We start from the raw sequence: 56,629 nt of genomic DNA, 5'->3' as shown, positions 1-56,629 counted from the left end.
CCGTATTCGCCGTGCTGTTCCTGGCATTCTCGATTTTCCTGCGCGGCTTTCTGACGCCGGAGAACATGCTGACGCTGCTGCAGAACGTGGCGGTGCTCGGCATCCTCGGGCTAGCCATGGCGCTGGTCGTGATCGGGCGCGGCATCGACATCTCGCTGATCGCAGCGCTCGCGGTGCCTCCGGGACTCGTGCTGCAGATGGTGCAGAACGGCCACTCGCTGCCGGCCTCGCTGCTGACGGCCGTGCTGCTCACGATCGCGTTCGGCCTGGTCAATGGCTGGCTGATCGCCTACGCCGAGGTCCCTTCGCTGTTTGCGACGCTGGCGACCGGCCTGTTGCTCGCCGGCCTCGGACAGGCCGCGCTGTTTCAACTCGACGTCGTGCAGTGGAGCGACGGCATGCAGGGCTTCGAGCGACTCGGACAAGGCACCATCCTCGGTGTCCCGACATCGATCGTGATGTTTGCGATCGCCTGCGTGGTGGTCGCCTTCCTGCTGCGCCAGACGCGCTGGGGCGCCTATATCTACGCGATCGGCGACAATCCCTATGCGGCCCGCGTCACCGGCATCCCCTCGCGGCCGATCATTGTGCTGCAGTATGTCGTCGCGGCCCTGATCGGCTGCTTTGCGGGCCTGGTGATGGCGGCGTCGGTCAACTCGATGCCGACCCGGGTCTTCAATTCGACGCTGATCTACGACGTCATTCTCGTCGTCGTGCTCGGCGGCATCGGCCTGTCGGGCGGTCGCGGCGGCGTGCTCAACGTCATCATCGGAACGCTGCTGATCGGCACCATGCTGAACGGCATGACCATCATGGACATCTCCTATGCCGGACAAAACCTCGTCAAGGGCGTCGTCCTGCTGCTCGCCGTCATCACGGATTCATTCCTGAATCCGCGCAACGAAGAAACCGCACAGCAGGGCGACATCTGAACCAAGTCAAAGAACGATCAATCACCACCAAGGAGGAAGCAATGAAATACGCTGTCAGGACTGCCAAGGTGATCGCCGCAGCGCTCGGGCTCGCGGCCATCGCCGCCCCGGCTCTGGCCCAGCAGGGCCTCGACGAGCCGTTCCAGAAGCCGTTCAAGGAGGCCCTTGCCGGCAAGACGGTGGCCTACGTTCCGGTCGCCATGAACTTCGACCTCACCGAAGGCTGGTACGCCGGAATGAAGAAGGAGCTCGAGCCCCTCGGCGTCAAGTTCGAGATCCGCGATCCCAACTGGAACACCAATGCCGGCGCGCAGGCGGTGACCTCGCTGATCTCGGAGAAGCCGGCCGTGATGGTGATCCACAATCCGGACGTGCAGACCTACGCCAAGCTGCTGCAGCGCGCCGAGAACGAAGGCATCTACGTCATCCAGATCAACATGGGATCGGCCTATCGCTCGTCGGCCTTCGTCGGTGCCAACTGGATCGAGATCGGCGAGAAGGACACTGAGGCCGTGGTCAAGGCCTGCCAGGGCAAGTCGAACAAGATCGCCATCGTGCAGGGCGCGCTGTCGGCCGCCGCCAGCGCCTACACGCTCAAGGGTGTCGAGAACGTGCTCGCCAAGCACCCGGAGATCAAGGTGGTCTCGAGCCAGGCCGCCGACTGGGATGCGGCAAAGGCCAAGGCGATCACCCAGACGGTGCTGAAGCAGAATCCCGATCTCTGCGGCATCGTCGGCTTCTGGGACGGCATGGACATCGGCACCGCGGCCGCGGTGAAGGAAGCCGGTCTGACCGGCAAGGTGTTCGTCGCCACCTCCGGCGGCGGCGAGCGCAAGGGCGCCTGCGAGCTCGTCAAGTCCGGCGCCTTCGACCTCAACCTGAGCTACGACGTGCCGACCCAGGCCGCGCAGATGGCTGGCACCATCAAATGGCTGCTGTCGTCCGGCGCCAAGGCCGGTTCGATCAAGGGTTCGGAATACACCACCCTGATTCCGATCACCAAGGAGAACGCGGACAGCCAGACTTCGTGCTGGAATCTCAGTGACCTGAAGAAATAGCCCGGCCATTCCCGCCGGACGTCCCGGGCGCATCCCGCCCGGGACGTTCATCTCCCAAATCGAACGCCTTGCTGGAATGCCGATGCGCGATACCTTGACGAGCCTGCGTTACCGCTACTGGCCGGATCATCTCCTCGGCGAGATCCTGTCCAAGCGTTGGACCGAGACCGCCATTCCGGTGATCCTGCTCTTGATCGTCGGCTTCGCGCTCAGCCGCTCCATCGATCATTTCCTGTCGCCGGCGAGCCTTGCCGACACCGCGCGGCAGGCCGGCGAGATCGGCTTCATCGGGCTCGGCATGGCGCTGGTCGTCATCGTCGGCGGCATCGATCTGTCGGTCGGCTCGATCTTCGCGCTGACGGACTTCTGCGCGCTCTATCTGCTCGACGTGCTGAACTGGCCGGTGCCGGCGGTGGTGGTCGCCACCCTCGCCTGCGGCGCGCTGCTCGGCGCCGTCAACGGCGTCCTGATCGGATATTTGAGGCTGCGCGCCTTCATCACCACGCTGATCACCTTGATCATCTACCGTTCGGCATTCGACCTGCTGATCCAGCGCTACTCCAATTCGATCGCCGCGGCCTTTCCCGACATCCCGTCCTGGAATTTCATCGGCGGCGGCGACGTGTTCGGCATTCCGAGCGTCGCGCTGGTCTACATCGCGATCGCGATCTTCGGGCATATCTTCATGACCCGGCTGCGCCCGGGCTGGCACATTACCGCGATCGGCGGGTCGCGCCGTTCGGCCTACAATTCCGGCATTCCGGTTCGCCGCACCATCGCGCTCTGTTACGTCGCGAGCGGCGTGCTGACCAGCATCGCCGCGCTGTTCTTCGCGGCGAGGCTCGGCACCGTCGGCGGCGACATCGGCGTCGGCCTCGAGGTGATCGTGCTGACCGCGACCGTGCTCGGCGGCATCACGCTCGGCGGCGGCAAGGGCTCGGTCGCCAAATCGCTCGTCGGCGTGCTGATCGTGCTCCTGATCACCAACGGCCTCACCACGCTCAATGCGCGCGGCGGCATCAACCGCATGGCGCTCGCAGGCATCCTGCTGCTCGCCGCGATGGTCGACATCCGCTGGCAGAAGAACCGCACCCGCATCATCAGCAAGGTCTATGTCGCGCCGACCTATCACGCGTTGCCGCCGCCCCCGGCCACCGAGATCGGCCAGGGCGGCCCGTTCGAGCAGAACGACAAGCTGCGCGACGTCGAATTGATCGGCCTCGGCCGCATCGAGGCGCCGGAGGACGTGATCCTCGATCGCAACAACAATCTCTACGCCGGCTCGCGCCATGGCGACATCATGCGTTTCTTCGCGCCCGACTATCAGCGGATGGAGGTGTTCGCCCATATCGGCGGTCAGCCGCTCGGCATGGCGTTCGACCGGCAGGACAATCTCTATGTCTGCATCGGCGGCATGGGCCTGTACCGGATCACGCCCGACGGCACAGTGGAGAAGGTGACCGACGAGACCAACCGCAGCATGCATTCGGTGAATGACGACAGCCGTTTGCGGCTCGCCGACGACCTCGACATCACCGACGACGGACTGATCTTCTTCTCCGAAGCCACCGTGCGCTACGAGATGGACGAATGGCCGATCGACGGCCTCGAGGCGCGCGGCAACGGCCGCATCATCTGCTACGACACCAAGACCGGCGCCACCCATACGGCGCTGCGCGGCCTCAAATTCCCCAACGGCATCTGTGTCGCGAGCGACGGCCAGTCGATCCTGTTCGCCGAAACCTTCGGCTGCTCGATCAAGCGGCTGTGGTTCGCGGGACCGAAGAAGGGCCAGGTCGAGGTGGTGATGGACAATCTGCCGGGCTATCCCGACAACATCAACCTCGCCTCCGACGGCAATTACTGGCTGGCGCTGGTCGGCATGCGCAGCCCCTCGCTCGACCTCGCCTGGAAGATGCCCGGCTTCCGCCGCCGCATGGCCAAGCGCGTCCCGGTCGACGAATGGCTGTTCCCGAACATCAACACCGGCTGCGTCGTCAAGTTCAACGAGCAGGGCAAGATCCTCGAATCGTTCTGGGACCTGCGCGGCGAGAACCACCCGATGATCACCTCGATGCGCGAGCATCGCGGCTACCTCTATCTCGGCGGCATCATGAACAACCGGATCGGCCGCTACAAGCTCGACAATGCCGACCCGAACTACGTGCAGTATGACAAGCGCTGGGGGAAAGCGTCGTGATCGCGGCCGTCAGAGAATTCGCCAACCGCTTCCTCGGCCGCGGCGAGGCCACCATCACCGTGCCGTCGTTCGACGGCGCGCTCAAGCCGAACCAGAAACTGGAGGCCGCGACCACCTTGCTGGAGTGCGAGGCGCTCGAGGATCTCGCAACCGACGGCCGCAACCTCTATGTCGCCGACAGCCGGCGCCTGCTGCGGCTCGACGGCAGCATCGCGACCGAGCTGCGCAGCTTCGAGCAGCCGATCTCGGCGCTGTGTGCGCTCGGCGACGGCGGTATCGCGGTCGCGCTCGGCGGCCGCGAGGTCCGCCTCTATGCCAATCCTTCGGCAGGCGAGCCAAGTGTGACGTTCAGCGACGCCGACTTCAATGCGATCAACGCGCTGACGCCGGCAGACGACGGAGCCTTGATCGCGACCGACGGCTCGACAAGCTGCGGCGTCGACGATTGGGCGCGCGACCTGATGGAGCTCAACCGGAGCGGCCGCGTGTTCCGGCTCGATCCCAGGACCCGATCGGTGAAGCCGCTGGTCTCGAAGCTCGGCTACGCCTTCGGCGCCTGCGCGCGAGGCGATGGCGTGCTGGTCAGCGAGAGCTGGCGACATCGTCTCGTGCTTGTTGCGGATGGCAGGCCGCCGCAGATCGTGCTCGGCCACCTGCCGGTCTATCCGTCGCGATTGTCGAAGGCCGCAGGCGGCGGCTATTGGCTCACGGCGTTCACCGCACGCACCCAGCTGATCGAATTCGTGCTGCGCGAGCCAGGCTACCGCCGCCGCATGATGGCGGAGATCGACCCGGCCTATTGGGTGGCGCCGCGGCTGCGCTCGGGCTTCTCGTTCAAGGAGCCGATGCAGGGCGCGCACATCAAGACCATGGGCGTGATCAAGCCGTGGGCGCCGCCGCGATCCTACGGCCTCGTGATCCGGCTGGGCGAAGACGGCAAGCCGCTCTATTCGCTGCACAGCCGGGTCGACGGCATCAATCACGGCGTCGTCGCGGCACTCGAGCTGGGCAGCGACCTCGTGCTGATCGCCAAGGGACCCGGCCGCGTGCTGAAACTGCCCCTCGCCGGGCTTGCCGAGGAGACAGGCTCATGAGCGACACCGTGCTGTCCCTGCGCAAGGCCACCAAGCTCTACGCCGGCGTGCCCGCCATCGAGGGCGTCGACTTCGAGCTGCGCCGCGGCGAGATCCACGCACTGGTCGGCGAGAACGGCGCCGGCAAGTCGACCCTGACCAAGGTGATGGCCGGCGTCGTGACCTTGACCTCGGGCAGCATGACGGTCGACGGCTCTGACGTCGCGCCGCGCACGCCGCTCGAGGCCCGCAATCTTGGCATCGCCATGGTGTTCCAGGAGAACAGCCTGGTGCCGACCATGACCGTGGCGCAGAACCTGTTTCTCGGGCAGGAAAAGTTCTACAACCGGCTGCGCGGCATCTACATCGCCGCCCAGCAATTCCTGCAGTCGCTGAATTTCGACGTGACGCCGACCGCGACCGTGAGCGGGCTCGGCGCCGCCAAGAAGCAGATGGTGGAGATCGCGCGCGCGGTCCTGCACAAGGCCAAGGTCATCATCTTCGACGAGCCGACCGCGTCACTGACGCCGGAAGAAAAGAAGTATTTCTTCGACCTCGTCCGCGACCTCAAGAAGCGCGGCGTCTCCATCATCTTCATCTCGCACGCGCTGGAAGAGGCCTTGCTGCTCGCCGACCGGATCACCGTGCTGCGCGACGGCAAGCACGTCGTCACCGACGATGCGGCGAAATTCGATCGCGCCGCGATCGTGCAGGCGATGGTCGGGCGCGACCTCTCCAACACGCTGTACGGCGCCAGGAAGTCCAGCGTGCGGCCCGCCGGCGCGCGCGTGCTCACGGTGCAGAACCTCAAGATGGCGCCGATGGTGAAGAACAATTCGCTGTCGGTGTTTGCCGGGCAGATCACCGGCGTGTTCGGCCTGGTCGGCGCGGGCCGCACCGAAACCTTCAAGATCGTATCCGGTGTGCTGAAGCGGGACTTCTTCCATGGCGGCGAGATCCTGCTGCATGACAAGCCGGTGCGCTATCGGGTTCCGGCGCCGGCGGTGAAGGCCGGCATCGCCTATGTGACCGAGGATCGCAAGGTCGAGGGCTTCTTCGAGACCGCCTCGATCGCCCGCAACATCTATCTCGGCCTGCTCTCGAAGTTTCCCGCCGGCCGGATGATGTTGTCGCGGCGCGAGACCAACACGGTGGGCAAGACCTGGACCCAGCGGCTCAAGGTTCGCGCCATCGGCGACGAGGCCAAAGTGGTCGAGCTTTCGGGCGGCAACCAGCAGAAAGTGGTGATCGCCAAATCGCTGGTGCAGGAGCCCGAGCTGATCATCTTCGACGAGCCGACCCGCGGCGTCGACGTCGGCGCCATTGTCGAAATCCACGAGTTGATCAACCAGCTTGCCGATGAGGGCAAGGCGGTGGTGGTGATCTCATCCTATCTGCCCGAGATCATGGCCCTCTCCGACCGCATCCTGGTCTCGCGCCAGGGCAAGGTGGTCGAGGAATTCTCCGCGGTCGAGGCCACCGAGGAGAAGATCATGTACGCGGCGATCCATTGATGGACGCAAGAGAGATGCGTCGTGACCTGCTGGCCACGCCATGGAAGCCGCACCCGCTGCGCCCTCGGTTCGCCCGCTACTGCTTTGGACCGACGGTCCCGGTCGCCTTCAGTCTTGCCGACCTCACCCAACCCGAGACGTCGTTGCCGCCCCGTGGATTGAGGTACATCACCGACGACCAGCCATCATTGGTCTGCGCATAGGCGACGAGCTCGTCGTTCGGAATGACGAACACGCCGCTGATCGGGCAGTGAAGATTCGGCGCCGAGTAGAATTGCAGCCGTCCCTTGCCCGTCACCACATTGGCGAGCGGCGGCGACAGCATCGGGACGCGGCTGGTGCCCGCCCGCGGCTCCTTGCAGCTCGCCGGCGTCTGCGCGTGCACGGTCGCGCCCAGGGCCCCCAGGATCAGGGCACTGCAGACGATGCAGGCGAGCACGGTTCTGTCCGACATCACTCGATCTCCCGACCGCTGGACGCGATCATTCGTCATTCCAGAGTGTTTGTCGCCGCGCCGGGTGGCCAGGTTCTGCGAGCTAGGACGAAAGTTTGCACCCCCGCAACACGAGCATGGCCGCAGGCACGGTCGCCAGCCCGACGACAATATCGCTCAGATGATGACCGCCGGCGGTCAGCGCCGAGACGATGATGAGAACGTTGAGCGGGAGAAAGAGGGCGAACAGGAAGGTGCCCCGGCTCGTCAGGATGAGGATCAGCGCAAGCGCTGCATGGAACGAAGGAAATTGAATGATGCCGTTGATCCGGGCCAGATCGATGACTTTCATGGATCCATCGCGGATCGCGTAGAAGTCGGAAAGGTAATAGGCATTTGTCAAATGTGACACACCGTAATGCGCCCAGGCGCCCTCCGCGGGCAGCAGCATCGGCAACGGAAGGATCATCAGCAGCGTGATCACAAAGAGCCAGGCGAGCTCTCTTGCCCTCTCGAGCTTTCCGATCGTGTTCAGCACGACCAGCAGGACGCCGAACTGAATGAAGAGGGTATCGTAGATGATATCGAGCGCCCAACCGATGTTGGGATGCTCCAGCTTCACCCAGTTGAAGAATGCGAGCCAATCGAAGCCTACAGCGGAATCGGTCGCAGCGAGAGCGTTGTCGACCAGAGGAAATCCGGCGGACGCAGCAAGATAGCTGAGAACGGTCCCGACATTGCTGAACGCAACCAGCTGCGCGCAGGTGAGGGCAAATGACGCGATGCGTCTGTTGGGCCTGATCCTGGTGTAGACCAGATTGAGGCCGACCAATGCCAGGAAGCCGACGACGATCACAGGGTTGAATGAGACCCGAAGTCCCGACAGAACGAGCCCGGCGGCGGCAACTCCGGTGAGCGCGGCGATGATGATCCAGAGGCTCCTGGCCTCTGGAGCTTCAGAATATGAGTGAGGGAACACGCGCGCCGCCCGTGCTGAAACCGGCCGGGCGCACAAGATTGCACCCCGTCAATTTCACCCATGGAAAAGCTCGTATCGTTCTAAAATAGCCGAACTCATGTCCCGCGCCGCGCGCGGTTCTGTTTCATCGTCCTTGCAGCAAGACGCGCCGGACAACACCAGCGCTTCGCGGATTCCGACCACGAGACGAAGTGACCGGCTCAGTTCGCACCCGCGATGATGACGAGATTGTTCAGGACGGGCGTACAACAAAAAGCGACGACAAGAGCGATGTTGTAAACGTTGGTGCTGCGCCAAAGTAGCCACGTCAGGACAAACGTGAGACCGAGCTTTGGGACCAGCCACCATACGCCGAACCATGTCTGAGCCAGATGCATGAACGGGTTCAACTCGCCCAACCCGAGAGTCAAAATCACATTGGTCGACACGAGGTCGGCGTAGCCCAGCAGCAAGGCGAAGAACAGCAAGAGGCCTTTAACCCAGTTCATTCTTTGACTCCCCATGCCGAAGATGCCGGATCGGCCAGATCACGCTGTTGATGATGTCCACCCGTTCGGCCGGCACGAGTCCTGTCGCAGGATACTCGTCCGGCTTCGGCACCCACGCCGCGCCGAACACAATGTCCAGGAGCGGAAAGAAGGCAGCAAAGTTCTTGTCCCGATGCTCGGGGTGGACCGAATGATGGATCCGGTGCCATTGCGGGTTGTTGACCCATGTCACGAAACGGCCGAGCGGGATGCGGACGTTGAGATGCGCACACGCATCGGGGACGAAGAAGATAAATCCCGCGGCGATTGCCATATCCGGCGGGATCCGAAACAGGATCGCCAGGATGGGAAGAAAGGCGTCGGACAACACCCTCTCCAACCAGAAATGCCGGGCGCCGGTGATGAACGTAATGCCGTTGGCGCTGTGGTGGAACGAGTGCATCGCCCAGAGAAAGGGGATCGCATGCTGGAGGCGATGGAATGTGTACTTGTAGAGATCGAGCGCCACCACCACGATCGCGAGGGAGACGTACCACCAGTAGCCTTCGGTCGGCAGCTTGATCCAACCGACCCCGGCGTAGCTCGCAATCGCACCCGCGCTGATCGCCGCGATGGGGGCAAGCATGTGCTCCAACCCGACGCTCACGATAACGGCCAGCCAATCATCGCGAAACTCGGCGCGGGAAACATCGGCAATCGGCCACCTCTTCTGGAGGATGCGACTGCCGTAGACGACACCCAGAAAAATCGCCGCTAACAAAATGGCGTTTGAGATCTCACTCGACATGAGAGATGACCCGCCGGTTCAAATGGACAGACAAAATGAATAAAAAACGTTCTGCCGCTTATAGGCTGAAAGGCCTTATTTTTTCTCAACGGTCGGACGAGCGCAAGCAGGGTTCTACGGGGCGGCCGCTCGCCATCACCGGCGTCGATAGCGTTCGCAAGTCGGCAATGTCGGGGCCTTGCGGCTGTCCAAGCATGCGATCGAGTTCGACGACGGCCGCATGCTGCTGCGCGGATAAGCGAGGGCGGAGGCAGCCGTTGCACACCTCACATATGAGAAAGCCCGCGACGTGGTCGCGGGCTTTCTGGAGTTGGACCAGTTATGCAAGTCAGTGCAACGCGCGGTCCGTCCGGACCGAAGCCCGCGCGGTCGTGATCTTGCTTCGCGGCGTCAGAACACTGAGCTGATGCGGAGTTGCCGACGTCGCAGCTACCGGCGCCTGCTCGTGGACGTTGGCGGCGCCAAGCAGACCAGCCTGCACCGGCGAGATCGGCAGGCCCGCGGCTTCGAAAGTCGGACGCTCCGCAGCGGATGCGAACGTCACGCTCGCGATTGCGAGGGTGGCGGCTACGATGGACAGAGAAATCTTGGTCACTTGGAGGCTCCTCGATAGGACTCGAGCAGCACAGGTAGACGCATTTTGTTGCAATGCAATAAAATCATAGTGCGTCGCACAAGTATTTGATCGTCGCGACAAGCCCGGCGCCGGCGGTCAACGGCGTCGCTCCCGCTCCGACCAGGAGCGAGCGCGGCAAGCGACACGAAACTTCAATGAAAACAATGCCAAATGGCGCGCCCGGAACGATTCGAACGTCCGACCCTCAGATTCGTAGTCTGATGCTCTATCCAGCTGAGCTACGGGCGCATTTTCGCAGGTGGGCCTAAAGCCCGCACGGCTCCGGGAGCCCCGGAACGTCGCGAAAGAGCGCTCTAGCTACAGGCTCCCGGTCCGGTTGGCAAGGTCTGCAAGCGCCAATTTCGGCCGCGGTTTTGGCTGCCCTGGGTTACCAGAATGACCTCAGGCCCTCGCCCGCTCGCTGCGGACCGACAGCAGTTCCACCGGGCGGTCCGGGATCGAGATCTGGAAGGTGGCGCCGATGGTGCCCTCGACCAGATGGATATGGCCGCCATGGGCGCGGATCAGCTCGGCGGCGATCGCGAGGCCCAACCCGCTGCCGCCGGGGCGGCCGGAGGTCTGGAACGCCTCGAACAGGTGCTCGCGCGCCTTGGCCGGAACACCGGGGCCGGTGTCGGAGACCTCCAGGATCGCAACCGTGCCCTCTCGGCGGCCGGTGATGCGAATCTGCTGGGCACCGCCGTCGCTGTCCTGCCGGCTTTCCAGCGCCTGGGTCGCGTTGCGCACCAAATTGAGCAGCACGCGGAACAGCTGATCCGGATCGGCGTCGATGGTGAGGCCGCGCTCGATCGCGCTGATCCAGGTGATCGAGACATCGGTTGCAAGCCCGGCTGATTCCCGCACCTCGGCCACCGCGGGCTCCACCATGATGACGCGGCGGTCGGGCGCCGCCTCCTGCGCGCGGCCATAGGACAAGGTCGACTGGCAGAAGGCGATGGCGCGCTCCAGCGAGCGCAGCAATTTCGGCGCGAAACGCTGCACCCGCGGGTCCGGCACGCTGGCGAGCTGGTCCGACAGCAGTTGCGAGGACGCCAGCAGATTGCGCAGGTCGTGATTGATCTTGGAGACGGCGAGCCCGAGCGCGGCCAGCCGGCTCTTTTGATGCAGCATCGAGACCAGGTCGCGCTGCATGTCCGACAGCTCGCGCTCGGCAACGCCGATCTCGTCGCCGCGCTGGCTGGGCACGATGATTCGCGCCGAACTCTCCGGATTCTCGTGGAACCCGACCAGGCTCGCGGTCAGTCGCCGCATCGGGCGGACGAACAGATAATGCAGCGCCAGATAGACCAGGCCGGCGGTCAGGCCGGCGATCAGGAGCGCGACGACCAGAACGTTGCGCGAGAAGCGGTACATCGCCTGCCGCAACGGCTTCTCGTCGATCACGACCTCGATGAATTGCGCCTGGCCCGGCGCGGGTCCGACCACGCGGATGGTCTGGTCACCGTGCTCGAGCATGATCTCGAAGGCATCGACGATCGCCGACCACACCGTCATGGCCCGCATGTCGACATCATGGTCGATCGAGGCCGGCAGGTCGGCGCTGGCGAGCAGGCGGCGCTGCTGCCCGAGCTTGATGGCGACGGCGCGGGCGCCGATGCTGGTCAGGATCTGCCGGGCCAGCGAATCCGGCACCAGGCCGGAGGGGGCGGCATCGAGCACCAGCGCCGCGGTGTTGGCGGCGGCCAGGCGGTCATTGAGCCGGTTCATCCGGAAGTTGGCGATGGCCGGCACGTAGATCAGGAGCCCGGCGATCATCACCAGCGGAATCGTCAGCAGCAAAAGCTTGCCCGACAGCCCGAGCCGGTGGGACGGCTTGGGCCGCTGTTTCTGCGCGGTCGCCTGATCGTCAGTTAGAGCCACAAGATAAGGCCTTGTTGGGCTTAGGGGTCGGAAGATGCGGCCCGGCCCCCAAGCCGGTCAAATTACGGATCGCTAATGTCGGCGGTTCCCCGAACGCCCCAAAGCGCTCCTCACCGTCAAAAACCCCGCGAAAACAGTTATATTCGCCCCAATTGCGACGTTTCAAAGAAGCCTCTTTGCGACGCCCTGTGACATTGACGAGAACAGGGCGCTCCCTTATAAGCCGCGCCAACTGTCCGCGATGGCCCGGTTCTTGACCGGGGGCGGCTCATTTGGGGCCGTAGACGGCTCGCTTGGGCCCGCCAGCATCATCGGACTCCATCTCAATACAACGGCAAATTGCCCGGTCAGCGGAGAATTACCCGTGAAGCGGACTTATCAACCCAGCAAACTGGTGCGCAAGCGCCGTCACGGCTTCCGCGCCCGTCTCGCCACGGCCGGCGGCCGCAAGGTCCTCGCTGCGCGTCGCGCGCGTGGCCGCAAGCGCCTGAGCGCCTGAGCCCGGACGTCTCCTCTCCGGAGATACCCATTATGGATCGGCTGAGGCAGCGGGCGGATTTCCTCGCCGTTGCCAATGGCGCACGGGCGAATACCACGGCTTTTGTGCTGCAGGGCCGCCGTCGCGACGATCAGGGCCCGATCCGCGTCGGCTATACCGTCACCAAGAAGAACGGCACCGCGACCGAGCGCAACCGCATCCGCCGCCGACTTCGCGAAGTGATAAGACGGGTCGATGCCGTATTCATGCGGCCACACCATGATTATGTGCTAGTCGGCCGTCGTGACGCGCTGACCCGCGACTTTGCGACCATGATTGACGACCTGCGGTCGGCGCTGGGCCGCCTCGACCGGCCTGCGCCCAAGACTGGTACCAATAAGGCGGGTAACAAAAGCGCTCCCAATCCGAATGGAATGACGAGACCATAAGAGATGTCCGACAACCGCAACACGATCATCGCCGTCATTCTGTCGGGCCTCGTCCTGATCGCCTGGCAATACTTCTATAACGTCCCGCAGATGGAGAAGCAGCGCGAGGCGCAGAAGCAGGCCGAACTGCTGAAGCCGACGCCGCAGGCGACCCCTGGCGCTGCTGCTCCCGGAAGCACCGCGACGCCATCACCGACGGCGGCCGCGCCTGCTGCCGACGCCCCGGTGGCGAGCCGCGAGACGGTGCTCGCGGCCGGCCCGCGCATCAAGATCGAGAGCCCCCGCATCATCGGCAGCATCGCGCTGAAGGGCGCCCGGATCGACGATCTGGCGCTGGTCCAGTTCCGCGAGACGGTTGACCCCACATCGCCGGCCGTCGTGCTGCTGTCGCCGTCGGGCACCGCCGAGCCTTATTATGCCGAATTCCTGTGGCTGACCGCCAGCGGCTCGTCGGTGAAGACGCCGAACGCCGACACCGTCTGGCAGCAGGAAGGTTCGAACAGCCTGTCGCCGAGCACCCCGGTGACGCTGAAATACGACAACGGCCAGGGCCTGACCTTCCGCCGCACCATCTCGATCGACGATCGCTACCTCTTCAGCATCAAGGACGAGGTCATCAATCAAGGCAGCGCGCCGGTGACGCTGTATCCGTTCGGCCTGATCTCGCGCGGCGGCAAGCCGCCGGTCTCGGGCTACGCGATCCTGCACGAAGGCCCGATCGGCTATCTCGGCGAACAGGGCCTGCAGGAATTCACCTACAAGAACCTCGACGAGGCCAAGACCCCGACCGGTGGAAACTCGCGCGGCATCGTGTTCTCGAAGATCACCGACGGCTGGCTCGGCATCACCGACAAATACTGGGCCACCGCGCTGCTGCCGGATACCAATGCGACGCTCGACACCGCCCGCTTCACCACCGGCGACAAGCGCTACCAGGCCGACTACATGCTGGGCGCGCAGACCATTCCGATCGGCGGCACCGGCGTTGCCAATGGGCGGCTGTTCGCCGGCGCGAAGGAGGCCGCCACGGTCGGCCTCAACTTCCCGCTGGTCGGCTTCGGCGGCTACAACAAGCAGCTCGGCCTCAACCATTTCGATCTCCTGATCGACTGGGGCCATTTCTACTTCATCACCAAGCCGATGTTCCTGGCGCTCGACTGGTTCTATCGCCTGGTCGGCAATTTCGGCATCGCGATCCTCCTGGTGACCGTGATCGTGAAGCTGCTGTTCTTCCCGCTCGCCAACAAGTCCTACGCCTCGATGGCGAAGATGAAGTCGGTGCAGCCGCAGCTGGCCGCGCTGAAGGAGCGCTATCCTGACGACCGCGTGAAGCAGCAGCAGGAGATGATGGAGATCTACAAGAAGGAGAAGATCAACCCGATCGCCGGCTGTCTTCCCGTCGCCTTGCAGATCCCGGTGTTCTTCTCGCTCTACAAGGTGCTGTTCATCACCATCGAAATGCGGCACGCGCCGTTCTTCGGCTGGATCAAGGATCTCTCCGCGCCCGATCCGACCAATCTGTTCACGCTGTTCGGGCTGATCCCGTTCGATCCGATCGCGCTGCTCGGACCGCATTTCGGCGCCTATCTGGTGATGGGCATCTGGCCGATCATCATGGGCATCACGATGTGGGTGCAGATGAAGCTCAACCCGGCGCCGCCGGACCCGACCCAGAAGATGATCTTCGACTGGATGCCGTTGATCTTCACCTTCATGCTGGCCGGCTTCCCGGCGGGTCTCGTGATCTACTGGGCCTGGAACAACACGCTCTCGGTGCTGCAGCAGAGCTTCATTATGCGCAAGAACGGCGTGAAGGTGGAGTTATTCGACAATCTGAAGTCGGCCTTCGCCAAGAAGCCGACTTAGCTCCACTGCGTATCCCGTCATTGCGAGGAGCAAAGCGACGAAGCAATCCATCCTTCCCGTGCTGAAGAATGGGTTGCTTCGCTCCGTTCGCAATGACGGCGAAGCCGCTTGCGCCTTGATAGGATCCTTCGCATGACCGTCGAACCTGATGCGGAGCTGATCGAGCAGGGGCGAAAGCTGTTCGCCGGCGACTGGCGCTTCATCTGGGCCTCGCCCTCGATCGAGACCCTGCCGCCGATGGCCGGCCTCGAGGTCGCGTTTGCCGGCCGCTCCAATGTCGGCAAATCGAGCCTGATCAACGCGCTGACCGGCCGCACTGCGCTGGCTCGCACCTCGCATACGCCGGGCCGCACCCAGGAACTGATCTTCTTCGAGGGCCCGGTAAACGCGGACTTTCGTCTCGTCGACATGCCCGGTTACGGCTACGCCTCGGCGCCGAAGACCAAGGTGGCGTCATGGACCGCGCTGATCCACAAATTCCTGCTCGGGCGCGCGACGCTGGCGCGGGTCTATGTGTTGATCGACGCCCGCCACGGCATCAAGGACGTCGATCTCGACGTGCTGAAGACGCTGGACAAGTCCGCGGTCAGCTACCAGGTCGTGCTGACCAAGGCCGACCAGGTCAAGGCCGGCGAACTCAAGACCGTGACCGCCGACACGATCGCGACGCTCGCAAAACATCCCGCCGCGTTCCCCGAAGTGCTGGTGACCTCGTCGCGCACCGGCGACGGCATGCCGGAGCTGCGTGCCGCCATGGTACGCCTGATCGAGGAGCGGCGCCGATGAACGGCGCGCCCCGTCTCCTGATCGGCCTTGCCGCCTTCATGGGCGCCTGCGGCGTGATATTGGCGGCGGCCGCGGCCCATCTGCCGGACGCCACGCGGCTGGCGGCAGCGTCCTCGATGCTGCTGTTCCACGCCACCGCCGCCATCGCGACCATTGCGGTCGCAGAGCGCGCGATCGTTCATGCCAAGCTCGGTGTCGTGGCGGCGGCAGGCTTCGTCATCGCGGCGTCACTGTTCGCGGGCGATCTCACGCTGCGCCACTATGGCGGCCATGGCCTATTTCCGATGGCGGCTCCATCAGGCGGAACGCTGCTGATCCTGAGCTGGCTGGTGCTGGCGGTTTCGGCGATGTGGCCGAGGCGTTGATCACTGCCTTCCTTCTCCCTTGTGGGAGAGGTTTGAAGACAGCTTTGCGCCCTGCCCGGCAATCAGATAGAAACGCGCCCGTCCCTCCGCTGACGTGAGACCAGCCCCATGACCGACCAGCACATCAGCCCGCTCGATCAGGCCCGTATCCTGTCCGAGGCGCTGCCGCACATGCAGGAATATGACGAGGAAACCATCGTCATTAAATATGGCGGCCATGCCATGGGCGCCGAGGATACCGCCAAGGCGTTCGCGCGCGACATCGTGCTGCTCGAGCAGACCGCGATCAATCCGGTGGTCGTGCATGGCGGCGGGCCGCAGATCGCGACCATGCTGAAGCGCCTCGGCATCCAGTCGGAATTCGCCGCGGGCCTGCGCATCACCGACGCTGCAACCATCGAGATCGTCGAGATGGTGCTGGCGGGCTCGGTCAACAAGCAGATCGTCGGCTACATCAACGAGGCCGGCGGCAAGGCCGTTGGCCTCTCCGGCAAGGATGGCAACATGGTGAAGGCGTCAAAGACGACGCGCACCATGGTCGATCCCGATTCCAACATCGAGAAGGCGGTCGATCTCGGCTTCGTCGGCGATCCCGAAAAGGTCGACCTCACGCTGCTCAATCAGCTGATCGGCTATGAGCTGATCCCGGTGCTGGCGCCGCTCGCGACCTCGCAGGACGGCCAGACGCTGAACGTCAACGCCGACACCTTTGCCGGCGCGATCGCGGGTGCGTTGAAAGCCAAACGCCTGCTGCTGCTGACCGACGTGCCCGGCGTGCTCGACAAGTCCAAGAAGCTGATTCCGGACCTGTCGATCAAGGAAGCCCGCAAGCTGATTGCCGACGGCACGATCTCCGGCGGCATGATCCCGAAGGTCGAGACCTGCATCTACGCGCTCGAACAGGGCGTGCAGGGCGTCGTGATCATCGACGGCAAGACGCAGCACGCCGTGCTGCTCGAGCTCTTCACCAACCAGGGCACCGGCACGCTGATCCACAAGTAATGGCAGACGAGGTCGTTATCGCGGGACGCGCGGCGAGGAACCCTCGCCGGTCGCCGCCGGCGCGGCTCGCGATGTCGCTGCCGGCCGCGCTGGTGTCGTTCCTGTTCTCGGCGGCGCCGGCGCATGCCGACCTCAAGCTCTGCAACCGCATGAGCTATGTGATCGAGGCCGCGATCGGCATCGACGACAAGGCCGCAACCGCAACACGCGGCTGGTTCCGCATCGATCCGGCGACCTGCCGTGTCGTGGTGCAGGGCGCGCTCACCGCTGACCGCGTGCTGCTCAATGCGCGCGCGCTCGGCGTCTACGGCGCCTCACCGATCCCGCAGAACGGCACCGACACGCTGTGCGTCGCGCAGGACAATTTCGTGATCGCCGCCGCGCGGCAATGCCGCTCCAGCCAGACCCCCGCGCAGTTCACCCAGATCACGCCGACGCAGAGCGATGACGGCAATCTCGTCGCCTATCTCGCCGAGGACAGCGAATATGACGACGAGCAGGCGCGGCTCGCCGGCATCCAGCGTCTCTTGGTGATCGCAGGCTACGACGCGGCGCCGATCGACGGCGTCGACGGGCCGAAGACCCAGAGCGCGCTGTCGGCATTCCTCAAGAGCCGCGGGCTCGCCAGCGACATCGTGCAGTCGCCGAACTTCTTCACCACCATGGTCGATGCCGTGCAGAAGCCCTCACCGTCGGGACTGACCTGGTGCAACGACACGCCGCACAAGGTGATGGCCGCGGTTGCAACCGATGACGGCAAGATGGTGACCAGCCGCGGCTGGTACCGGATCGACCCCGGCAAGTGCCTGCATCCCGACGTGTCGGGCACGCCGAAGCAGATCTATTCCTTCGCCGAAGCCGTCGACGGCGATAACCGCGCCATCCGCATCAAGGACAAGCCGCTGAACTGGGGCGGCGGGGTGCAGCTCTGCACCCGCGAAAGCAAGTTCGAGGTCAACGAGCAGGGCGACTGCGCCACCCGCGGCCTCACCGCGCTCGGCTTCACCACCGTCGACATGACCAGCGGCGGCAAGACGCTGCGCTTTGCGATGCCGTGATGAAGACAATGGCGCCACATGGATCACCGTCGTCCTGGCGAAAGCCAGGACCCATTACCACAGGCAATCATTTGGCGAAGACGGGTCGTGACCGGCCGTTGCGCGGTATTGGCACCGCGCTTCATTTGATGGAACGCGGTATGGCTCCTGGCCTTCGCCAGGACTACGACGGAAAGATAACATGAAAACTCCCCGCAGCTTCGGCCATGTCGAGACCTGGGTGTTCGACCTCGACAACACGCTGTACCCGCATCACGTCAACCTGTGGCAGCAGGTCGATGCGCGGATCGGCGAGTTCGTCGGCAACTGGCTGAAGATCTCGCCCGAGGAAGCACGGCGGCTGCAGAAAGACTATTACCTGCGCTACGGCACCACAATGCGCGGCATGATGACCGAGCACGGCGTGCAGGCGGACGATTATCTCGCCTATGTGCACAAGATCGACCACTCGCCGCTGCAGCCGAATCCGGCAATGGGCGCTGCGATCGCAAAACTGCCGGGGCGCAAGCTGATCCTGACCAACGGCTCGGTCGACCATGTCGATGCGGTGCTGGGCCGGCTCGGCATCTCCGACCATTTTGACGGCGTGTTCGACATCATCGCCGCCGATCTCGAGCCGAAACCGGCGCCGCAGACCTACCAGAAGTTCCTCAGGCTTCACGACGTCGATCCGGCAAAGGCTGCGATGTTCGAGGACCTCGCGCGCAATCTGGTGGTGCCGCATGAGCTCGGCATGACCACCGTGCTGGTGGTGCCCGACGGCAGCCAGGAGGTGGTGCGCGAAACCTGGGAGCTCGAAGGCCGCGATGCCGCTTATGTCGACCATGTCACGGACGATCTCACGGGATTCTTGCAGCGACTGAAGCCCTGATCTCTCCCCTTCGCCGGGACGACGATGGAGTCAGCCTTGACTCCACAGCCCCAAATTCCGAAAAGGCCCTGCAAAATTCCCGTCATATCCCCGATATGCCCAAGGATTGTCCCGATGTCGCTGTCCGCCCTCGAAACCACCGTCAACACCGCGTTCGACGCCCGCGATGGCATTTCGACGTCGACCAAGGGTGAGGTCCGTGAGGCCGTCGACCACGCGCTGGAGCTGCTCGACAAGGGCGAGGCCCGCGTCGCCGAACGCGAGGCCAATGGCAAGTGGAAGGTCAATCAGTGGCTGAAGAAGGCCGTGCTGCTCTCGTTCCGCCTCAACGACATGAGCGCCATTCCCGGCGGTCCGGGCAAGGCGTCGTGGTGGGACAAGGTGCCCTCGAAGTTCGAGGGCTGGGGCGAGAACCGCTTCCGCGACGCGGGCTTCCGCGCGGTCCCCGGCGCGATCGTGCGCCGCTCCGCCTTCATCGCCCGCAACGTCGTGCTGATGCCGTCCTTCGTCAATCTCGGCGCCTATGTCGATGAAGCCACCATGATCGACACCTGGTCGACGGTCGGCTCCTGCGCCCAGATCGGCAAGCGCGTGCACATCTCCGGCGGCGTCGGCATCGGCGGCGTGCTCGAGCCGCTGCAGGCCGAACCCGTGATCGTCGAGGACGACTGCTTCATCGGCGCGCGCAGCGAGGTCGCTGAGGGCGTCATCGTGCGCAAGGGCGCGGTGCTGTCGATGGGCGTGTTCCTCGGCGCCTCGACCAAGATCGTCGACCGCGAGACCGGCGAGATCTTCGTCGGCGAGGTCCCGGAATACGCCGTCGTCGTTCCCGGCACGCTGCCGGCCAAGCCGCTGAAGAACGGCCAGCCGGGACCTGCCACCGCCTGCGCCGTGATCGTCAAGCGCGTCGACGAGCGCACCCGCGCCAAGACCAGCATCAACGAGCTGCTGCGGGACTGAGAAGCGCCGCGGCGTTCCCCATCCCTCACCGTCACCCTGAGGTGGCCGCTTCTTCAGCGGCCCTCGAAGGGTCGACGGCCCGACTGTGGCCGTTCACCCTTCGAGACGCGCTACGCGCTCCTCAGGGTGACGGGAAGATCGAACCAACATCCATCTTTCACCGACAAAACTCCGGGCCGCGAAAATTGCCGCTGCCCGGAGTTCTTTCATGGACTGGGCCAATTACCTGTTCGGCTTCAAGGGCCGCGTCAGCCGGGTCAAATTCTGGCTCGCGGCACTGATCATCGTCTGCTGGATGATATTCCTGGCCGCCCTGGTGATCTCGGCCGGCCTCGGCGGCAAGCATGCGTCGTTCGGCTTCAATATCGACGACATCTTCGGGGCGTTCGACCCGGACAGCTACAGATCGCTGACCCTTGCCGGATTGCCCGCACTGTTAGTCAAGGCCAGCGGGACGGTGCTGTTCGTCTGGGTCTATATCGCGGTCTCGATCAAGCGCCTGCACGACCGCGACAAGAGCGGCTGGTGGATGGTCCCGTTCTTCGCGATCCCCGGGCTCATGAGCCAATTCTCGGACCGGCTTCCCGATGAGTCCTATTGGGTGATGGCCGCGGGCGCGATCGTCTTCGTGCTCTATATCTGGGGCTTCATCGAACTCGGCTTTCTGCCCGGCACCTCGTACCCCAATCGCTACGGCCGCAATCCGCTTGGAAAAACCCATGTAAGCCGAGGCGGCGGCCGCGACAGCGGGTCGCGCTCCAGGCAGGGCTGGGATCAGCAGAGCGAGCTCGAATGATGCCATACAAAGCTGGTCCACCCGCGGTGTGACGTGTTAAGCGAGGCGCATGAATGATGCCGTCTCGATCACCCGCGATCTGGTTCGCTGCCCCTCCGTCACCCCGGCCGACGCCGGCGCGCTTGGCGTTCTTGAAAATTTGCTGAAAAGCGCAGGCTTCGACGTCCACCGCGTGACGTTCTCCGAGCCCGGCACCGCCGATGTCGACAATCTCTATGCGCGCATCGGAAGCTCGGCGCCGCACATCACCTTTGCCGGCCACACCGACGTGGTGCCGCCTGGCGATGAAGCGGCGTGGACGCTCGGTGCGTTCTCCGGCGAGGTCAAGGACGGCTATCTCTACGGCCGCGGCGCCGTCGACATGAAGGGCGGCATCGCCTGCAGCGTCGCCGCGGTGCTGCAATATCTCAAGGACCATGGCGGCAAGCCACGAGAAGATGGCAATGGCTCGATCTCCTTCCTGATCACCGGCGACGAGGAAGACGTCTCGATCAACGGCACCGTCAAGCTCTTGAAATGGTGCGCCGAGCGCGGCGAAGAATTCGACCATTGCGTGCTCGGCGAGCCCTCCAACGTCGAGGTACTCGGCGACATGATCAAGATCGGCCGGCGCGGCTCGCAATCCGGCACGCTCGTCGTCGACGGCGTGCAGGGCCATGTCGCCTATCCGCACCGCGCCTCGAACCCGGTGCCTGATATCTCGCGGCTGATCGTGGCGCTGAGCGACGAGCCGCTCGATCACGGCAGCGCGCAATTCCAGGCCAGCAACCTCGAATTCACCACGGTCGATGTCGGCAACACCGCGAGCAATGTGATCCCCGGCCAGGCGCGGGCGAAGTTCAACATCCGCTACAACGACAACCACACCCAGGAGAGCCTGCGGCAGCTGGTCGACGAGCGGCTGGCGAAGGCCTGCGGCAACCGCATCCGCGCCCACATCGATTGGCAAACGTCGAACTCGAACGTGTTCGTGACCCAGCCCGGACCGTTCACCGACCTCGCGGTCGCCGCGATCGAGGAGGTCACCGGCCGCAAGCCTGAACTCTCCACCTCGGGCGGGACCTCGGATGCGCGCTTCATCTCGAGCTATTGCCCGGTGATCGAGTTCGGCCTGGTCGGCCAGACCATGCACCAGATCGACGAGCGCACGCCGGTGGCCGATCTCGAGAAGCTGACGAAGGTCTATCGCGGCGTGCTGGACCGGTATTTTGCGTAGTCCTCTTCTCCCTCGCCCCGCTCTTGCGGGGTCGAGACGAGCGAAGCTCGCTCTTAGAGGGTCAGGGTGAGGGGTCTAACCGCAAAGATGGTGAGAGACGGACTCGCGGACAGCCCCCCTCACCCGGATCGCATTCCGATGCGCTGAATGCAATCCGGCCTCTCCCCGCAAGCGGGGTGAGGCTAGGAGAGAGCGCCGCCTAGCTAGACAAAAACATCGAAAACAACCCCATGCACAGTAGGGATTGGGGCCGCTAATAATCCACCCGCATCAGATAGAGCCCGTCTGGCGGCGCGACGGGGCCGCAGGCGGCGCGGTTGCGGGCGGCGAGTGCGCCAAAGAGATCGTCCGGGCTCCAGCGGCCCTCACCGACCCAGACCAGCGAGCCCACCATCGAGCGCACCTGGCTGTGCAGGAACGAGCGCGCCGACGTCACGATGTTGATGGCGTCGCCCTCGCGCGTGACGTCGAGCTGATCGAGCGTCTTCTCCGGCGATTTGGCCTGGCACTCGGTGTCGCGGAAGGTGGTGAAATCGTGCTTGCCGAGCAGCCGCTGCGCGGCCTCGTGCATCGCGGCTGCATCGAGCGCGCGCGGCACGCGCCAGACACGGCCGATGTCGAGCGCGAGGTTCGCCCGCGTGTTGGTGATGCGATAGAGATAGTGCCGCTTGATCGCCGAGAACCGCGCCTCGAATTCGTCGGGTACGATATCGGCCGCCAGCACGCCGATCGGATTCGGCCGCAAATGCGCGTTCAACCCGTCGCGAAAGCGGCCGGGCGGAAAATGCTTGGCGATGTCGCAATGCGCGACTTGGCCGCGCGCATGCACGCCGGCGTCGGTACGCCCTGCGCCATGGACGCGGACGTCCTCGCCGCAAATCGCCTTGACCGCCGTCTCCAGCGCGCCCTGCACGGTCGGTGCGGTGTCCTGGATCTGCCAGCCGGAGAACGGCGTGCCGTCATATTCGATGGTGAGCTTGTAGCGGGGCATCAGGCGAGCCGCGCGGGCGGCTTCAACGGCGTGCCATGTAGAAAATCCGCCGCCTTCATCGGCCCCTTGCCGGCGCGCTGCAATTCGAGGATGCGGATCGCGCCGTCGCCACAGGCGATCGCAAAATGATCGTCGAGTACGTCGCCCGGTTCGCGCGCGCCGTTGGCAAGTTCGCAGCGCAGGATTTTCAGCCGCACCGGCTCGCTTTCGCCGGCGAGTTCGCACCAGGCGCCGGGGAACGGCGAAAGCCCGTGGATGTGGCGCAGCACCGCATGCGCCGGCTGCTTCCAGTCGATCCGCGCTTCGGCCTTGTCGATCTTGGCGGCGTAGGTGACGCCGTCCTCGCTCTGCTTCGTCAGTTGCAAGCCGCCACGCTGCAGCCCACCCATTGCGCGCACCATCAGATCGGCGCCGAGCGGCGCCAGCGCGTCGTGCAGATCGGATGCCGTCATGCTGTCCGAGATCGGCAGCCGCTCGGCCATCGCGACGTCGCCGGTATCGAGACCGACATCCATCTTCATCACCATCACGCCGCTCTCGGCATCACCCGCCATGATGGCGCGGTTGATCGGCGCGGCGCCGCGCCAGCGCGGCAATAGCGAAGCATGCAGGTTGAAGCAGCCGAGCTTCGGCGCGTCGAGAATCGCCTGCGGCAGGATCATGCCATAGGCGACGACGACGGCGGCATCGGCGTCATGCGCGCGAAACTCCTCGAGCGCTTCTGGAGTCTTGAGGGTCTTCGGCGTCAGCACTGAGATACCGAGGCGGCGCGCCTCCTGTTCGACCGGCGTCGGCTGCAATTGCAGGCCACGCCGCCCGCCCGGCTTCGGCGCGCGGGTATAGACAGCCACGACCTCGTGGCCATGGGCCACCAGCTCCAGCAACGTCGGGACCGCGAAGTCGGGCGTGCCCATGAAGATCAGGCGAAGAGGCATGCGATCAGGCTCAGCAGGAGTTGGAGTGCTCCGTCATGCCCGGGCTTGACTCGGGCATCCACGTCTTTCGTACCAGCGAAGCAAGACGTGGATGGCCGGGTCAAGCCCGGCCATGACGCGTCTGAGCAGTCGGCAGCATCTACTCCGCCGCGCGCTTGGCGGCCTTCTCGAATTTCTTGAAGACGCGGTCGCGCTTCAGCTTCGACAGATAGTCCACGAACAGCACGCCGTTGAGATGGTCGATCTCGTGCTGGATGCAGGTGGCGTAGAGCCCCTCGGCATCCTCCTCGTGCAGCTTGCCGTCGAGGTCGGTGAAGCGCAGGCGCACCCGCGCCGGGCGCTCGACCTCCTCGTAATATTCGGGGATCGAAAGGCAGCCCTCTTCGTAGACCGACAGCTCCTCCGAATGCGAAATGATCTCCGGGTTGATGAACACCCGCGGCTGCGGCGTGGTCTCGCCGTTCTCGTCGCGCTTGGCGAGGTCCATGGTGATCAGCCGCAGCGGCTGCGCGACCTGGATCGCCGCCAGCCCAATGCCGGGCGCGTCATACATGGTCTCGAGCATGTCGTCGGCGAGCTTGCGGATCTCCGGCGTCACCTTCTCGATCGGTTTCGACACCAGACGCAACTGCTTGTCCGGCAGGATGATGATTTCTCGTAATGCCATGGCGGCGATTTAAGCTGCTGACTTCATGGGGTCAATGCGCTCAGGAACCGGTTAAGGCGGCCTTAACCACGTTTCTTTACGCAAGATTAACCAAGGAATTTAAGGGAGTGTTTACCATAAATGTTCCCTTTTCGTTCGATGGTGGCGCCGAATCGGCTACAACTGCCGGCATGAACGAGATTCTGCTCACGATTGGCGACCTTCCCCTCCGTGTCTCCGACGCGTTGATCGGCCTTGGCGCGCTGGCATTGGTCCTGCTGTTCGCCATCGCCGTGGTGATCGCGCGCGCCAGCCGGCGCGGCGCGGAACTCGCGATGGCCCAGGCCATTCGCGCCGACGAGCTGGAGGAGCGGCTCGCCGACATGCTGCGGGCCCAGAGCGAGGCCTCAGGACGGGTCGACGCGATGGGGCAGGCACTGGCCGGCCGCCAGGCCGAGATGGCCCGTGCCGTCAACGAGCGGCTGGATTCGGTGACCCACCGGGTCGGCCAATCGATGGAACAGACCACGCGCAACACGATGGATTCGCTGCGCGCGCTGCACGAGCGGCTCGGCATCATCGATCACGCCCACAAGAACCTCAACGAGCTCACCACCCAGGTGACGACGTTGCGCGACGTGCTCGCCAACAAGCAATCGCGCGGCGCGTTCGGCCAGGCGCGGATGGAGGCGATCGTCCAGGACGGCATGCCGAAGGGCTCGTTCGAGTTCCAGTACACGCTGACGTCAGGCAAACGGCCGGACTGCGTGGTGTTCCTGCCCGACCAGCGCCCGCTCTGCATCGACGCGAAATTTCCGCTGGAGGCCATGACCGCGCTGCACGACGCGCGCAGCGACGAGGAACGCAAATTCGCCAGCCAACGGCTGCGCGCCGACGTGCTGAAGCATGTCAGCGACATCGCCGAGAAGTACCTGATCCCGGGCGAGACCCAGGACACCGCGCTGATGTTCGTGCCGTCGGAATCGGTCTATGCCGAAATCCATGACGGCTTCGACGACGTGATCCAGAAAGCCTATCGCGCCCGCGTCGTGCTGGTGTCGCCCTCGCTCTTGATGCTGGCGATCCAGGTGATGCAGCAGATCCTGAAGGACGCCCGCATCCGCGACGCCGCCGACCAGATCCGCAACGAGGTGATGCACCTTGGTGACGACCTCGGCCGGCTGCGCGAGCGCGTGCTCAAGCTGCAGAATCATTTCGGCCAGGTGAATGAGGATGTGCGGCAGATCCTGATCTCCGCCGACAAGATCGAAAAGCGCGCCGGCCGTATCGAGGAACTCGACTTCAGCAAGTCCGAGACCCCGATCGAGGTGCCGCGCTTCGTCAAGGCCAGCACATCCGAGCTGTTCCCCGCCCCGCCCAAGCTGCAGGCGGGGGAGTAGTATGGACCCTGATCTCACCTCATAGTCGGTGTCATCGCCCGGCTCGACCGGGCGATCCAGTATCCCAGAGGCGGAAATTTGGGAGCACGCAGCTACTACGTCTACATTCTCGCCAGCCACATCGGCGGCACGCTCTACATCGGTGTGACAAATGATCTCATTCGTCGCGTCGGCGAGCACAAGCTGAAACTCATCCAGAGTTTCACTGAGAAATATGATGTGGTGAAGCTCGTTTATTTCGAGCAGTTCGACGATCCCGAGAACGCGATAAAGCGCGAGAAGCGGCTCAAGAAATGGCCGCGCGCATGGAAAATCTCCTTAATCGAGAACGACAATCCGGACTGGAACGATCTTTACCCGGAGATCGCCGGTGGCGGCGGATAGGCCTCTGGGATACTGGATCGCCCGGTCGAGCCGGGCGATGACAGTCTTTTTGGAGCCGAATCTGCTACCAACTCTTCTATGACAGCCCCCGAAGCGACGTCTGACGCGTCTGTAAAGCCGGAGCCGAAGCCCGCCGCCACCTCCTGGCGCGACAGCTTCGCCGTGTACTTGCAGCCGCGGGTGCTGATCGTGCTGCTGCTCGGCTTCTCCTCGGGCCTGCCGCTGGCGCTGTCGGGCTCGACGCTGCAGGTGTGGATGAAGGAGGCCGGGGTCGATCTCGGCACCATCGGGCTGCTGGCGCTGATCGGCACGCCCTACACGCTGAAATTCCTCTGGGCGCCGCTGGTCGACGCGCTGCACGTGCCGCTGTTCACGCAGATCTTCGGCCGCCGCCGCGGCTGGCTATTGCTCTCGCAGCTGTTGCTGATCGCGACGATCCTGCTGCTGGCGCTGGCCGATCCGGCGCGATCGCCATGGTTTGCGGCGTTCGCCGCGCTGCTGGTCGCAACCGCCTCGTCGACGCAGGACATCGTGGTCGACGCCTTCCGTGTCGAAAGCCTGCCGGAGAGCGAGCAGGCCGCCGGCATGGCGTCCTACGTCGCGGCCTATCGCATCGGCATGCTGGTCTCGACCGCCGGCGCGCTGTTCATCGTCAGCGGTTTCGAGTCCGCCGGAGTGGCGCGTCCGTCGGCGTGGATGTGGGGCTATGTGGTGATGGCCGCGCTGGTCGTGATCGGTATCGTCACGGCGCTGGCTGCGACCGAACCGGCGCAATCGAAAGGCGCGGAGGCCGCCACGCATGCGCAGACTGCGGCCGAACGTGTCTTGCATGCGGCGCTCGGCGCGTTCTCCGAGTTCCTCAGCCGCAAGGATGCCTTCGCCGCGCTCGCCTTTGTCGTGCTGTTCAAGTTCACCGACGCGTTCTCGGGCACCATGACCGCGCCGTTCGTGATCGACATCGGCTTTTCCAAGGTCGATTACGCGGCGATCGTGAAGGGTGTCGGCCTTGCCGCGACCCTGATCGGCGGATTTGCCGGCGGCTTCGTGGCGCGGCGCTATTCGCTGGCGACCAGCCTGTGGATCGGCGGCGTGCTGCAGGCGGTCGCCAACCTCTCATTCTCCTGGCTCGCGCATGTCGGCGTCGATCAATGGGCGCTGGCGCTGGCGATCACCGCGGAAAATTTCACCAGCGCGATCGGCACCGTGATCTTCGTCGCCTACCTGTCGGCACTATGCCGCAATCCGCTGCACACCGCGACCCAGTATGCACTGCTCACGGCGCTCGCGGCAGTCGGCCGCACCTATCTGTCATCGGGCGCAGGCTATGTGGCCAAGGCCGTCGGCTGGCAAACGTTCTTCGTGATCTGCGTGCTGGTCGCAATCCCGAGCCTGATCCTGCTCGCCTGGCTGCAGCGGCGTGGACATTTTGACGAGCTGGGGCCGGTGAGGGTTTAGCTCTCCCTGTCATCACCCGGCTTGCCGCCTCCGCTAAAGCTTCGGCGCGCTTTGGAGCGAAAGCCACGTCGAAGCCTTGGCGTAGACGGGACCGGGTGATCCAGTATCCCAGAGGCGTTCGTGATTCAGTGGAGAGGCCGCGGCGTACTGGATCGCCCGGTCGAGCCGGGCGATGACACCGGAATTGGGAGCTACTTCGCCACCACGCTCCATTTGGTGACGATGGCTTCGCTCATCTCGCCGGCGTCCTGCGCGCAGGCGATCTCGTCGACCTTCACCGAGATGGCCTTGCCGGAAAGGCTCTTGAGCTGCGCGGCCTGGGCGTCGTTGGTCGGAACGAGCTGGAAGGTTTCCGGCCCGGTTTCGAGATTGCAGAGACCGTTCGGCGGCGGCAGGCGGCGCGGTTCGCTGGTGATCTGGTAGGTCGCGACGCGCTTGCCGCGGTTCTTGGTGTCGCGCACCTTCATGACGCCGAGTTCCCCCGACAGCACGTCGCCGGCCCGGATCATCTTGCCGGGCTTCTGCGGCGCATCGCTCTGCTGCGCGAGCGCGCCGGTCGCGGCGAATATGGACGCCAGAAACGCAACGCCCAAGCGTACGCCGAATCGGTGTGTCGTCATTTGCAGTGATTCCGTAGTTGATTCGTCAGAGCGTGGATGATCGTCCCCAAATCGTCATCCACCCTATCATTTTGTTTCAGCGCGAACTTTTCGACTTGTGACGGATCGCCTGGCGAACGCCGTGGCGTGCCATTGCTGGATCGCCTGCTAGAACAGCGTCCGCTGCCGCATGGCTGCGGATAGCGTACCTTCATCAAGGTAATCAAGCTCTCCGCCGACCGGCACGCCATGCGCCAGCCGCGTCACTCGCACATTGGCCTCCGACAACAGGTCGGTGATGTAATGCGCGGTGGTCTGGCCGTCGACGGTCGCATTCAAGGCCAGAATGATCTCGCTGACCTCGGGCGCATGCGCGCGCGCCACCAGCTGATCGATGGTGAGATCCTGCGGGCCGACGCCGTCGAGCGGCGACAGCGTTGCGCCCAGCACGTGATAGCGGCCATTGGTCGCATTGGCGCGTTCCAGCGCCCAGAGATCGGCGACATCGGCGACCACGACAATGATCGAGGGATCGCGGCGCGGATCGGTGCACACCGTGCAGGGGTTCTGTGTATCGATGTTTCCGCAGGTCTTGCAGACTTGGATCTTGTCGATCGCAACCTGCAGCGCCGCGGTCAGCGGCGTCATCAGGGCTTCGCGCTTCTTGATCAGATGCAGCGCCGCGCGCCGCGCCGAGCGCGGCCCGAGCCCAGGCAGCCGCGCCAGCAGCTGGATCAGGCGTTCGATCTCGGGGCCGGCAACGCTTGCAGCCATTAGAGCATAATCCGGAAAAGTGTGGAGCGGCTTTCCGTCGCGACAAACGCGGAACGCGTTTGCGCGGAGATCATGCTCCAACAAGGAGCCAAGGCACGATGCTTCATCTTGATCTCGCCGCGCTTCAAGTCGGACCAAATCCCGGCGGCAGGCCGAGCCCGCCGGTGAGCGCCATCATCTTCTCCTGCATCGCCGTCTCGGCCTTGCGACGGGCATCGCCATGCGCGGTGACGAGCAGATCCTCGAGCACCTCGCGCTCCTCCGGCTTCATCAGCGACGGATCGATCTTGATGCCCTTCACTTCCATCTTCGCGGTCATGCGCACCGCGACCAGGCCGCCGCCGGAAATGCCCTCGACCTCGACATTGCCGAGTTGCTCCTGCATCTCCTGCATCTTGGATTGCAGCTGCGCTGCCTGCTTCATCATGCCGAGAAAATCAGCCATGCGTGCGTTCCTATCGCCTGATCAATCGTCGTCGCTGTCGGAAGTTTCAATCGGGTCTTCGCCGGTTGCGTCCGCCACCGGAACCTCGGCGGCAAGGCGGCGGACCTCGACCACCTTGGTGCCGGGGAAGCGCGACAGCACCTCCTGCACGCGCGGGTCGGCCTCGGCAGCGCGCTGATGCTCGCTGCGTGCCAGTTCATTCTGCGAGCGCACCGTGGGCTGGCCGGCCGCGTTGGAGATGATCACGGTCCAGCGCCGCCCGGTCCACAGTTCGAGCTTGCGCGACAGATCGGTGACCAGCGCGCGCTGCGCCTTCGGCTCGAGCGCGATCTCGAGCTGGCCGTCCTCGATGCGCACCAGCCGTACATCGGCCTCCAGCGCGCTCTTGGTCATGATGTCGCGCTTCTCGCCGGCGAGCGCGATCAATTGCGGAAAGCTGGTGATGCGCAGCGCCGGCGCGGCATCGGCGACCGGCGCCGCCATCTGCGGACGCGCGGCGAGATCGGCGCGCGGCGAGGCCTGCGGCGCACGCACCGGCACTGAGGACATCGCAGACATCGTCGAGGCCGGCGCGCCGCGCGGCGCGGACGATGCGGTGGAGCCCGACGTCGCGGCAGCCGCGCCGCCGCCATTCTGCTCGATCATCATCCGGATCGCCTCATCCGGCGTCGGCAGGTCGGCGACATAGGCGATCCGCACCAGCACCATTTCGGCGGCAGCGGCCGGCCGCGTCGCGGTCTGCACCTCGGCGATGCCTTTGAGCAGCATCTGCCACATCCGCGACAGCACCCGCGTCGACAGTTTTGCGGCGAATTCACGCGCACGGACACGCTCGGTCTCGCCGAACGCGACATTGTCGGCCGTTCCCGGCACGAACTTCACGCGGGTGACGAAATTGACGAACTCGGCAAGGTCGGACAGCACCACGACCGGATCGGCGCCGACGTCATATTGCGCGCGGAATTCGGCAAAGGCTGAGGCGATATCACCCCGCGCCAGCGAATCGAAGAGGTCGATGACGCGGGTGCGGTCGGCGAGGCCGAGCATCTGCCTGACCGCGTCGGCCTTCACATTGCCCGCGGCATGCGCGATCGCCTGATCGAACAGCGACAGCGAATCGCGCACCGAGCCCTCGGCCGCGCGCGCGATGATGCCGAGCGCCTCGGGCTCGACCTCGACGCCTTCCTTGGCCGCGATATTGCCGAGATGCTTCATCAGCACGTCGGCCTCGACGCGGCGCAGGTCGAAGCGCTGGCAGCGCGACAGCACCGTGATCGGAACCTTGCGGATTTCGGTGGTGGCGAACACGAACTTGGCGTGCTCCGGCGGCTCCTCCAGCGTCTTCAGGAAGGCGTTGAAGGCCGCCGTCGACAGCATGTGGACTTCGTCGATGATGTAGACCTTGTAGCGCGCGCTGGCCGGTGCATAGCGCACGCTGTCATTGATCTGGCGGACATCGTCGACGCCGGTGTGCGACGCGGCGTCCATCTCCAGCACGTCCATGTGCCGGCTTTCCATGATCGCCTGGCAGTGCACGCCGAGGTCGGGCATGTGGATGGTCGGCCCCTTCACCGAGCCATCGGGCTTTTCGTAATTCAGCGCGCGGGCGAGGATGCGCGCGGTGGTGGTCTTGCCGACCCCGCGGACGCCGGTGAGGATCCAGGCCTGCGGAATCCGCCCGGTCTCGAACGCGTTCGAGACGGTGCGGACCATGGCCTCCTGGCCGATCAGATCCTCGAAGCTGGAGGGGCGGTATTTGCGGGCGAGAACGCGATACGGCTTGGCCGTATCCGGCGCGCCACCCAAATCAAAACCGCCGTCAAGGCTTGCTTTGCCTGCGCCGTCGGACGGTTGGGAGGGGTCGCCAGCGTCATTCATGCATCGATCCGCAACTTGGGAATTGTCTCTTCGGCCGGCGTGCGGATAGGAGCCGAAATCGAGCGCCGGGCGCGGAGACCGCCATTCCAGCACGATTCGCTCGGAAAAACAGGTAGGAGACTGACGAGCGACCCGATCCGGACCTCGTTAGGGCTGCTTCCTTCCGGACCTGACCCGGTTGGCGAGTGGCTCGTCCACCGCCAATCTCCCGGTCCCTATTTGGGGCCAAAACCGCCGGAAAGCAAGCGGCCTGACCCCGCTTTGTAAGGCTGGCTTTGTGGGGCTTGTCTGGGAACACGGAAAGGCATTACTTGCCCCTCATGCCCGCCTCCAATTGGTCGCTGCATTCGCAGCTCAACAAAGACACCATCGACATCGGCGACCTGCCGCTGTGCAAGGTGCTCGTCATCAAGGATGCGCATTATCCCTGGCTGCTGCTGGTGCCGCGGCGCGACGGCGCGGTCGAGATCATCGACCTCGACGAGGTCGAGCAGGCGCAGCTGATGACCGAGATCACCCGCGTCTCGCGGGCCCTGAAAGAGGTCACCAAGTGCGACAAGCTGAATGTCGCAGCGCTGGGCAACCTCGTCCCGCAGCTTCACGTCCACATCATCGCGCGCCGAACCAGCGACGCTGCATGGCCGCGTCCCGTTTGGGGCGTGATGCCGCCGCTGGCGCATGACGCCGAGGAAGTGCAGAATTTCATCAGCGCGCTTCGCCGCAAGATCTGGTTGGGTTGAAAATTCAATGTCCGCATCCGATTCATTTCCGCTCGGCCAGCCGGCCTTCGTCACCCATGTGCTCGACCGCGCCGCGCATCTGCGCGGCAATGACGAGAAACTGTTCGCACTGGAGGGCCATCGCGAGGCCCGAGCCTACGTGATCTATCGCGACTCGCTGGTCGTGAAGCAGGAGGATGGCGGGGCGCGCGCCCTGCTCTCGCTGGAGGAGGCCCGCAGCTTCGGCGCCAATCCCGGCACGATTTTCTTAGGACTGCGCGATGCCGCGCCGATCTTCGGCATGGGGATCGCGCCGCAGGCGGCCGAGAAGCTGGTCGGGCGCGGCGACGTCGCGATCACCGAATTGCGCGGCATGGCGATGCAGGGCGTGGTGCCGCCCGAGCAGTTGTCCGCGATCGCGATGGCGAAATCGATGGTGACCTGGCATCAGCGCCACGGCTTCTGCGCGAACTGCGGCACCCGCACGGCGATGAAGGAGGGTGGCTGGAAGCGCGAATGCCCGAGCTGCAAGGCAGAGCACTTTCCGCGCACCGATCCGGTCGTGATCATGCTGGTGACCTCGGGCGACAAGGTGCTGCTCGGCCGCCAGAAGCAGTTCATGCCCGGGATGTATTCCTGCCTCGCCGGCTTCGTCGAGGCCGCAGAGACCATCGAGGACGCGGTCAGGCGCGAGATTTTCGAGGAGTCCGGCATCCGCTGCACCGACGTCAATTATTACATGACGCAGCCCTGGCCCTACCCGTCATCGCTGATGATCGGCTGCACCGCGCGTGCGACCAACGAGGACATCGTGGTCGACCGCACCGAGCTCGAGGATGCACGCTGGTTCGACCATGCGGAGGCGACGCTGATGCTCAAGCGCCAGCATCCCGACGGCCTTGCCGGCCCGCATCCGTTCGCGATTGCTCATCATTTGCTCGGCCGCTGGGTGCACCACCGAAATCCGTTGGACCAATAGCGGGAACCGGACATCGTTCTGCCGATTACATCTGGCACAGGCTGTGCCAGATGACGGAACCATTGCGACGGACCTTTGCATGAATTTTCAAGACGGCGCCTCGAAAGTCCCGCCCCGCATCCTCTGCATCGGCTTGCCGGTGCGCGACCTGACTTTCCGCGTCAATGTTCCGGCGCGCGGCTCCAAGGAAAACGCGACCCATTTCGACGAGATCTGCGGCGGCAACGCGCTGAACGCCGCCATCGGCATCGCCCGGCTGGGCGGCCGCGCCGCGATCTGCGGGCCGATGGGTGATTCGCGGGAGACCTCGAGCCGCTACATCTTCGACAAGATGGCCGAGGAGGGCATCGAGACCAACCATCTGATCCATATGCCGGACCTGGTCACCCCGATCTCGGCGATCATGATCGACGACACCGGCGAGCGCACCATCGTCACTTTCCGCGATCCCGAGCTCTGGAAGGTCAAGCTGCCGCCGACCGAGCTGCTGCTGGAGGATTGCGCGGCGATCCTGACCGAGAGCCGCTGCGCGCCGTTCTGCACCGAGCTGTGCGCCGAGGCCGTCAAGCGCGGCATTCCCGTGGTCGTCGACGTCGACCGCGCGATGTCGATGCGGGAGGGACTGCTGATAGCCTCGTCCCATCTGGTGTTTTCCAGCGAGCCGCTGCAGCAGACCGCCGACGTCACCGACGACGGCCAGGCGCTGCAAAAGCTCGCCAAGCTCACCCCCTCCTTCCTGGCCGGCACCCGCGGCCCGCAGGGCACGATCTGGCTCAATGAGAAGGGCGGGCTGGAGGAGACGGCGGCCTTCCCGGTCCATACCGTCGACACGCTTGGTGCCGGCGACGTCTTCCACGGGGCGTTTGCCCTCGCCATCACCGAGAAGCAGGAGCTGCGGCAGGCGCTCCGCTTTGCCTCGGCTGCCGCAGCGCTGAAATGCACCCGGTTCGGGGGCGCTTATGCCGCACCGCAACGTACTGAAGTTGAAGCGTTTTTGGGTGAACACGCCGACGCCCGGCCGGCCTGACCGACCACGATCCGCTTGATTTGGAAGATTTTTCTCTATATGAGGGAGTTTGAACCTTCATGTGGAACTTTCTTCTATGACCGATGTCGCCATTCAGCTTCATGACAACAACCGCCGCCTCGACGCCATCGATCGCAAGATCCTGACCGTGTTGCAGGAGGATGCCTCGCTCTCCGTCGCCGAAATCGGCGACCGGGTGGGGCTGTCGTCGACGCCGTGCTGGAAGCGCATCCAGCGGCTCGAGGCCGACGGCGTGATCCTGCGCCGCGTCGCGCTGGTCGATCAGAACAAGATCGGGCTCGGAATCTCGGTGTTCGTCTCGGTCGAGAGCGCCGACCATTCGGAAGCCTGGCTGCGCAAATTCGCCGACGCGGTCAGCGCCATGCCTGAAGTGATGGAGTTCTACCGGATGGCCGGCGACGTCGACTACATGCTGCGCGTCGTGGTCGCCGACATGCAGGCCTACGACGTGTTCTACAAGAAGCTGATCTCGGCCGTGCCGCTGAAGAACGTCACCTCGCGCTTCGCGATGGAGAAGATCAAGTCGGTGACGGCGCTGCCGGTGCCCGCGGCGTAAGCGCCGCCTCCGCAACTGTCATCAGCGCCATCTCCCAACCGTCATCGCCCGGCCTGTGCGCAATTGCGCACAAGGACCGGGCGATCCAGTACGCCGCGGCCTCTCGGCTCAATCACGACCGTCTCTGGAATACTGGATCACCCGGTCGAGCCGGGTGATGACAGTGTGATTGCCGCGAGCAGTGCGCTCAGATCTTCTGATTGTATTCGCCGACCTCGGGATGCGTGCGCAGCACCGAATCCATCGCCTCGAACATGTCGCGCATGCGCTGCTCGCTGACCGGGCTTTCGACCACGACCACGAGCTCCGGCTTGTTCGAGGATGCGCGCACCAGGCCCCAGCTGCCGTCCGCGACCGTGACGCGCACGCCGTTGACGGTGACGAGATCGCGGATGGTCTGGCCGGCGACGTGCGCGCCCTGCTGCTGCAGCGTCTCGAAGTGCTTCACCACGGCGTCGGCCACGCCGTATTTCGCCTCGTCGGCGCAATGCGGCGACATGGTCGGCGACGACCAGGTCTTCGGCAGCGCGTCCTTCAGGTCGGCCATCGACTTGCCGGGCGCGCGATCGAGCATCTCGCAGATCGCGATCGCCGACACCAGGCCGTCGTCATAGCCGCGGCCGAACGGCTTGTTGAAGAAGAAGTGGCCGGACTTCTCGAAGCCGGCGAGCGCGCCGAGCTCGTTGGTGCGGCGCTTCATGTAGGAATGCCCGGTCTTCCAGTAGACGGTGTTGGCACCCTGCTTCTGCAAGACGGGATCGGTCACGAACAGCCCGGTCGACTTCACATCGACGACGAACTGCGCGTTGGCGTTGATCGCCGACATGTCGCGCGCCAGCATGACGCCGACCTTGTCGGCAAAGATCTCCTCGCCGGTGTTGTCGACCACGCCGCAGCGGTCGCCGTCACCGTCGAAGCCGAGGCCGACATCGGCCTTGTGCGCCAGCACGGCATCGCGGATCGCGTGCAGCATCTCCATGTCTTCCGGATTCGGATTGTATTTCGGGAAGGTGTGATCGAGCTCGGTGTCGAGCGGGATCACTTCGCAGCCGATCGCTTCCAGCACCTGCGGCGCGAACGCGCCCGCGGTGCCGTTGCCGCAGGCCGCCACCACCTTCAGCTTGCGCGTCAGCTTCGGCCGGCCGGTGAGGTCCGCGATGTAGCGCGCCGGATAGTTTTCATGGAATTGATAGGAGCCGCCGACCTTGTTGTTGAACGCGGCGTTGAGCACGATCTCCTTCAGCCGCGTCATCTCGTCGGGGCCGAAAGTGAGCGGACGGTTGGCGCCCATCTTGACGCCGGTCCAGCCATTGTCGTTATGCGAGGCGGTGACCATCGCGACACAGGGCACGTCGAGATCGAACTGCGCGAAATAGGCCATCGGCGTCACCGCGAGCCCGATGTCATGCACCTTGCAGCCGGCCGCCATCAGGCCCGAGATCAGCGCGTATTTGATCGAGGCGGAATAACCGCGGAAATCGTGACCGGTGACGATCTCCTGTTTGACGCCGAGCTCGGCGATCAGCGCGCCGAGCCCCATGCCCAGCGCCTGCACGCCCATCAAATTGATCTCCTTGTTGAACAGCCAGCGCGCGTCGTATTCGCGAAACCCGGTCGGCTTCACCATCGGCTCGGATTCGAACGCGTAGGTATTCGGAATCAGTGCGGGTTTCGGCTTGGGAAACATCAGGAATGGCCTCGTGGAAATGCGGAGGGACTATGCCGCTGGCTTTAGCGAATGCATCGCCGCAGCGGAAGGCAGGATTGACAGCTTGTGGCCAATAATTAAGGCAGATTTGGCGTCGGCGAAATACCGTCGTCATCCACCCATCCTTGCGCGGCGGCGCAACACGCCGCGCTGTTGCGCCCGACGAGTTGCTTGACCGCTCATCGCTCCGACCCAGCATGGTTTCTGCAGGGTTGGCGCCAGGCAAGGACAGGCATTGCCGTGCGGTTGTGATTTCAGCCGCGCCCGGCGCTTTGCAATCTGCGCGTCGAATAGTTGACACGTCGGGCAACTCACCGGTACATTTTCATCGTCGCAACAATTGAGCCCGCACCGGAAAATCCGCAGCGGGCTTTTTGAATCGGACAGGCCGCTGTCGGCCAATCCACTGCCGAGCGCGCCGCAATTGGCCACCGCAGCGAACCGAACTGGCTAACAGCCAGGGCCGCCCCGCCGACAGGCGGGCGCCCGGCGAGCACGATGGCAAGCCGAGCCGGAAGCGACACTTCCGCACCCTCGCGCAAGCCATCACTCAAGCACTTGCCTTCAACACATAAAGCCAACCCAGCCTTCTCCGCGAGGTGCGGTCACGCACGCACGCGCCCGAAGGCGTGCGCAATATCTACAGGTGATGATCAATGCCCAATTACTCTCTGGTGCCGGTGGACCATCAGCCGGATTTCGATGACTACTCGCTCGTTCCCGTTGACCACGATCCGTTCGCCGCGGATAGCGTAATTCAACAGGCACAGATTCAACAGCCACCGACACCAACTCAACTAGCGCAGCAGCCACAGCCGCAACCCCAACAGCAACAGCCTTCGACCGGAGCCGGTCAGCCCGGCGTCAACGGGCCGGCGACTGGCAACAGCTCTAGCGGATCGGGTGGCATCGCCGGCATCAAGCGCTTTGGCGGCGCCGAAGGTGGCGACTAGCCTAGCCGCAATGCGGGGATCGGGTTCGAAAGCGCGGAGCGCGCATGGGATGCTGCCCGTAAGGAAATGCTAGATCTTGGTGCCCAACATTACCCGGAAGAGACCAAGAGCAGGGGTTTTGTCCCCGAACTGGGCGTGGAAATTCATAAGCGCGGCGGACTATATTACTTCGATCAGATCGCGCGCGGATTCCAAGACGGAGCGCTAGGCGGTGGTGTGGGGTTTGGCGATAGCGGTGCGGTGGCATGGGCACATGCACTGGGATAATCAGCTCGAGAGCGATGGAGATCGAGACAATGCGAAGGCTTATTCCCAGAAAACTCCAGATTATCGAGCGTGGGTTGGATCTTGGGATGGGAGCTATTTGTATTGGCATGACGGCAAGCCAACGGGGTCGAGAATGCCTGATTGGAATCGATACAAATATTGAGTGATGACGATGAAAATGTTCGCGCTCGCGGGAGCCTTATGCCTTCTCCTCTCCAGTTCAACGGTATGCAAAGCAAACTCCGGCCCCTGGTGTAAGCCGGATGTCGTGACTTTGACCTTCAAAAATCAACAAGGCGGGGATCTTGCGAAGATCGAACTTCGCACCCTCAAGGCAGTTTGCGACCGAGACCCGGAAAAGAAGGGGTTTGGGGCAGGCTTGGAACGGTCGATGCGCATTGAACACAATGGGCAATGGACCGATGTGCCGAAAGAGTGCCTATCCGTTTTTCCTTTTGGGGAAGATGAGGTGTCGCTATCGGGCGACGATGCCGGCCTGGGCATAGCTATTATTGGGAGACCGACGGAGAAAGGCGAGCGTTTAAAAGTCTCGATATTTAAGCTGCATGATGAGATTTTATGTTCTGAGGTAGTGCGCTGCCCAAATGTCGACGATCCGCCCGACTATATTAGAGAGTGCGCTAGGGACTTACGGTGAGATCGCCGGGAGGCCGGCTCGACACTCTGCGCAAGCGCTTCAGGTCCGATGTTGCCCGCGAACGTCTGGCGGAAAGGTATCCGACCAATGACCTATCTCAAGGTGAAGCGGATTCACGCGTTACCCCACCGACCAGTCCTTATCTACAGTGAGTTGGATCACGAACATTGGGAGCTCCGTAAGGTTGAAATCTTTCCCGACGGAAGGATCGGGTATGCCGATGCCGAAGTTGAGGTCGGGGACACGGGCCTGGGTCAGATGCCATTGCCGTCCGTTGAGGAGATCGCTGCCGATCCCGAGTTCGAGCCGGAAGTGATATCAAAGGCCGAGTTCGAAAAGATCTGGGCAATGGCGACGGCGTAAACGGGTTTCGCTACTGCACGGCACGATCCGCATGCACGGCCAACAGATCAGGATGGTGCGGCTTCGCAATGCCGCCGGCATTTAGCGAATGCACCGCCGCAGCAGTGGACGTGGACCGAATTCTTCCGATCTGGGGATATGGTCCGCATCACAGGCGAAGACATTGAGAGGCCTCATGAAGCTTCTGAAGACCGGGATACTCGCACTTTCGCTAACCGTGATATCGGCCGTTGGGTTCGCTGCGGATTACGAGTTTTCCGCTGAGTTTGCGACTGTGGAGACTGGGGTAAACCATTATGCTATCGAACGCCTCGACCACAAGAACCAGAAGCGTCATCATTGCACCGCAGTCCTCGACGCCGAGACCAAGCAACTGACCGGTCAATGCACCGAGAGGCCCGGCTTTCCAGAGAAACCAACCGACAAAGGACCTAACGTACAGGGAGGGATTTCAAACATTTTTGGCGGATTGCCAGTGTTAGGCTCTTGGAAGATCGATCAGACTACCGGGAAAACTGAGTTCTGTATTTCAGACCCCGCTCAGTGCGTGGAGGTAACTCCGCAATAGAGATTTACGGTGAGTCCGCCGGGAGACCGGCTCGACACTCCGCGCAAGCGCTTCAGGTCCGATGTTGCCCGCGAACGTCTGGCGCCAATGCCGCGCCGTCGCGAAGATCGACTCGACTACCCTCTCATTCCCAAAATGTGAACAAGCAGCGCCCTGAATTCCCTCGCAGTGCGAAAGTGCTGCCTATTGCTCCAGCAACAATTTGCCGTTGGCGTATTCGAAGCGCTTCAGCTTGGACAGGAAGGACAGGCCGAGCAGGTTTTCCGACAGCGCCTCGTCCGGCAGCACCAGCGCATCGACGTCGCGCACGGTGAGGCCGCCGATCTCGATCATGGCGAGGTGGGCCCGCGCCGCCTTGATGGTGCCGTTCGCGGTGGTGACGCGCGAGGTGTAATCGCCCGGCACCGGGCGCAGGCCGAAGCGCGCGGCCGAGGTCTCGTTCAGGGCCACCACGGAGGCGCCGGTGTCGATCATGAAGTTGATGCGCTGGCCATCGATCCGGCCGTCGGTCGCGAAGTGACCGCGCGGATCGGGCGCGATGCTGAGCGTGCGGGCGCTGGCCTGCGCCACCGTGAAGGCGGGGGCAACGGTCTGCCTTGCGGTGGTCGCGGCGGCGGGCGCCATCTTGCTGGCCATCTGGGCCATGAAGGTGCCCAGCCCGATCAGGATGGCCGCGAAAATCATCAGGTTACGCATGACACCATACTCGGAAAACCGAACACGCAATTTCACCACGCCCGCCGCCCCGCCGCGAGCGAGGGCGGGCGGGCGCGCCTGCCATTTTGGCGAAAAGGATGAGCGAAGAGTTAATGCGGGCCCGCTCAGGCGGCCGAATATCATCGGCCGCCTCGCCCGGACGGGATTTGCCGCCCCTCAGGCGGTCTTTCAGGCCGTCTTGGCGACCGGGCTCGGCATCGCCACGCGCAGCGCGTAATACACCGCGCCCGCGATCCCGACGCCGAAGAACCAGCCATAGACCGCCCACCACGACGGCAGGATCGAGGTGAAGTTCGGCAGCACCGACGAGAACAGCGCGCCGATAGCGGCTGCGATCAGGGCGCTGACGTTCCAGCCGTTCTGGAAGCGATATTCGCCGTTCTCCTGATACAGCGCCGGCACGTTCACGCGACCTTTGGCGATCAGATAATAATCGACCATCATGATCCCGTAGATCGGCCCCATGGTCGCGCCGATCAGCCCGACGAACGAGGCAGCGCTGCCCTCCCAGGGCGCGAACGGATACAGCGCGAGCGCAATCAGCGCCGCGATGTAGCCGCCCTTCTTGAAGTCGATATGCCGCGGAAACACGTTCGAGAAATCGAACGCCGGCGAGACGAAGTTGGCGACGACGTTGATGCCGAGCGTCGCCACCGCGAAGGTGACCGCTGCGAGCAGCGCCAGGAACCAAGAGTCGAACTTGGCCGAGATCTGGTCGGGATGCAGCAGCACCTCGTGATAGACGTTGAACGCCGCGATCGTGGTGACGCCGGCGACCAGTGAGAACAGGATCAGGTTGACCGGCAGGCCCCAGATATTGCCCTTGCGCAGCGCGTGCACGTCGGGCGCGTAGCGCGAGAAGTCGCAGAAGTTGAGATAGAGCGCGGCGAAATAGGTGATCCAGGTCGCGGCGACAGCGCACAGTGCCGGGAACGAGCCGGGCACTCCGGGCACGCCGGCCTCCCTGGTCTTCTCCAGCAGCACGTCCTGCGGGATCGGCGCGGTGAGCGAGATACCACCGGCCGCGATGCAGAGATAGATCGCAAGGATCAGCATCATCAGCCACACGGCGGGGCCCGCCCAGTCCTGGAAGCGCCGCACCGTCTCCATGCCGCGCTGGATGATCAGGAGTTGCAGCGCCCAGATCACGACGAAGCAGATCACCTCGAGCGTGGAATGGCCGAGCATGTGGCTGGACTGGTGGAACGCCTTGAAGCCGTCGATGCGCGTCAGCAGCGCGACGATCGCGCCCGAGGCCGCCGCGGTCTGCGCGCCGTACCAGAAGCAGGCGACGATGGCACGCACCAGCGCCGGAATGTTGGCGCCCCAGATCCCGAACGAGGCCCGCGCCAGCACCGGATAGGGCACGCCGGTCCTGACGCCGGCATTGCCGATCAGGCTCATCAGCACGAAGATCACCAGCGAGCCGGCGCCGATCGCGATGATGAAGTTGACGAAGCTGCCGCAAAGCAGGAACAGGCTGGCGGCGAGATAATAGCCCCACAGGCTATGCACGTCCGAGGTCCAGACGTTGAAGATGCTGAAGGCGCCCCAATTGCGTTCCTTGGCCGGCGCCAAATCTTCGTTGTACAGCGAAGGCGATGCGTTCTTGATCTCCATAGCGGTGTCCCCCACGCGCGAGCCCGTGATCCCGGCACGCAAATCTAACCACCGTTTGCCGACGCCCGCCAGCGCAACCGATGAAGCATGATCGGGGAAATGGAGACCGGCGCCCTTGTCGCCGCACAACACGCCGTCATCGCCCGGCTCGACCGGGCGATCCAGTATTCCAGAGGCGCTTGTGCTCGAGCCGAGAGGCCGCGGCGTACTGGATCACCCGGTCCCGTCTACGCCAAGGCTTCGACGAGGCTACGATCATCGGCGCGCCGAAGCTTCAGCGAAGGCGGCAAGCCGGGTGATGACAGTCGAGAGTGCTGCAATAGTGGTGGTCCAGTCTAGCTAGCGCAACACGCGAAACGTTTGCGCCGGCATCAAGTGCCGCGCGGTTTCACGCGCCGGGTCGGCATCGCGCTGGCGGGATCTTCCGGCCAGGGATGGCGCGGATAGCGGCCGCGCAGGTCGGAACGCACCGCGGCGTAACTGCCGCGCCAAAAACCCGGCAGGTCGCGCGTCACCTGCACCGGACGCTGCGCCGGCGACAGCAGTTCCAGCACCAGCGGCACCGCGCCCCTGGCGATCGAGGGATGGGTGTTGAGCCCGAACAGCTCCTGCAGCCGCACCGCGATGGTCGGGCCCTGCTCGGCCTCGTAATCGATTGCAAGCTGCGTTCCGGTCGGCGCCTCGAAATGCGTCGGCGCCTCGCGATCAAGCCGCGCCCGCAACTCCCACGGCAACAGCGTCATCAGCGCGTCCGACAGGTCACCGGCGGAGAGATCCTTCAGCGCGGTCTTGTCGTACAGCGCTCCCACCAGCCAGTCGTCGGCGCGCGCGGCGAGTGCCGCGTCCGACAGATCGGGCCAGCTTTCGTCCTCGGCCTTGCGCAGGAACATGATTCGATCGCGCCACTGTTTCGAATGCTTCGACCACGGCAGCCGGTCGAGACCCGCAGCGATCAGGCCGTCGGCGAACACGCGCGCGGTCTCGGCCGATGGCTTGAGCGACATCGGCGCTTCCGACAGCGTGATCGCATGCAGCGAACGCCTGCGGCGCGCGCGCAGCGCCATCGCGCCGCGGTCGAACGTCACCTCTTCCGCGTTTTCGATCTGATCGGCGAAGCGCTGCTCGATCTCCTCCTGGGTAATCGGCGCCGCCAGCAGGATGCGGCCGTTCGCGGCCGTCCCCGTCAGTTCGGCAACCGCGATCATGGGCACCCGCGCCAGCGCCGCGGTCTGCTCCACGGCAGCGCCGCGGCCGTTGGCCAGCACGAAACTGCCATTGCCGCGGCTTTTCGCGACACGGTCCGGAAACGCGAATGCCAGCATGACGCCGGTGGAGAGATCCTTCTGCTCGCTGACCGCAACCTTCACCTGCGAAGCCCAGCGCGCGGCCATGCTGCGCGCGCTCGATGCGCGCTGCGAGCGGTCGCGGCGGAACTGGTCGAGCCTGACGTCGAGATCGACGCTGTCGCCGCCGAGCCCGCGCTCGGTCAACACCGCGGCGATCTCGGCCGCCTCCTCGCCCGCGCCGAAGCGCGCGGAATCCACGATCATGCGCGCCAGCCGCGGCGGCAGCGCCAGCGCGCGCAGGTTCTTGCCCTCCTCGGTGATGCGGCCGTCGTCGTCGAGCGCACCGAGCTCGCCGAGCAGCGATCTCGCTTCCTTCAGCGCCGGTCCGGGCGGCGGATCAAGGAAGGCCAGGCTCGCGGGATCGGTGACCCCCCATTGCGCGAGGTCGAGCACCAGCGAGGACAAATCAGCCGAGAGGATCTCGGGCGCGGTATAGGCCGGGAGCGACGCGGTCTGCGGCTCGTCCCAGAGTCGGTAGCAGACGCCGGGCTCGGTACGACCGGCGCGGCCGCGCCGCTGATCGACCGCGGCGCGCGAGGCCCGCACGGTCTCGAGCCGGGTCAGCGCAATATCAGGCTCGTAGCGCGGCACCCGCGCCAGGCCGCAATCGACCACGATGCGCACGCCCTCGATGGTCAGCGAGGTCTCGGCGATCGAGGTCGCCAGCACCACCTTGCGGATTCCCTTCGGCGCCGGCGCGATGGCGCGATCCTGCACGGCGGCATCGAGCGCGCCGAACAGCGGCACGATCTCGACCGAGGCGTCGTGCACGCGCTCGGCGAGGAACGTCTGGGTGCGACGGATCTCGGCCGCGCCCGGCAGGAAGGCGAGCACCGAGCCGGCATCGGCGCGCAGCGCGGTCGCGATCGTCTCGGCCATCTGCCGCTCGACCGGCGCGTCGACCTTGCGGCCGACGTAACGCGTCTCGACCGGGAAGGCGCGCCCCTCGCTTTGGACAACAGGCGCATCACCGAGCAGTTTTGCGACGCGCGCGCCGTCGAGCGTGGCCGACATCACGAGGATGCGCAGGTCCTCGCGCAGGCCGGTTTGTGCGTCGCGCGCCAGCGCCAGCCCGAGATCGGCATCGAGCGAGCGCTCGTGGAATTCGTCGAACAGCACCGCGGCGACGCCGGTGAGCTCGGGATCGTCGAGGATCTGGCGCGAGAAGATGCCCTCGGTCACGACCTCGACCCGCGTCGCGCGCGACACTTTCGAGCCGAAGCGCACCCGATAGCCGACGGTCTCCCCGGGCCGCTCGCCGAGCGTCTTCGCCATCCGCTCGGCGCTGGCGCGCGCGGCGATGCGGCGCGGCTCCAGCACGATGATCTTCTTGCCCTTGGCCCAGGGCGCATCGAGCAGCGCCAGCGGCACGCGCGTGGTCTTGCCGGCGCCCGGCGGCGCGACCAGCACGGCGGCATTGTGGCGATCGAGCGTGCGGTCGAGCTCATCGAGCACGGCGTCGATCGGCAGCGGGCTATCGAATTGGTGCGGCAAGCGGTCTCATCGCGGCAGCGGCGCTCGGCCGACCTGCCTCCCTGTGGTTAACGAACCCCGGATTCTCTCGGGATTCTATTGGGATTTCCGGGCCTCTTAGACCATTCGCCGATGACAGGGAACCGGAGAAAGGGCCGCCTTCGGCGGCACATCATTTGTATGGGTAAAGGAGAAAGCAACAGATCGGGCCGATGATGAGCCCGATCACGCCGGAACAGGACAAGGATGACCACAAACGGCACACAGGCTGCGGCAGATCGTTCCCTTGATCGATCCCTTGATCGATCACTTGGGAACGCGGCCGCGCGCGTCGATTGGGTCGACTATGCCAAGGGCATCTGCATCATCATGGTCGTGATGATGCATTCGGTGCTGGGGGTCGAGAAGGCCGCCGAGCAGACCGGCTTCATGCATTATGTCGTGATGTTCGCAAAGCCGTTCCGGATGCCGGACTTCTTCCTGATCTCGGGCCTGTTCCTGTCTGTCGTGATCGATCGCGATTGGCGCACCTATCTCGACCGCAAGGTGATGCACTTCGCCTATTTCTATGTGCTGTGGGTGACGATCCAGTTCGGCTTCAAGGCGCCGTCGCTGGCCGCCGAGGCAGGCTGGGCCGCGGTCGGGCTGCAATATCTCGAGGCCTTTATCGAGCCGTTCGGCACGCTGTGGTTCATCTATCTGCTGCCGATCTTCTTCGTCGTCACCAAGCTCACGCGCAACATCCACCCGCTCGCGATCTGGCTGGTCGCGGCGGCGCTGGAGAGCGCGCATGTCGTGACCGGCTGGACCGTGATCGACGAGTTCTGCGCCCGCTTCGTCTACTTCTTCACCGGCTATGTGCTCGCTGCTTACGTGTTCGCGCTGTCGGACCGCGCGCGGGCGCGGCCGGCATTTGCACTGCTCGGGCTCGGGCTTTGGGCGCTCGTCAATGGCGGCCTGGTCGCGCTCGACGTCAGCGAATGGCCCGTGGTCTCGCTGGCGCTCGGCCTCGCCGGTGCCTGCGCGATCATCGTGACCGGCACGCTCTTGGCGCGCGCGCGCTGGCTCGGCTTCCTGCGCTTCTGCGGCGAGCACTCGATCGTGATCTATCTGGCCTTCTTCCTGCCGATGGCTGCAACACGCACCCTTCTGCTCGGGTCCGGCGTCATCCCCGACATCGGCTGGGTCTCGCTGATCGTCACTGCGGTCGGCGTCGCAGGCTCCCTCCTGATCTGGCGGCTGGCGCTGGCGGTCCGGGCCAATTTCCTGTTCGAGCGGCCCGATGCGTTCTGGATTGCCCCGAAAAAGGCAGCACCCGCGCTGCAGGCGGCCGAATAGTGCCGAAAGTCATGGCCCGGATTCGTTCCACCGCAGGCGAATCGGCCCGTTCCAATTTTCCGTACATTGAAATGACTGGCTTTTTGGTCCCGAATGTTTCATCGCCGAGGCCGCGACGAAACAATTCTCCCGGTCACGAAACCATTTTCCGCTTTTCGCGCAGACATCCGGAAACGGGCGCTAACTAACGTTTCTCCCAACGAACCGCCGCCCAACGGCGAACTGGGAGCCTGTCATGCCGAACGTCATCGCCATCAACTCTGCAGCCAAGAAGCACATCGACGCTGCACGCGCGACCTCGGATGAAACGCTGCTCGCGCATATCGCCAAGAATAACCGCACCTCGATGCACACGCTCTATGCCCGTCACAACGTGCGGGTTTACCGCTTCGTGCTCCGCATGGTGCGCGACACCACGATGGCCGAGGACCTGGTGAGCCAGGTGTTCCTCGACGTCTGGCGCACCGCGGCCCAGTTCGAGGGCCGCTCGCAGGTCTCGACCTGGCTGCTGTCGATCGCCCGCTTCAAGGCGCTGACCGCGCTGCGCCAGCGCCGGCATGAGGACATCGACCAGGACGACGTGCTCGAGATCGCCGACGGTGCCGACACGCCGGAAACCTCGCTCGATCGCGCCACCACCAGCGAGATCCTGCGGGCCTGCGTCGCCAAGCTGTCGCCGGCCCACCGCGAGATCATCAATCTGGTCTACTACCATGAGAAGTCGGTCGAGGAGGCCGGCCAGATCATCGGTATCCCGCAGAGCACGGTGAAGACCCGCATGTTCTATGCCCGCAAGCAGCTCGCCGACCTCCTGAGGGGCGCCGGCGTGGACAGCGTTGCGGCCTAAAGCAAAGCAAATTCAATTATTTAGAAGGAGATCAAGCATCCGGATAGTTGTCCACGAAGCCAAAAAAGTTCGGCGACGAAACAATTGAAACAATCGACGACATCACCCGGAAAAACGCGATCTCTATACCGATATCCAACGACGCAACCCCAACCCCAATTCACTGACCCAGGTTTCGATACCTCCTTAAGTTCTAACCTCCCAAGTAACCTCCAACGACCCGGCCGGGATGCCCCCCAGCCGGGTCGCTCTGTTTTTGGCGCGCCGCGGTGCTGCAAGCCCCCGTTGTCCCGGGTCGATTTTTGAGTGTCCTGGTTCGGATTAAACGAACGGAAACGATGGCCCGACCGATGTTCTCCGCAGGATTGCCGAGAAGGCCTATTCATCGTTCTAGGCACATAGATTTCGATTGGACGCCATCTGTTCCTGATCCACAGAACAGAGGAGTTACCGGGGTTCTCCGTGGGTGAACGGAACTCGCACGCCGGGATGTCAATGAACTATAATTTGGCGTTCTATACCCATCACAGATTTTTATGGGCCATATGCAGTTTGTGCCATAGGATTGTCGCCCCTCGTTCTCGGGAGGACATTCAGGTGACAGTCCGTGAACTAATACAGGTGCTCCAAGCGATCCAGGATCAGGACACGACTGTTGTCATCGGAGATGGAGCGCACCCCGAAACCTGGTTGATTGTATCAGGTGCTGTCCCCCGGCGGATCGCGCGCGTGAGTGATGATCACGCGATTGCCGGCAGCGAGCCGGCTATCGAAATCGTCTAGCGGGGTGCCACCGTGATGAGGGCTTTTCCCGTAAGATTACGGGGCGGACGAAAGTGGCACGGACTGCACTGGGCGTGGTTGCACCACTAACATAGCTTAGACCCTCATTGAGGGTGCGTCCTATGTCCGAAGTTCTTTTCCGCGCGGGCATCATCGTATTGGGATTGTGCCCGGTCGCAATAGCTGCAGTTGCCCTATTGATTTGACGAAAGCCCACCTGGCCCGCACGCACCAAACGGGCCGGTAGATGGCCCCAGCACCGGCCCCCATGGCCCCCCAAGGTTGCTGGGGCCGCTCAATAAGCGGCCGCCTCGTTTAGCAGCCGCCAGAAACTGACGATCCTGGAGCGTTCTTTTCCTCAGCGAGTATCCAAAGAAACGGCCCCAGCGCCGGAGAACGCTGAGGCCGTGTCCAAGTGCTGTCCGTTCCAGGCACCGGATCGCTGATCAACCACGCGGCTGCACAGCTGTTCCTAATGCACGCTGTTGTGCATGAGCGCGTAGTCACCCGGACATGCTTTCCCGATTTGCATCGTGTAGCTCGCAACCTGGGCCGCCTATCTCACTCAGCACGGGACAACGGCCCAAAGCTCGTCGCCGGTCGTCTCCGCCACAGAGACGGCCGGCGCGGGTGGATGGGCCAGAGAGAAGAAAAAAGGCCCCGAGCGGGCAAGCCGCCGGGGCCTAGTTTGCACTTTGATTGTCGGGCGCATGCGTGACACACCCCCTAGCGGCAACCACGCGAATGGACCGCATCTGCATGGTACCGGGCATAGTTGCCGCGACAACTCCATGTCCGCGCATAGGGCTATGCTTTAATTCCTGTGACGGGTGCCCGGCCCTCTGCGCGCATGTAAAGAAACGGCCCCAGCGCGTTGGAACGAACGCTGAGGCCGCCTCGCCGCGCCGCTGAGTGGTCTAATCCCCGTCCGTAGCTCGCCTCCTGATAACCGTCAGTCGCGCGCTCACCGCAGCCTCAGTACGCTGCAGCTTTTGGGCGATTTCGCGTTGCGTTAGGCTGGTATCGCGAAGCATCTGCAATAGTCGCTCCTCATCCTCTCGGGACCACGCTGGCACACTGGAACTCCCCAAAATTGTTCCATCGTTGAAATGCCAGCGAGGATTGCAGATTAGGATTTGCCAGTCTGTCCGGTCTTTCCCGGATTGTCCTAATTTGTCGCAGCGAGTGTCCGAATCAGAACAGCACCCGCGCCGCCGTGAGGCTGAGCACGGCTCGTCTCACACGGACGTGACGGCGCCTGCGATTGCCTGGCCGTAACGGCCACGCGGTCGTCGCGAAGAACATCAGGCGTACCCGGCTCGGCCCTCTGGCGCGCCGGGACTTCTGATGGACGGACGACGATGCTCAACCTTGCCCTTGCCCTGCTTGCCGGTATCGCCACCGTCGCCGCTCCTTGCACCCTGCCGATGCTGCCGATCCTGCTTGGGGTATCGATAGGCCAGACCGGCAAGGCGCGGCCCGCGATGATCGCGCTCGGCTTCGTGATGTCATTCTCTGCGGTGGCATTGCTGCTGAGCGCGATCACCCGCGCCTTCGACTTCGATCCCAACCTGTTGCGGACCGGCGCTGCGATCCTGCTCGCGGGCTTCGGCCTGCTGATGATCTGGCCGGCACCATTCGAGTGGCTGGCGATCCGGTTGACCGGCACCGCTGGCAACCTCAGCCAGGGCGCGCCGTCACAGAGCCTGTTCGGCGGCTTCGTGCTCGGTTCGACGCTCGGCCTGGTGTGGACGCCCTGCGCCGGTCCCGTGCTCGGCTCGATCCTGACCATCGTCGCGACCTCGAAGGATACGGCGTGGGCGAGCCTGCAGCTCGTCACCTATGCGATCGGCGCCGCGATCCCGATGCTTGCCATCGCCTATGGCGGGCAGGCCGTGACCACCCGCGTGCGCAGCATGGCGCGGATCGCGCCGCGGCTCCAACAGGGATTTGGCGTCGTGATCATCGGCTTCGCCGCGCTGTCCTACCTGCAATACGACACGCTGATCGTGGCGTGGCTGACCCAGTTCTATCCCAACGGCCAGATTGGCCTGTGAGCTCACTAAGGAGAGATCGATGTCCCTGCGCTTGATTGCTGTATCCACGCTGGTGGCGGGCCTTGGCCTCGGCGGCGCCGTAATCCCCGGCCTCTGCACCGAGTCCAACGCGCCGGCCGTGCCCGTTCCGATGGCGACCGCGATGACCACCGCGCAGAGCCAGGCCGCGCCCGAATTCTCAGGGATCAGCAACTGGTTCAATTCGCAGCCGCTGAAGCTCGCCGATCTGCGAGGCAAGGTCGTGCTGGTGGATTTCTGGACCTATGGCTGCGTCAACTGCGTCAACACGCTGCCGCACGTCACCCAGCTTTATTCAAAGTACCGGGATCGCGGCCTCGTCGTGATCGGGGTCCACACGCCGGAATTCCCGTTCGAGCATTCGGCCTCCAACGTGCAGGCGGCGCTGAAGCGGCACGGCATCCTGTATCCGGTGGCGCAGGACAACAATTCGCAGACCTGGAACGCCTACGGCAACCAGTATTGGCCGGCGCAATACATCATCGACCAGAACGGCAAGATCGTGTTCCAGCATGCCGGCGAAGGGCAGTACGACGAGATCGACCGCACCGTCGCCCGGCTGCTCAACGCCAACAGTTGATCGGACAATCCGCCCTGTGTCGTCGTCGCATCTGGCGTGGTAGGGTCCACGCCAGGTCGACGGCAGGTGGTGGATCATGTTCGAAGGCTGGGATGCGGTCGTACTCGCCCGCGCGCAATTCGCTTTCACGATGTCGTTCCACATCGTGTTTCCCGCATTCTCGATCGGGCTTGCGAGCTATCTCGCGGTGCTCGAAGCGCTGTGGCTGGCCACCAAGCGCGAGGTCTACATCAACCTGTTCAATTACTGGCTGAAGATCTTCGCGGTCGCGTTCGGCATGGGCGTGGTCTCGGGCATCGTGATGTCCTACCAGTTCGGCACCAACTGGTCGTCCTTTGCCGACAAGACTGGGCCGGTGATCGGCCCGATGATGGCTTATGAGGTCCTGACCGCATTCTTCCTCGAGGCCGGCTTCCTCGGCGTGATGCTGTTCGGGCTCGAACGTGTCGGCCCAAGGCTGCATTTCGTGGCGACGTTGATGGTCGCGATCGGCACGCTGATCTCGGCGTTCTGGATTCTGTCGGCCAATTCCTGGATGCAGACGCCGACTGGCTATGCCGTCAATGCCGACGGCCAGTTCGTCGCCGCCGACTGGCTCAAGGTGATCTTCAATCCCTCATTCCCCTATCGACTCGTGCACATGGTGCTGGCGGCGTATCTCACCACCTCGCTGGTGGTCGGCGGGGTCGGCGCCTGGCATCTGTTGCGCGACCAGCACCTCGCAGGCCCGCGCGTGATGTTCTCGATGGCGATGTGGATGGCGACCCTGGTGGCGCCGATCCAGATCCTCGCCGGCGACCAGCACGGCCTCAACACGCTGGAGCACCAGCCGGCCAAGGTGATGGCGATGGAAGGTCACTTCCAGAGCCACAAGGACGGCGCGCCGCTGATCCTGTTCGGCTGGCCCGACCAGCGTGATGCCAAGGTGAAATACGCGATCGAGGTGCCGAAACTGTCGTCGCTGATCCTGAAGCATTCGCTCGACGCACCGCTCGCTGGCCTCGACACCGTGCCGCGTGAAAACTGGCCGCCGGTGCCGATCACCTTCTGGGCATTCCGCATCATGGTCGGGCTCGGCTTCCTGATCCTGGGGCTCGGCCTGCTCAGCCTGCTGATGCGCTGGCGCGGCATGATGTACCAGTCACCGCTGTTGCACCGCTTCGCGGTCCTGATGGGGCCGGCGGGTTTCATCGCGGTGCTCGCCGGCTGGATCACCACCGAGACCGGGCGGCAACCGTTCACCGTCTACGGGCTGCTGCGCACCTCCGATTCGGCATCGCCGCTGGCGGCGCCGGCGGTGGGCTCGTCGCTGATCGCCTTCATCATCGTCTATTTCGCCGTGTTCACCGCGGGGGTGATCTACATCCTGCGGCTGATGGCGCAGCCGCCGCATCCCGGCGAGCAGGGCCCGACGAAAGACCTCCCCGCCCGCGCGGCCGGCATCACGCCGGCGGCAGGTGCTGCCGTGGAGGGCGCGCGATGAGCATTCCCATCGACCTCCCCACGATCTGGGCCTTCATCATCGCCTTCGCGGTGTTCGTCTATGTCGTGATGGACGGCTTCGACCTCGGCCTCGGCATCCTGTTTCCGCTGTTTCCGCAGAAGGCCGATCGCGACGTCATCATGAACACGGTGGCGCCGGTGTGGGACGGCAACGAGACTTGGCTGGTGCTCGGCGGCGGCGGCATGATGGCGGCGTTTCCGCTGGCCTATGCGGTGCTGATGCCGGCGCTCTACACGCCAATGATCGCGATGCTGCTCGGCCTCGTGTTCCGCGGCGTCGCCTTCGAATTCCGCTGGCGCACCCAGAAGGCGCGCAACAAATGGGACCTCGCCTTCGCCGGCGGCTCGCTGGTCGCGACGCTGGCGCAGGGCATCGCGCTCGGCGCCATCCTGCAAGGCATCCATGTCGAGGGACGCCACTATGCCGGTGGTTGGTGGGATTGGCTGACGGCGTTCAGCGTGCTGACCGGCATTGCGCTGGTGATCGGCTATGCGCTGCTGGGCGCGACCTGGCTGGTGATGAAGACCGAAGGCGAGCTGCGCGAGCGCGCCTATCATCTGACGTGGGTGTTGCTGGTCGCGATGCTGTGTGCGATCGGCGCCGTCAGCATCGCAACGCCGTTCCTGGCCGTGCAGTACACCCAGCGCTGGTTCGCCTGGCCCAACATCATCCTCACCGCGCCGGTACCGATCGCGGTCGCCGCCGTCACCGCGCTCTTGCTGCGTGCCCTCGGCAACAAGAATGACCACCAGCCGTTCTTCCTGACGCTGGCGTTGTTCGGACTGTCCTATGCCGGGCTCGGCATCAGCATGTATCCGTACATCGTGCCGCAGAGCATCACGATCTGGCAGGCGGCGTCGCCCGCCAACAGCCAGATCTTCATGCTGTTCGGGGTCTCGATCCTGGTGCCGCTGATCCTCGGCTACACCGCCTGGGCCTATTGGGTGTTCCGCGGCAAGGTGCGCCCCGGCCACGGATACCACTGATGTCACCATCGGGCCCGAATCAGCGGCCGCTCGGCCAGCGCCTGTTGTGGTTTGCAGCGCTCTGGCTCGGCGGCGTCGGCACGGTGACCCTGGTCTCTTTCGCGTTGCGACTCTGGATTGCGCCGAAATAAGGCCGCCCACGCGGCGTGCCACGGGTCCAGTGACAAAAAACAGAAGCATTACAGTGATATAGTGTGATGCCCGCCCTAAACTTGCCATCAAGCTGCCGCTGAGATTTGATGCCTCGCGCGATTTGGGTGGAGCAACCATTGGCCGCGCGCCAACAAGGAGAGCTTTGCATGACGAAACTTCGTCACCTGGTCTGGATGTTGATCGCCACGGGCGCGCTCGTGCTGTCGACGTCGCAAGGCTTTGCCCAGAACCGCCCGGACGCCGACGAGCCGGGCCTGGTCGCCGACGACAGCTACGAGCTCGATCCGGAATGGCAGAAGCAGGTCGTCTACTACCGGACCAATGAGGCGCCGGGCACCATCATCGTCTCCACCGCCGAACGCCATCTCTATCTCGTGCAGGGCAACGGCCGTGCACTGCGCTACGGCATCGGCGTCGGCCGCGACGGCTTCACGTGGCAGGGCCTGGTGACCATCACCCGCAAGGCCGAGTGGCCGGATTGGACCCCGCCGCCGGAAATGATCGCCCGCCAGCCCTATCTGCCGCGCTTCATGGCGGGCGGCCCGGGCAATCCGCTCGGCGCGCGCGCGATGTATCTCGGCACCACGGTGTACCGCATCCACGGCACCAACCGGCCCGACACCATCGGCACCGCGATCTCGTCCGGCTGCTTCCGCCTGGTCAACGCCGACGTCGCCGATCTCTACAACCGCGTTCCCGTCGGCACCAAGGTGATCATCCGGCAGAAGCCCGAACTATAATTTCGACCCACCCGCCTTCGATATCCGACCTGTTTTTCCCCCGATCATTCGCGAGAGAGAACCCATGCGTACATTTCGAGGCGGCCTGACGATCGGGCTCGCGATCGCCGCACTGGTTGCGGCCGCCGCCATCACCTATGAGCGTTACGACACCCGCACGCTGAAGCGCACCGTCCGCCGTGGCGACGTGCTGTGCGGCGTCAACAAGGGCCTGCCGGGCTTCTCGATCCCGGACGACAAGGGCAACTGGACCGGCTTCGACGTCGACTTCTGCCGCGCGGTGGCATCGGCGATCTTCGACGATCCGACGAAGGCGAAGTTCGTTCCGCTCGACGCCAGCGAACGCTTCAAGGAGCTGCAGAACCGCAAGGTCGACATCCTCTCGCGCAACTCCACCTGGAGCATGTCGCGCGAGACCAATTACGACCTCTATTTCCCGGCGGTCGCCTATTATGACGGCCAGGGCTTCATGATCCCGCGCGCGCGCAACATCGATTCCGCGCTCGATCTGAACGGCAGCAAGGTCTGCGTGCAGGCCAACACCACGACGCAGCTCAACCTCGCCGACTATTTCCGTGCCAACAACATGAAGTACACGGAGATGAAGTTCGACAAGCTGGAGGATGTCGTGAAGGCCTATGACACCGGCCAGTGCGATACGCTGACGTCGGACGCCTCGCAGCTCTACGCGCTGCGGCTCAACCTTTCGAAGCCGAACGACCACACCATCCTGGCCGACATCATCTCCAAGGAGCCGCTGGCGCCGGTGGTGCGCTTACGCGACGACGACTGGATGATGATCGTGAAGTGGACGCTCTACGCCATGATCAACGCCGAAGAGCTCGGCATCACCTCGAAGAACATCGACGAGGCGCTGAAGTCGAAGAAGCCGGAAGTCATGCGGCTGGTCGGCACCGAGGGCTCCTATGGCGAGGATCTCGGCCTCACCAAGGACTGGGCCGTGCGCATCATCCGCCATGTCGGCAATTACGGCGAAGTCTACGACCGCAACGTCGGCGCCGATTCCAAGCTGAAGATTCCGCGCGGCATGAACCAGCTCTGGAACGCCGGCGGCGTCCAGTACGCCCCGCCGATCAGGTGATCGGCAGCGTACCAGTCCACAGCCGTCGCCACATCCTCACCTGTCATCACCCGGCTTGACCGGGTGATCCAGTACGCCGCGGCTTCTCGGCTCAAGCACAACCGTCTCTGGAATACTGGATCGCCCGGTCGAGCCGGGCGATGACAGTGTGTTGTGCGGCGGGCGGCGTGGCGGCGTGGCGCCCCCGATCAGTACCCCTTGCCCTGCGCCAGCTGGTCGGTGTGGAAATTGCTGTCGCCGAACAGCTCCTGGCAGACGCGGGCGCGCTTCATGAAGAAGCCGATGTCGAACTGGTCGGTCATGCCCATGCCACCATGCATCTGCACGCCTTCCTGGACGGCGCGCGTCGCGGTGGTGCCGGCGCGCGCTTTTGCCACCGCGACCGCATTGCCGGCCTTGCCGAGATCGGCATCGAGCGCCTGCAGCGCCTTCAGAACGGCGGCGCGGGTGATCTCGATATCAATGTAGAGCTCGGCGGCGCGGTGCTGCAGCGCCTGGAATTCGCCGATCGCCTTGCCGAACTGCTTGCGCTCCTTCAGGTAGGTCACGGTGCGGCCGAACACCTCTTCGGAGAGACCGACCATTTCGGACGCGACCGCGCCGCGGCCGATATTGAGCACGCCTTCGAGCAGCCCAAAGCCCTGATCGACCTCGCCGAGCACGCTGTCGGCATTGACCTCGACATTGTCGAACACGATGCGCGCCGCGTTGTGCGAATCGACCATCGCGGTACGCTCGACCGCGAGCCCCTTGGCCTTCGGATCGACCAGGAACAGGGTCAACCCGTTCCTGTCGCCGCCACTGCCGGCCGTGCGCGCCGCGACGATCAAGAGATCGGCGGTGTGGCCATCGACCACGAAGGCCTTGTCACCGGACAGCTTGAAGCCGTTGCCGGACCGCGCGGCCTGCAACTTGGTCTGCAGCGGGCGATGCTTGGCGCCCTCGTCGATCGCCAGCGCCGCGAGCAGCGAGCCGTCGGCAATCTTCGGCAGATGCTGCGCCTTCTGCGCCTCGCTGCCGCCGCGCGACAGCGCCGAGGCCGCAAGCACCGAGGTCGCGAGGAAAGGCGAGGGCATCAAGGTGCGGCCGATCTCCTCCATGACGATGCCGGCTTCAACGCAGCCGAGCCCGCTGCCGCCGAACTGGTCCGGCACCAGCAGGCCGGAGAAACCCATCTCGGCAAAGGTCTTCCAGAGCTCGCGCGAGAAGCCGGTGCCGTCCTTGCCGTCGCGCAAGGAGCGCAGATGCGCCACCGGCGCCTTGTCGCTGATGAGACCGCGCGCACTGTCGCGCAGCATGGATTGTTCTTCGGTGAGGACGAGGGCCATGGAGAATCCGATCTAACGTTCGAAGCTAATATGTCTAAGTTCGTCATTCCGGGATGGCCCGAAGGGCCAGGCCCGGAATCCATAACCACGATCGGGGGTTATGGATTCCGGGCTCGCGACTACGTCGCGCCCCGGAATGACGGGGTGGAGAGACCGTGCCTCACGCCCCCGGCAGATCGAGGATTCGCTTGGCGACGATGCCGAGCATCACCTCCGAGGTGCCGCCCTCGATCGAGTTGGCCTTGGTGCGCAGCCAAGCGCGCGGACGGGCGCCGCCCCGGGAGCGGTCGCTCTCCCATTCCAGCGCGTCGATGCCGCCCGCCGACATCAGGATCTCGTAGCGCCGCTTGTTGAGCTCGGTGCCGTAATATTTCATCGCCGAGGAGAACGCCGGATGCGATTGCCCGGCCTTGGCGAGATCGACCGCGCGCTCCGCCGCCGCGGCGAGCGCGGCCTCGTCGACCTCGAAGCTCGCGATCTGGCTGCGCAGCTGGGCGTCGTCGAGCCGGCCCTGCGCGTCGGCGCCGACCGAGTCGGCGGCGATCTGGCCGAGCGGACGGCCGACGCCGCGCTCGCCCATGCCCGAGATCATCGCGCGCTCGTGCTGCAACAGATATTTCGCGACATCCCAGCCGCGATTGACGGTGCCCACGACATGCGATTTCGGCACCCGGACATTGTCGAAGAAGGTTTCGCAGAACGGCGAATAGCCGGAGATCAGCAGGATCGGTTTCGTGGACACGCCCTTCGACGTCATGTCGAAGAGAATGAAACTGATGCCGTCGTGCTTCTTGGCGGTGGGATCGGTGCGCACCAGGCAGAAGATCCAGTCGGCATAGTTGGCATAGGAGGTCCAGATCTTCTGGCCGTTGATGATGTAGTCGTCGCCGTCGCCGACCGCGC

Annotated in this window: 55 protein-coding genes, 1 tRNA gene and 1 other RNA gene (2 of these 57 only partly in view); 36 read left to right on the top strand and 21 right to left on the bottom strand. The window is 64.2% G+C overall.

From position 1 onward, the window contains the following. The 5 genes from ACE103_RS02875 to ACE103_RS02855 all read left to right on the top strand — a co-directional run. Positions 1-932, top strand: the 3' portion of a protein-coding gene (locus ACE103_RS02875) for an ABC transporter permease (protein WP_375778257.1). It extends 40 nt beyond the left edge of the window; only the last 932 of its 972 coding nucleotides appear in the window; its start codon lies off the left edge, out of view; the stop codon is at positions 930-932. Between the two features lie 41 nt (positions 933-973). Beyond that, a complete protein-coding gene (locus ACE103_RS02870; RefSeq protein ID WP_223974780.1) occupies positions 974-1,990 on the top strand; it encodes a sugar ABC transporter substrate-binding protein in 1,017 nt (338 codons plus the stop codon). Positions 1,991-2,066: 76 nt separating this feature from the next. Next, a complete protein-coding gene (locus ACE103_RS02865; protein WP_375778256.1) occupies positions 2,067-4,190 on the top strand; it encodes an ABC transporter permease in 2,124 nt (707 codons plus the stop codon). After that, positions 4,187-5,284, top strand: a complete 1,098-nt coding sequence (locus ACE103_RS02860; protein WP_375778255.1) for a hypothetical protein — start codon at positions 4,187-4,189, stop codon at positions 5,282-5,284. Before ACE103_RS02865 ends, ACE103_RS02860 begins: the two co-directional genes overlap by 4 nt. Further along, positions 5,281-6,777, top strand: coding sequence for a sugar ABC transporter ATP-binding protein (locus ACE103_RS02855; protein WP_223974776.1), 1,497 nt, complete (start codon positions 5,281-5,283; stop codon positions 6,775-6,777). The genes ACE103_RS02860 and ACE103_RS02855 overlap by 4 nt, the downstream gene beginning before the upstream one ends. A gap of 76 nt (positions 6,778-6,853) precedes the next feature. Here ACE103_RS02855 and ACE103_RS02850 read toward each other — a convergent pair whose 3' ends face one another. The 7 genes from ACE103_RS02850 to ACE103_RS02820 form a co-directional block, all read right to left on the bottom strand. Then, complete coding sequence (locus tag ACE103_RS02850; protein ID WP_375778254.1) at positions 6,854-7,231, bottom strand: hypothetical protein; 378 nt, start codon at positions 7,229-7,231, stop codon at positions 6,854-6,856. An 82-nt stretch (positions 7,232-7,313) separates the two neighbouring features. Continuing rightward, positions 7,314-8,225: a phosphatase PAP2 family protein gene (locus ACE103_RS02845; RefSeq protein ID WP_375778253.1), complete on the bottom strand. Its 912-nt coding sequence runs from the start codon at positions 8,223-8,225 to the stop codon at positions 7,314-7,316. A 164-nt stretch (positions 8,226-8,389) separates the two neighbouring features. Beyond that, complete coding sequence (locus ACE103_RS02840) at positions 8,390-8,677, bottom strand: DUF5658 family protein (RefSeq protein ID WP_375778252.1); 288 nt, start codon at positions 8,675-8,677, stop codon at positions 8,390-8,392. Continuing rightward, a complete protein-coding gene (locus tag ACE103_RS02835; protein WP_375778251.1) occupies positions 8,664-9,464 on the bottom strand; it encodes a sterol desaturase family protein in 801 nt (266 codons plus the stop codon). Before ACE103_RS02835 ends, ACE103_RS02840 begins: the two co-directional genes overlap by 14 nt. Positions 9,465-9,792: 328 nt before the next feature. Beyond that, the gene (locus tag ACE103_RS02830; protein ID WP_375778250.1) at positions 9,793-10,059 is read right to left on the bottom strand and encodes a hypothetical protein; all 267 of its coding nucleotides are present in this window, start codon (positions 10,057-10,059) and stop codon (positions 9,793-9,795) included. 193 nt (positions 10,060-10,252) lie between these two features. Then, positions 10,253-10,329: transfer RNA gene (locus ACE103_RS02825), tRNA-Arg, on the bottom strand. Between the two features lie 153 nt (positions 10,330-10,482). Further along, positions 10,483-11,961, bottom strand: coding sequence for a sensor histidine kinase (locus ACE103_RS02820; RefSeq protein ID WP_223974768.1), 1,479 nt, complete (start codon positions 11,959-11,961; stop codon positions 10,483-10,485). A 364-nt stretch (positions 11,962-12,325) separates the two neighbouring features. On the opposite strand from ACE103_RS02820, the gene rpmH reads away from it, so the two are divergent. The 11 genes from rpmH (at position 12,326) to dapE (ending at position 21,808) form a co-directional block, all read left to right on the top strand. Continuing rightward, positions 12,326-12,460, top strand: a complete 135-nt coding sequence (rpmH, locus tag ACE103_RS02815) for a 50S ribosomal protein L34 (RefSeq protein ID WP_008542748.1) — start codon at positions 12,326-12,328, stop codon at positions 12,458-12,460. Positions 12,461-12,492: 32 nt separating this feature from the next. Next, the gene (gene rnpA / locus ACE103_RS02810) at positions 12,493-12,888 is read left to right on the top strand and encodes a ribonuclease P protein component (protein WP_375778249.1); all 396 of its coding nucleotides are present in this window, start codon (positions 12,493-12,495) and stop codon (positions 12,886-12,888) included. 3 nt (positions 12,889-12,891) lie between these two features. Continuing rightward, positions 12,892-14,754, top strand: coding sequence for a membrane protein insertase YidC (gene yidC, locus ACE103_RS02805; RefSeq protein WP_375778248.1), 1,863 nt, complete (start codon positions 12,892-12,894; stop codon positions 14,752-14,754). A gap of 132 nt (positions 14,755-14,886) precedes the next feature. After that, entirely contained in the window at positions 14,887-15,540 is a 654-nt protein-coding gene (gene yihA, locus ACE103_RS02800) for a ribosome biogenesis GTP-binding protein YihA/YsxC (RefSeq protein ID WP_375778247.1), read from the top strand. Next, a complete protein-coding gene (locus ACE103_RS02795; protein ID WP_375778246.1) occupies positions 15,537-15,905 on the top strand; it encodes a DUF423 domain-containing protein in 369 nt (122 codons plus the stop codon). The genes yihA and ACE103_RS02795 overlap by 4 nt, the downstream gene beginning before the upstream one ends. A 108-nt stretch (positions 15,906-16,013) precedes the next feature. Further along, complete coding sequence (gene argB, locus ACE103_RS02790; protein WP_163158486.1) at positions 16,014-16,907, top strand: acetylglutamate kinase; 894 nt, start codon at positions 16,014-16,016, stop codon at positions 16,905-16,907. 71 nt (positions 16,908-16,978) lie between these two features. Further along, entirely contained in the window at positions 16,979-17,965 is a 987-nt protein-coding gene (locus tag ACE103_RS02785) for a DUF1036 domain-containing protein (RefSeq protein WP_375780990.1), read from the top strand. A gap of 181 nt (positions 17,966-18,146) precedes the next feature. Then, positions 18,147-18,836: a pyrimidine 5'-nucleotidase gene (locus ACE103_RS02780; RefSeq protein WP_375778245.1), complete on the top strand. Its 690-nt coding sequence runs from the start codon at positions 18,147-18,149 to the stop codon at positions 18,834-18,836. Positions 18,837-18,950: 114 nt separating this feature from the next. Further along, positions 18,951-19,796 (top strand): 2,3,4,5-tetrahydropyridine-2,6-dicarboxylate N-succinyltransferase, encoded by an 846-nt coding sequence (gene dapD, locus ACE103_RS02775; protein WP_097674394.1) that lies wholly within the window; start codon positions 18,951-18,953, stop codon positions 19,794-19,796. A gap of 208 nt (positions 19,797-20,004) precedes the next feature. Continuing rightward, positions 20,005-20,592 (top strand): DUF805 domain-containing protein, encoded by a 588-nt coding sequence (locus ACE103_RS02770; RefSeq protein ID WP_375778244.1) that lies wholly within the window; start codon positions 20,005-20,007, stop codon positions 20,590-20,592. A 49-nt stretch (positions 20,593-20,641) separates the two neighbouring features. Then, positions 20,642-21,808, top strand: a complete 1,167-nt coding sequence (gene dapE, locus ACE103_RS02765) for a succinyl-diaminopimelate desuccinylase (protein WP_375778243.1) — start codon at positions 20,642-20,644, stop codon at positions 21,806-21,808. 253 nt (positions 21,809-22,061) lie between these two features. On the opposite strand, the gene truA is transcribed toward dapE, so the two are convergent. The 3 genes from truA to def form a co-directional block, all read right to left on the bottom strand. Further along, the gene (gene truA, locus ACE103_RS02760; RefSeq protein ID WP_223974758.1) at positions 22,062-22,799 is read right to left on the bottom strand and encodes a tRNA pseudouridine(38-40) synthase TruA; all 738 of its coding nucleotides are present in this window, start codon (positions 22,797-22,799) and stop codon (positions 22,062-22,064) included. Then, positions 22,799-23,734 (bottom strand): methionyl-tRNA formyltransferase, encoded by a 936-nt coding sequence (gene fmt, locus ACE103_RS02755; RefSeq protein ID WP_223974756.1) that lies wholly within the window; start codon positions 23,732-23,734, stop codon positions 22,799-22,801. Before fmt ends, truA begins: the two co-directional genes overlap by 1 nt. A gap of 139 nt (positions 23,735-23,873) precedes the next feature. After that, positions 23,874-24,401, bottom strand: a complete 528-nt coding sequence (gene def, locus ACE103_RS02750; RefSeq protein ID WP_076864526.1) for a peptide deformylase — start codon at positions 24,399-24,401, stop codon at positions 23,874-23,876. Positions 24,402-24,571: 170 nt separating this feature from the next. Here def and ACE103_RS02745 point away from each other — a divergent pair, with 170 nt between their 5' ends. The 3 genes from ACE103_RS02745 to ACE103_RS02735 all read left to right on the top strand — a co-directional run bounded on the left by ACE103_RS02745 (position 24,572) and on the right by ACE103_RS02735 (position 27,619). Then, positions 24,572-25,780: a DNA recombination protein RmuC gene (locus tag ACE103_RS02745; protein WP_375778242.1), complete on the top strand. Its 1,209-nt coding sequence runs from the start codon at positions 24,572-24,574 to the stop codon at positions 25,778-25,780. A gap of 78 nt (positions 25,781-25,858) precedes the next feature. Then, positions 25,859-26,164: a GIY-YIG nuclease family protein gene (locus ACE103_RS02740; RefSeq protein ID WP_223974752.1), complete on the top strand. Its 306-nt coding sequence runs from the start codon at positions 25,859-25,861 to the stop codon at positions 26,162-26,164. Between the two features lie 78 nt (positions 26,165-26,242). After that, positions 26,243-27,619: an MFS transporter gene (locus ACE103_RS02735; protein WP_375778241.1), complete on the top strand. Its 1,377-nt coding sequence runs from the start codon at positions 26,243-26,245 to the stop codon at positions 27,617-27,619. 191 nt (positions 27,620-27,810) lie between these two features. Here the strand turns inward: ACE103_RS02735 and ACE103_RS02730 are convergent, their stop codons facing one another. From ACE103_RS02730 to ffs, 5 genes are all read right to left on the bottom strand, one after another. Beyond that, positions 27,811-28,239 carry a hypothetical protein gene (locus ACE103_RS02730; RefSeq protein ID WP_375778240.1) on the bottom strand — a complete coding sequence of 143 codons (429 nt, stop codon included), beginning with the start codon at positions 28,237-28,239 and terminating at the stop codon, positions 27,811-27,813. 147 nt (positions 28,240-28,386) lie between these two features. Beyond that, positions 28,387-28,992 carry a recombination mediator RecR gene (gene recR / locus ACE103_RS02725; protein ID WP_028335942.1) on the bottom strand — a complete coding sequence of 202 codons (606 nt, stop codon included), beginning with the start codon at positions 28,990-28,992 and terminating at the stop codon, positions 28,387-28,389. Positions 28,993-29,116: 124 nt separating this feature from the next. Beyond that, positions 29,117-29,437, bottom strand: a complete 321-nt coding sequence (locus tag ACE103_RS02720) for a YbaB/EbfC family nucleoid-associated protein (RefSeq protein WP_018269493.1) — start codon at positions 29,435-29,437, stop codon at positions 29,117-29,119. A 21-nt stretch (positions 29,438-29,458) separates the two neighbouring features. Next, positions 29,459-31,315 (bottom strand): DNA polymerase III subunit gamma/tau, encoded by a 1,857-nt coding sequence (locus ACE103_RS02715; RefSeq protein ID WP_375778239.1) that lies wholly within the window; start codon positions 31,313-31,315, stop codon positions 29,459-29,461. 112 nt (positions 31,316-31,427) lie between these two features. Further along, an RNA gene (ffs, locus tag ACE103_RS02710) (signal recognition particle sRNA small type) lies at positions 31,428-31,524 on the bottom strand. Positions 31,525-31,635: 111 nt separating this feature from the next. Between ffs and ACE103_RS02705 the strand changes: the two genes are divergently transcribed. From ACE103_RS02705 to ACE103_RS02690, 4 genes are all read left to right on the top strand, one after another. Further along, entirely contained in the window at positions 31,636-32,055 is a 420-nt protein-coding gene (locus ACE103_RS02705; RefSeq protein WP_050406070.1) for an HIT domain-containing protein, read from the top strand. A 7-nt stretch (positions 32,056-32,062) separates the two neighbouring features. Continuing rightward, the gene (nudC, locus tag ACE103_RS02700; protein ID WP_375778238.1) at positions 32,063-33,013 is read left to right on the top strand and encodes an NAD(+) diphosphatase; all 951 of its coding nucleotides are present in this window, start codon (positions 32,063-32,065) and stop codon (positions 33,011-33,013) included. A gap of 79 nt (positions 33,014-33,092) precedes the next feature. Beyond that, on the top strand, positions 33,093-34,040 hold the full coding sequence (locus ACE103_RS02695; protein WP_375778237.1) for a sugar kinase: 948 nt from the start codon (positions 33,093-33,095) through the stop codon (positions 34,038-34,040). A gap of 76 nt (positions 34,041-34,116) precedes the next feature. Next, on the top strand, positions 34,117-34,617 hold the full coding sequence (locus tag ACE103_RS02690) for an Lrp/AsnC family transcriptional regulator (protein WP_024578797.1): 501 nt from the start codon (positions 34,117-34,119) through the stop codon (positions 34,615-34,617). 187 nt (positions 34,618-34,804) lie between these two features. Here the strand turns inward: ACE103_RS02690 and ACE103_RS02685 are convergent, their stop codons facing one another. After that, a complete protein-coding gene (locus ACE103_RS02685; protein ID WP_375778236.1) occupies positions 34,805-36,304 on the bottom strand; it encodes a phosphomannomutase/phosphoglucomutase in 1,500 nt (499 codons plus the stop codon). A gap of 677 nt (positions 36,305-36,981) precedes the next feature. On the opposite strand from ACE103_RS02685, the gene ACE103_RS02680 reads away from it, so the two are divergent. The 4 genes from ACE103_RS02680 (at position 36,982) to ACE103_RS02665 (ending at position 39,134) form a co-directional block, all read left to right on the top strand. Continuing rightward, positions 36,982-37,278 carry a hypothetical protein gene (locus ACE103_RS02680; RefSeq protein ID WP_375778235.1) on the top strand — a complete coding sequence of 99 codons (297 nt, stop codon included), beginning with the start codon at positions 36,982-36,984 and terminating at the stop codon, positions 37,276-37,278. A 439-nt stretch (positions 37,279-37,717) separates the two neighbouring features. Further along, complete coding sequence (locus ACE103_RS02675; RefSeq protein ID WP_223974740.1) at positions 37,718-38,203, top strand: hypothetical protein; 486 nt, start codon at positions 37,718-37,720, stop codon at positions 38,201-38,203. Positions 38,204-38,290: 87 nt separating this feature from the next. Continuing rightward, positions 38,291-38,566, top strand: coding sequence for a DUF6881 domain-containing protein (locus ACE103_RS02670; protein ID WP_375778234.1), 276 nt, complete (start codon positions 38,291-38,293; stop codon positions 38,564-38,566). Between the two features lie 175 nt (positions 38,567-38,741). Continuing rightward, positions 38,742-39,134: a hypothetical protein gene (locus ACE103_RS02665; protein ID WP_375778233.1), complete on the top strand. Its 393-nt coding sequence runs from the start codon at positions 38,742-38,744 to the stop codon at positions 39,132-39,134. 183 nt (positions 39,135-39,317) lie between these two features. Here ACE103_RS02665 and ACE103_RS02660 read toward each other — a convergent pair whose 3' ends face one another. The 3 genes from ACE103_RS02660 to hrpB all read right to left on the bottom strand — a co-directional run bounded on the left by ACE103_RS02660 (position 39,318) and on the right by hrpB (position 44,311). Next, on the bottom strand, positions 39,318-39,818 hold the full coding sequence (locus ACE103_RS02660) for a TIGR02281 family clan AA aspartic protease (RefSeq protein ID WP_375780989.1): 501 nt from the start codon (positions 39,816-39,818) through the stop codon (positions 39,318-39,320). Between the two features lie 201 nt (positions 39,819-40,019). Then, positions 40,020-41,471 carry an NCS1 family nucleobase:cation symporter-1 gene (locus ACE103_RS02655; RefSeq protein WP_375778232.1) on the bottom strand — a complete coding sequence of 484 codons (1,452 nt, stop codon included), beginning with the start codon at positions 41,469-41,471 and terminating at the stop codon, positions 40,020-40,022. Between the two features lie 371 nt (positions 41,472-41,842). Then, positions 41,843-44,311, bottom strand: a complete 2,469-nt coding sequence (gene hrpB, locus ACE103_RS02650; RefSeq protein WP_375778231.1) for an ATP-dependent helicase HrpB — start codon at positions 44,309-44,311, stop codon at positions 41,843-41,845. 225 nt (positions 44,312-44,536) lie between these two features. Between hrpB and ACE103_RS02645 the strand changes: the two genes are divergently transcribed. The 9 genes from ACE103_RS02645 to ACE103_RS02605 all read left to right on the top strand — a co-directional run bounded on the left by ACE103_RS02645 (position 44,537) and on the right by ACE103_RS02605 (position 54,398). Further along, the gene (locus ACE103_RS02645; protein WP_375778230.1) at positions 44,537-45,628 is read left to right on the top strand and encodes an acyltransferase family protein; all 1,092 of its coding nucleotides are present in this window, start codon (positions 44,537-44,539) and stop codon (positions 45,626-45,628) included. 235 nt (positions 45,629-45,863) lie between these two features. Then, on the top strand, positions 45,864-46,475 hold the full coding sequence (locus ACE103_RS02640; RefSeq protein WP_092122590.1) for a sigma-70 family RNA polymerase sigma factor: 612 nt from the start codon (positions 45,864-45,866) through the stop codon (positions 46,473-46,475). 2,144 nt (positions 46,476-48,619) lie between these two features. Next, positions 48,620-49,315 (top strand): cytochrome c biogenesis CcdA family protein, encoded by a 696-nt coding sequence (locus ACE103_RS02635; RefSeq protein ID WP_375778229.1) that lies wholly within the window; start codon positions 48,620-48,622, stop codon positions 49,313-49,315. Between the two features lie 19 nt (positions 49,316-49,334). After that, positions 49,335-49,913 carry a redoxin domain-containing protein gene (locus ACE103_RS02630; protein WP_375778228.1) on the top strand — a complete coding sequence of 193 codons (579 nt, stop codon included), beginning with the start codon at positions 49,335-49,337 and terminating at the stop codon, positions 49,911-49,913. 76 nt (positions 49,914-49,989) lie between these two features. Beyond that, complete coding sequence (locus ACE103_RS02625) at positions 49,990-51,396, top strand: cytochrome ubiquinol oxidase subunit I (RefSeq protein ID WP_375778227.1); 1,407 nt, start codon at positions 49,990-49,992, stop codon at positions 51,394-51,396. Next, complete coding sequence (cydB, locus tag ACE103_RS02620) at positions 51,393-52,403, top strand: cytochrome d ubiquinol oxidase subunit II (RefSeq protein WP_223974722.1); 1,011 nt, start codon at positions 51,393-51,395, stop codon at positions 52,401-52,403. The genes ACE103_RS02625 and cydB overlap by 4 nt, the downstream gene beginning before the upstream one ends. Beyond that, a complete protein-coding gene (locus tag ACE103_RS02615; RefSeq protein WP_375778226.1) occupies positions 52,403-52,534 on the top strand; it encodes a DUF2474 domain-containing protein in 132 nt (43 codons plus the stop codon). Before cydB ends, ACE103_RS02615 begins: the two co-directional genes overlap by 1 nt. Positions 52,535-52,702: 168 nt before the next feature. Then, complete coding sequence (locus ACE103_RS02610; protein WP_223974718.1) at positions 52,703-53,296, top strand: L,D-transpeptidase; 594 nt, start codon at positions 52,703-52,705, stop codon at positions 53,294-53,296. Between the two features lie 64 nt (positions 53,297-53,360). After that, entirely contained in the window at positions 53,361-54,398 is a 1,038-nt protein-coding gene (locus ACE103_RS02605) for an amino acid ABC transporter substrate-binding protein (RefSeq protein ID WP_375778225.1), read from the top strand. A gap of 188 nt (positions 54,399-54,586) precedes the next feature. Here the strand turns inward: ACE103_RS02605 and ACE103_RS02600 are convergent, their stop codons facing one another. After that, entirely contained in the window at positions 54,587-55,726 is a 1,140-nt protein-coding gene (locus ACE103_RS02600) for an acyl-CoA dehydrogenase family protein (RefSeq protein WP_375778224.1), read from the bottom strand. Between the two features lie 160 nt (positions 55,727-55,886). Then, on the bottom strand, positions 55,887-56,629 hold the 3' portion of the coding sequence (locus tag ACE103_RS02595; protein ID WP_375778223.1) for an acyl-CoA dehydrogenase family protein. Its footprint extends 442 nt past the window's final position; the window shows 743 of its 1,185 coding nt (coding positions 443-1,185); the start codon falls outside the window, past its right edge; the stop codon is at positions 55,887-55,889.

The organism is Bradyrhizobium sp. ma5 (genome assembly GCF_042258955.1).
Classification (GTDB): domain Bacteria; phylum Pseudomonadota; class Alphaproteobacteria; order Rhizobiales; family Xanthobacteraceae; genus Bradyrhizobium.
This window is presented reverse-complemented; position numbering and strand designations above follow the sequence as displayed.

Excerpts from the sequence above, each read along its gene's own strand:
- ACE103_RS02870 (WP_223974780.1), top strand. The coding sequence starts at position 974 with ATGAAATACGCTGTCAGGACTGCCAAGGTGATCGCCGCAGCGCTCGGG.
- ACE103_RS02865 (WP_375778256.1), top strand. The coding sequence starts at position 2,067 with ATGCCGATGCGCGATACCTTGACGAGCCTGCGTTACCGCTACTGGCCG.
- ACE103_RS02855 (WP_223974776.1), top strand. The coding sequence starts at position 5,281 with ATGAGCGACACCGTGCTGTCCCTGCGCAAGGCCACCAAGCTCTACGCC.
- ACE103_RS02850 (WP_375778254.1), bottom strand. The coding sequence starts at position 7,231 with ATGTCGGACAGAACCGTGCTCGCCTGCATCGTCTGCAGTGCCCTGATC.
- ACE103_RS02840 (WP_375778252.1), bottom strand. The coding sequence starts at position 8,677 with ATGAACTGGGTTAAAGGCCTCTTGCTGTTCTTCGCCTTGCTGCTGGGC.
- ACE103_RS02835 (WP_375778251.1), bottom strand. The coding sequence starts at position 9,464 with ATGTCGAGTGAGATCTCAAACGCCATTTTGTTAGCGGCGATTTTTCTG.
- rnpA (WP_375778249.1), top strand. The coding sequence starts at position 12,493 with ATGGATCGGCTGAGGCAGCGGGCGGATTTCCTCGCCGTTGCCAATGGC.
- yidC (WP_375778248.1), top strand. The coding sequence starts at position 12,892 with ATGTCCGACAACCGCAACACGATCATCGCCGTCATTCTGTCGGGCCTC.
- yihA (WP_375778247.1), top strand. The coding sequence starts at position 14,887 with ATGACCGTCGAACCTGATGCGGAGCTGATCGAGCAGGGGCGAAAGCTG.
- ACE103_RS02795 (WP_375778246.1), top strand. The coding sequence starts at position 15,537 with ATGAACGGCGCGCCCCGTCTCCTGATCGGCCTTGCCGCCTTCATGGGC.
- argB (WP_163158486.1), top strand. The coding sequence starts at position 16,014 with ATGACCGACCAGCACATCAGCCCGCTCGATCAGGCCCGTATCCTGTCC.
- ACE103_RS02785 (WP_375780990.1), top strand. The coding sequence starts at position 16,979 with ATGTCGCTGCCGGCCGCGCTGGTGTCGTTCCTGTTCTCGGCGGCGCCG.
- ACE103_RS02780 (WP_375778245.1), top strand. The coding sequence starts at position 18,147 with ATGAAAACTCCCCGCAGCTTCGGCCATGTCGAGACCTGGGTGTTCGAC.
- dapD (WP_097674394.1), top strand. The coding sequence starts at position 18,951 with ATGTCGCTGTCCGCCCTCGAAACCACCGTCAACACCGCGTTCGACGCC.
- ACE103_RS02770 (WP_375778244.1), top strand. The coding sequence starts at position 20,005 with ATGGACTGGGCCAATTACCTGTTCGGCTTCAAGGGCCGCGTCAGCCGG.
- dapE (WP_375778243.1), top strand. The coding sequence starts at position 20,642 with ATGAATGATGCCGTCTCGATCACCCGCGATCTGGTTCGCTGCCCCTCC.
- truA (WP_223974758.1), bottom strand. The coding sequence starts at position 22,799 with ATGCCCCGCTACAAGCTCACCATCGAATATGACGGCACGCCGTTCTCC.
- fmt (WP_223974756.1), bottom strand. The coding sequence starts at position 23,734 with ATGCCTCTTCGCCTGATCTTCATGGGCACGCCCGACTTCGCGGTCCCG.
- def (WP_076864526.1), bottom strand. The coding sequence starts at position 24,401 with ATGGCATTACGAGAAATCATCATCCTGCCGGACAAGCAGTTGCGTCTG.
- ACE103_RS02745 (WP_375778242.1), top strand. The coding sequence starts at position 24,572 with ATGAACGAGATTCTGCTCACGATTGGCGACCTTCCCCTCCGTGTCTCC.
- ACE103_RS02735 (WP_375778241.1), top strand. The coding sequence starts at position 26,243 with ATGACAGCCCCCGAAGCGACGTCTGACGCGTCTGTAAAGCCGGAGCCG.
- ACE103_RS02730 (WP_375778240.1), bottom strand. The coding sequence starts at position 28,239 with ATGACGACACACCGATTCGGCGTACGCTTGGGCGTTGCGTTTCTGGCG.
- recR (WP_028335942.1), bottom strand. The coding sequence starts at position 28,992 with ATGGCTGCAAGCGTTGCCGGCCCCGAGATCGAACGCCTGATCCAGCTG.
- ACE103_RS02720 (WP_018269493.1), bottom strand. The coding sequence starts at position 29,437 with ATGGCTGATTTTCTCGGCATGATGAAGCAGGCAGCGCAGCTGCAATCC.
- ACE103_RS02715 (WP_375778239.1), bottom strand. The coding sequence starts at position 31,315 with ATGAATGACGCTGGCGACCCCTCCCAACCGTCCGACGGCGCAGGCAAA.
- ACE103_RS02705 (WP_050406070.1), top strand. The coding sequence starts at position 31,636 with ATGCCCGCCTCCAATTGGTCGCTGCATTCGCAGCTCAACAAAGACACC.
- nudC (WP_375778238.1), top strand. The coding sequence starts at position 32,063 with ATGTCCGCATCCGATTCATTTCCGCTCGGCCAGCCGGCCTTCGTCACC.
- ACE103_RS02695 (WP_375778237.1), top strand. The coding sequence starts at position 33,093 with ATGAATTTTCAAGACGGCGCCTCGAAAGTCCCGCCCCGCATCCTCTGC.
- ACE103_RS02690 (WP_024578797.1), top strand. The coding sequence starts at position 34,117 with ATGACCGATGTCGCCATTCAGCTTCATGACAACAACCGCCGCCTCGAC.
- ACE103_RS02685 (WP_375778236.1), bottom strand. The coding sequence starts at position 36,304 with ATGTTTCCCAAGCCGAAACCCGCACTGATTCCGAATACCTACGCGTTC.
- ACE103_RS02680 (WP_375778235.1), top strand. The coding sequence starts at position 36,982 with ATGCCCAATTACTCTCTGGTGCCGGTGGACCATCAGCCGGATTTCGAT.
- ACE103_RS02675 (WP_223974740.1), top strand. The coding sequence starts at position 37,718 with ATGAAAATGTTCGCGCTCGCGGGAGCCTTATGCCTTCTCCTCTCCAGT.
- ACE103_RS02670 (WP_375778234.1), top strand. The coding sequence starts at position 38,291 with ATGACCTATCTCAAGGTGAAGCGGATTCACGCGTTACCCCACCGACCA.
- ACE103_RS02665 (WP_375778233.1), top strand. The coding sequence starts at position 38,742 with ATGAAGCTTCTGAAGACCGGGATACTCGCACTTTCGCTAACCGTGATA.
- ACE103_RS02660 (WP_375780989.1), bottom strand. The coding sequence starts at position 39,818 with ATGATTTTCGCGGCCATCCTGATCGGGCTGGGCACCTTCATGGCCCAG.
- ACE103_RS02655 (WP_375778232.1), bottom strand. The coding sequence starts at position 41,471 with ATGGAGATCAAGAACGCATCGCCTTCGCTGTACAACGAAGATTTGGCG.
- ACE103_RS02645 (WP_375778230.1), top strand. The coding sequence starts at position 44,537 with ATGACCACAAACGGCACACAGGCTGCGGCAGATCGTTCCCTTGATCGA.
- ACE103_RS02640 (WP_092122590.1), top strand. The coding sequence starts at position 45,864 with ATGCCGAACGTCATCGCCATCAACTCTGCAGCCAAGAAGCACATCGAC.
- ACE103_RS02635 (WP_375778229.1), top strand. The coding sequence starts at position 48,620 with ATGCTCAACCTTGCCCTTGCCCTGCTTGCCGGTATCGCCACCGTCGCC.
- ACE103_RS02630 (WP_375778228.1), top strand. The coding sequence starts at position 49,335 with ATGTCCCTGCGCTTGATTGCTGTATCCACGCTGGTGGCGGGCCTTGGC.
- ACE103_RS02625 (WP_375778227.1), top strand. The coding sequence starts at position 49,990 with ATGTTCGAAGGCTGGGATGCGGTCGTACTCGCCCGCGCGCAATTCGCT.
- cydB (WP_223974722.1), top strand. The coding sequence starts at position 51,393 with ATGAGCATTCCCATCGACCTCCCCACGATCTGGGCCTTCATCATCGCC.
- ACE103_RS02615 (WP_375778226.1), top strand. The coding sequence starts at position 52,403 with ATGTCACCATCGGGCCCGAATCAGCGGCCGCTCGGCCAGCGCCTGTTG.
- ACE103_RS02610 (WP_223974718.1), top strand. The coding sequence starts at position 52,703 with ATGACGAAACTTCGTCACCTGGTCTGGATGTTGATCGCCACGGGCGCG.
- ACE103_RS02605 (WP_375778225.1), top strand. The coding sequence starts at position 53,361 with ATGCGTACATTTCGAGGCGGCCTGACGATCGGGCTCGCGATCGCCGCA.
- ACE103_RS02600 (WP_375778224.1), bottom strand. The coding sequence starts at position 55,726 with ATGGCCCTCGTCCTCACCGAAGAACAATCCATGCTGCGCGACAGTGCG.